Origin of the sequence: uncultured Parasphingorhabdus sp., from assembly GCF_963975555.1 — a bacterium.
Classification (GTDB): domain Bacteria; phylum Pseudomonadota; class Alphaproteobacteria; order Sphingomonadales; family Sphingomonadaceae; genus Parasphingorhabdus.
The window spans coordinates 227,862-285,532 of record NZ_CAXBHH010000003.1; the positions used below are offsets into that span (position 1 = coordinate 227,862).

A 57,671-nucleotide genomic window follows, 5' to 3' on the forward strand; every position below is an offset into this window, starting at 1 on the left:
CAGCGCAACAACCAGAATGATACCGAGCAGCAGCCCGAGCAAAAATGGTTTGATCGAAGATGTTGCCGCAGGGTTTTTCTTGTTCGGGCCGATATCCGTCGCGAACTGCACTCCAAAACCACTATAGCAAGGTCACTATTGACCTGGAAGTCCGGGAGCGCCCTCTGCCTGCATCTGCCGCTGCAATTCCTGCATTTGCGCCGCTGAAATAAAGTCCAGCAGGGTGACGTCGAATATCAGCAGGCTGTTGGCAGGAAGCTCCGGTCCGGGGGATGCTTCGCCATAAGCGAGCTCCGACGGGATCCAGATGCGATATTCGCCGCCTTTTTGCATCAGCTGCAGCGCTTCGGAGAAACCGGGCACAACGCCGCCGACCGGCATCGGTGTTTGTTCGTTGGCATCAAAGATCGTGCCATCGCGCAGACGGCCTTCATATTTGACCAGTGCGGTGTCGGTCGCGGTGGGCGAAGCCCCCTCGCCCGGCCTGATCACCTTATATTGCAAGCCTGAAGCGGTTGTTTCTACCCCGTCCTCATCAGCATTGGCAGCCAGAAACTGTTCGTTGCTTGCGCCATTTACGACAACCTTCTGGGTTCCCGTATAAGCGAGAAGCAGAGCGGCAGCAACGACCAGGAACACGGCTAACCAGATTTTGGTCAGCGAGCCCTTTTTGATGGGATGAATCGGAACCGTGGTGACAGACATGGGCAGGCTACCTTGATTATTGTGGAGCCGAAGCGCTTAAATCAGACCGTCACGTTCCATACGCTTGCGGTCCATCTTGCGGGCGCGGCGCACGGCAGCAGCCTTTTCACGAGCACGTTTCTCGGATGGCTTTTCATAGTGGCGACGAAGCTTCATTTCGCGATAGACGCCTTCGCGCTGCAACTTCTTCTTGAGCGCCCGGAGGGCCTGATCAACATTATTGTCGCGAACCATGATTTGCATAAGACTGAGTAACTCCGTTCAAATTTCGTAGCGGTCCAGAAGCAATTTCTTCTGGCCTATATTAGTGTAAAAGCCATAAAAAAGGGTTTGCAGCAGAATCAATCTGCTTCAATCTCGCGCCGCCTATCAATTTCTCGGCACCGAGGCAAGCTTTTACGCGATTCAATGCGCGAATGACCGGAGCTTTGGATTCGTCTTTTCAAGGCTTTGCTATAGGTTGATGTATAGAGACTATAAAAACCGATTCGAGGAGAGAAAAATGGCCACCGCGATCAATATCCAGTCCAGTTGCAGCGAAGAAGAATGGAAAGCACGCCAGCGGCTTGCGGCCTGCTACCGGATTTTCGCCTATCTCGGCTGGGACGAAATGATCTTCAACCATATCACCCTTAAGGTGCCAGACGAAGACGACGCCTTTCTGATCAATCCCTATGGCCTGCATTTCAGCGAAGTCACCGCATCCACCCTGGTCAAGATCGATATCGACGGCAACACGCTCGACGGCTCGACCTATCCGGTCAACAAGGCCGGCTTCACCCAGCACAGCCTGTTCCACCGCGAACTGCCCGATGTTCACGCGATCATCCACACCCATACTACGGCGACCATGGCGGTATCCTCAGTCGAAGGCGGCCTGCAGCCGATCAATTTCTACGCGGCAGCGATCGTCCCGCGCCTCGCCTATCACAAGTTTGAAGGCATCACGGTGCATGAGGATGAAGGCCCGCGCTTTCTTGCCAGCCTTGGCCAGAAACGGATGATGATGCTGGAGAATCACGGACCGGTGGTGATGGGCCGGACATTGGAAGAGGCGTTTCTCAACCATTGGGTGCTGCAACGCGCCTGCGAAATCCAGATGCAGACCTTGTCGATGGGCAAGCCGCTGATGATCGGCGAAGAGGTGATCAAGAAACATCTTGAGAATCTGTCGCAAGCCTCGATTGATCCGATGAAACAGGGTGTGCCGGAATTTGACGCGATGGTACGTTTGGTCGATCGCGAAGACAGAAGCTGGCGGGAATAAAAGACCGGTTTCTTCATGCTCAACTTGTTTCAGCATCTCTTATTGAATAAGCCACCCGCAGGAGATCCTGAAACAGGTTCAGGATGACGAATAGAGCCCTATGACCAAATTTACCGTCAATGACCGACCGGTCTGGTACCGGATGGACCCGGAAACGCCGCTCCTCTGGGCATTGCGCGATGCGTCCAATCTCACCGGCACCAAATATGGCTGCGGCACCGGCGATTGTGGCGCCTGCATGGTCGAGGTCGACGGCGAAGCGATCCGCTCCTGTCTGGTCACCATCGGCGAGATGGAGGGGCGTTTCGTTACCACGATCGAAGCGCTCTCGCGTGATCGCAGCCATCCAGTGCAACAGGCCTGGGCGGCAGAAAATGTCCCGCAATGCGGCTTCTGCCAGTCCGGCATGATCATGGCAGCCGCGGTATTGCTGAAGAAAAATTCCAATCCGTCAAAAGCCGCGATTGATGAAGCAATCACCAATATCTGCCGTTGCGGTACCTATCCGCGCATCCGCGAAGCGATTCAGCGCGCCGGTCGCGTAGCGCGCGGGGAAGCAGTACTCAGCGCAGCGCCGCCTCCGGGGATCGATCCCGAAGATGCGGCCAAGGCGGTCCCGGCACTAACGCCCGGCAAATAATATGCGCGCGTTACGCCGGGTACCATCAAATCCGGTGAGACCCTTAAAAACCAAATTTCACGGTCAGCCGCGCGTTGAGCGGTTCACCGGTTGAAATATTGTCATTATTATGGACCGACGGATAATAAGTTTCGTCGAACAGATTTTCCACGTTGAGCTGGACCTGCACCTTCTCGCTTACCTCATAGTAAAGAGCAGCGTCGACTCGAGTGAAGGCGGGTATGCGGACGCTATTGTCGTTGGTCGCAAACTGGCTTGATTGATGGGTCACGCCGACACCGGCCGCAAATTGTGCGGTGAAATCATATTTTGTCCACAGCGATATCATATGCTCCGGCACCTGGAACAGACGCAAATCCTGCCCGCCTAGGCTACTTGCATTGCGCTGCTGGCCGTCCAGATAGCTATAGCCCGCGTTGATTTGCAATTGGTCGGTGAGTTTGCCGACCAGCTGAAATTCCACGCCTTCGGTCCGCGACCCGGACAAGGTGCTATTGCCCTGATTGTCGAGGAGAATCGACTGATCATCGCGGTCAAGGCGGAACAGCGCTGCGGTCAGGCTAAGCCCCGATGTCAGATCGTATTTTACACCGATTTCGTAATTCTCGAATGTTTCCGGCGCGAGATTGGCATTGCTCAGGGTGAGCGTCAGAAACTGGTCACCCGAACGTGGCAGAAAGCTTTTTGCATAGCTCGCATAGATCGAGATATTCTCCTGCGGCTTGTAGATCGCGCCGAATCGCGGTGAAAATTTCTCGTCCGTCCGACTCAGCAACAAGCTGCTTTGAATATCGTTCACATCAAGATCAAATCGATCAAAACGCACGCCGCCGATGATCTCGAAATGGTCCCCGATACTGATCTGGTTCTGCACGTAAAGCGACAGGAACTTGAGGTCGGACACGGTGCTGCGGCTGAAGGCCGGAAAGGTGAACGCCGGAACAGCAATCACATCGGCAAGCGGAACGACGACCAGATCATCATTGCTGGAAGCAAATAATATATCCCGCCGCGCATTGGCTGATTTTTGCTGGCCAATTTCATAACCGAGCAACAGACTGTGGCCGATGGAACCCGTCTCGCCAGTCCACAACAAATTACCCTGGGTGATAAAATTTTCACGGTCGGTGGTGTCGACATAGCCGTCGAGCGTGACCGAATCGGCGACCGGAGTCAGCCGGATGTCGTTGCTCACCGCATCCACCGGATAGATGTTGCGATAGAGCTTGTCATAATCCCCATATTGGGTTGTCGAACTGAAGCTCAGTTCATCACTGAAATCATGCTCCACCCGGAGTTTGACGATATGGGCTTGCAGCGTCGTGCGATTGGTTCCGGGCTGGCCGAACAATGTATCGCGATATCCGGCAAGCGGGCCACAAGGGTCGGCAAACGAGCAGGCATCCCCTGCGGCGCGCAGTTCCGCCGGATTGCCGCGGTCTACCGCGCGATCATCATCAACATATTCGTAGGAGAGCAAGATCCGGTTCTTATCATCCAGTTCGGCACCGAAAGTCGGGTTGATCGCGAAGCGCCGGCCATCGTAAAAATTGCGATGGTTGTTGAATTCTTCGTAAAGGCCATTGAGCCGGAAGGCAGCGGAATCGCCGACGGGCAGATTCAGGTCACCGGCAAGATAATATGCACCAAAGCTGTCGACACTGGCTGTCGCTTCGCCAAACTGCCGATCGGAGATCGGTGATTTCGTCACCCTGTTGATGATCCCACCACCGCCACCACGACCAAAGATCATCGCGTTGGGGCCTTTGTGGATTTCAACCCGCTCGATATTATAGAGCGGCCGGAAATATTGGACATCATCGCGAATACCATCGACGAAGAAGTCGGCAGTAGTATTCTGCCCCCTGATGGTGATCTGGTCGCGATTGCCTTCGCCCTGCCCGATCGATGCGCCGGGCGTGTAGCGAAGAATATCGCCAATATCCTGAAGCGCCTGATCATCAAGCTGTTCGCGGGTCATCACCGAAACGGTCTGCGGCGTATCAATCAGCGGCGTATCGGTTTTCAGGCCTGCGCTGCTGATCGCGACATAACCTTCTTTCTCACCGGTTACGATGATCTCCTTAGTGTCTGAGAAGCCTTCCTCCCATGCCTCTTGGCCTGATGCGTGCACCGGACTTGCCGCCATCGCGACGAGACTGGCAGACGAAAAAAAGCGCAACGAACGGCGTGTAACAATATTCACAGACAAACTCCCAATATGAGAACCATTCTCAATTGTTCGCCAGCTAATGAGAATAGTTATCACATGCAACAATGAATCTTTGATCTGATGAATTATTCTTTGAAACAATGGTCGAACTTGTGTTTATGAAGCGGCTTTGGCTCAACGGGAGAGAAACATGAAAGCCACGATCTGGCACAATCCGAAATGCGGCACATCGCGCAAGACATTGGCGATATTGGAAGAGACACCCGGCGTTGACCTGACCGTGGTCGAATATTTGAAAAACCCGCCGAGCCGTGCCAAGCTGAAACAGCTTTACAGCGATGCTGGCATGACCCCGCAGGAAGGCCTACGAGTCCGGGGTTCTCCAGCCGAAGAACTGGGACTGACGAAAGACGACGCCACGGCCGACCAGATTCTGGATGCCATGGCCATAGAGCCGATGCTGATCAACCGGCCTCTGGTCGAGACCGACAAAGGGGTGAGACTGTGTCGTCCGCAGGAAATCGTGCAAGAGATACTCTGACACGGCATTCTTTCGTCGGATTGGAATAAACAAACCGGGAAAGATGATGTCGGTAGTAGCAATATACAGCATGAAAGGCGGCGTCGGCAAAAGCTGTACTGCGGTAAACCTGGCATGGAATAGCGCTGTTGGCAGTTCCCGGCGGACGTTGCTCTGGGATCTCGACCCGCAAGGCGCCGCTTCGTTCATATTGAACGGTGACCATGTGGAGAAAGATCGGGCACGCGCGATGATCGCCGGCAATATAAAGCCAGCCAAGCTGATCAAACATACCGGGATTGAAAATCTGGATCTTCTGGCCGCCGACGTTTCGCTGCGCAGTCTTGACCAGCTGTTTTTCCAGATCGGCAAAAAGCGACATCTCGGCAAGCTGCTCAAGGAACTGGGCAAGGCCTATGACCGGATCATCCTCGACTGCCCACCTGGCCTGTCGGAGACCAGTGAACAGATTCTGCGCAATGCGGATATTGTGATTGTTCCGACCATTCCGTCGCCGCTCTCGGAACGAGCGCTCAGCGATGTGCAGATATTCCTCAACAGCGCCGGAAAAAAACATGCTCCCTTGCTACCGGTGTACACAATGGTCGATCGGCGGAGAACCATCCATAACGAGGGCTTGCTCAACAAGCCGGAATGGCCGGTCATCCCGATGTCGAGCGCCGTTGAGCATATGACGAAATTGCGAAAGCCGATCGGCAGTTTCGCACCACGCAGCCCTGCCGCCCAGGCTTATGCCAGAATTTGGCGAGGAATTGAAAAGCGGTTGGCGAAAAAATAGACGGGTCGCGTAGGCCTATGCAGATTTTCTGCTATATTCCAGCTGCTCGCCATCGAATGTGTCAAACAATATCCGCGCATCTTCGGCGACCATCGGCCGGCCAAAATAATAGCCCTGGATCTTGGTACAGCCCAATTGTTTGATCATCTGCACTTCTTCCTCTGTCTCGGCGCCTTCGGCGGTCGTTGACATGCCCAGGGCATCCGCCATCGCCACCACAGCACGGATGATGGCAAGGCTCTCCGGTGCCTTTTTCGCAGCGCCCTGAACAAAACTGCGATCGACCTTGATCGTCGTGAAACGCGTTTTGCGTAAATAGCCGAGTGAGCTATAGCCAGTCCCGAAATCATCGAGCGACAGGTTGATCCCCAGCGCAATGATCTGATCCAGCATTTCTGCCGCCCCGGTACCCTCGCGCATGAAAATGCTCTCGGTCACTTCGATCTCCAGACGATGCGGAGGAAGTCCGCTATCCTCGAGCGCTGACACAATGGTCGAAAGGAAATTGACCTCGGTCAACTGGTCTGCGGAAACATTGACGGCAACCTTGACGGCAGAGGGCCAGTTCATCGCTTCCTGGCATGCTGTACGCAGGACCCATTCACCGATCGGAACAATCAACCGTGCTTCCTCGGCCAGTGGCACGAATTTCGCGGGCGATACAATTCCGAATTGCGGGCTGGTCCAGCGCAGAAGCGCCTCAAAACCGACGACGCTGCCCGAGTCAGCGCTGACCACCGGTTGGTAGTTCAACGACAGTTCGCCTTTCTCTAGCGCCTTGCGCAGGGCGATTTCCATCACTCGCCGCTCTTCGGCTTGTACATGCAGTTTCGGCTCATATTGATTATAGGCGCCGCCGCCCTGATCTTTCGATCGATAAAGGGCGAGATCTGCGCTTCGCATCAGCATTTCGACCGTGCGTCCGTCTCGCGGACCGATTGCCGTCCCTACGCTGGCTCCGATGTAGAGCGTATGCTGGTCGATTTCATAAATTTGCGACAATCTGTCGATGATCCGCTGAGCAAGGGCTTCCACATAATCCAGATCGGTAGCGTCTTTGATCACGATCGCAAATTCATCGCCGCCCAGACGACAACAAAGTTCGTTGTCGGTCATAAGTGACCGCAGCCGATCCGACACACGGGTTAACAGGCGATCGCCCACGGGATGTCCAAGCGTGTCATTCACCGCCTTGAAACGATCAAGATCGATCATCATAAAGCCGCAGCGACCGCTCCATTTTTCCGACGCCTGCAATGCCTTGCCGAGAGCTTCGGTCAGCTGCAGACGATTTGGCAAACGGGTCAGCGTATCAAATCTGGCCATATGCGATATTTTGTCCGCTGATTCGCGTTGCTGGGTGATATCCGACCCGACACCGCGAAATCCGTGGAACACGCCGCTATCATCGAGCTTCGGAGAAGCGGACAATTCCCACCAGCGATTTTCGCCGTTGATCTGGACCGGCACCAGCAGATTGCTGAAACTGTCACGCCGTTTCAGCTTGTCCGCCAGGTCGTGCAAGGCGCTTGAAAATTTTCCGCTCTCCCAGGATTCTCCGGCGACAAGCTGCAGGAACGGCTTGCCTTCGATCGCGTCTGCAGGCTGGCCGACGGCATGGGCAAATCGCGGCGAGACATGCGTCATCCGACGCGATGTATCTGTCTGCCACAGCCAGTCGGCTCCGGTGTCCTCGAATTCCTTGAGCAAAAGGCTGACCACTTCACTTTTTTCGTTCAGACTCGCTTCCGCGACCTTTCGGTCGATGAAGGAACGTCCGGTCATCAGACAGGCAGAGATCAACAGAACGCCGATCGCCCCCGACACAAATGCCAGTTCGAAACTGTCGCCATGCAACCAGCCGAAGATCATCGCCGCGCTGGACGAGGAGATGAACAGGATGCTGCACAGCGGGATCGCCGAGAACATTATCGCCGACCCCACCATCAGACAGATGATCATGGCCCAAAGCGGGACCAGGGTCGCGAAATCGGTATTAAATGCGAACAGCAGAAACGCGCTGCCCCAGATCAAGCCGCCAGCGAGGGAAAGCAGATGAACCATCGCGGTCTCGCCACGATCGATGGACCTTCGCTGCCACGTCGACTGTTTGCGGTACAATATATGGGAATAGACATATAATCCGCACAATGCCGTCAGCCAGAGGCCGAGGTACAGGCTGTTGATCAGACCCGCGCCCCATTGCAGCGTCAACAAACCGCACACGATCGCCGAAATGATTTTCAGAAAGCTATGCTGGTGAATGCCGTTAAACTGCAACGCACGAATCCGGCCCCACTCGACCCCTTCGGGATCAGTCAGGCCAAGTAAAACGCTCAGCGGGATTTCCCGCGGCAAACCGGATTGAGAGAGAATTTTTTGCACACATCGCCATTAAGCCTAAAATCTTAGCGAAACGTAAGCATGCGACCGAATTTTCGTACAAATTCTGAGGAACAGAAGTTCGTCCCGGTCAGGCTGCAACCGCATAAGGTTGAATGTCACCGGAAAGATAGAGATTCCGGGCCTTTGCCCGGCTTAATTTGCCCGAGCTGGTACGCGGCAATGTCCTTGGCGGCACCAGTTCGATCACACAATTCATCCCCGTGATCGCTCTGACCTTTTCCTTGATCTCGTTCCTCAGCCGCAAACGCTCGATTTCATCCGAGGTCCGGCATTGTACAAGCACAGCGGGGGTTTCTTCTCCGCCCGGCGTGGTGATGGCAAAGGCGGCAATGTCGCCAGCCTTGAAGCCGGGCAATTGTTCCACCGCCCATTCGATATCCTGCGGCCAGTGATTTTTGCCGTTGATGATGATCATATCCTTGGCGCGACCGACGATATAGAGATAGCCATTGGACAGATATCCCATGTCACCGGTGTCGAGCCAGCCGTCCACCAGACAGGCATCGGTCGCTTCCTGATCGCCATAATAGCATTCCATCACCGCCGGGCCCTGCATCCAGACCTTGCCAACGGTTTTCTCCGCCAGCACATTCCCGTTTTCTTCGCGGATTTCCAGCAATGTATCGCGCACAGGCTTGCCGCAGTTGACGATCGCGCGGAAGCGTTTCGGACGACTGCCGTCGCTCTGCTTCTCGCCGGACAGCTCGGTTTCTTCCACCAGTTCCACTTCCATGCCTTCGCCCGATGGCATCAATGTCACGGCAAGCGTTGCTTCTGCGAGACCGTAGCTCGGCAGGAAAGCCTTGGCATCAAATCCCGCCGACGCGAAAGCGTCGGTGAACCGCTGCATCACATCGGGCCGGATCATGTCGGCACCATTGCCCGCCAGTCGCCAGCGCGACAGATCGAACCGTTCTTCCACGTTGGACTGGCTGCCAATCCGTCGCGCGCAAATGTCATAGCCGAAGGTCGGCGAGAAACTGCAGGACGTTCCGGGATTGCGGGTAATCAGGTCAAGCCAGGACAACGGCCGCCGCGCGAAATCCGAGGTTTTGAGATAATCGGTGGAAACCTGGTTTGCGACCATCGACAGGAAACAGCCAACCAGACCCATGTCGTGATAGAAAGGCAGCCAGGAAATGCAGCGATCGGTGTCGTTAATCAGCATGCCATGCGCATGCGAGCCCAGATTATGCAGCAACGCCTTGTGCGAGACCGCAACACCGTGCGGGAAGCGGGTCGAGCCGCTGGAATATTGCAGATAGGCAATATCGCCGCTGTCGGCTTCGGGCAATTGCGTATCCGGCGCATCCTGCTCGGCAAATTTATCCCAGCCGAAAGCCGGAATATTCCGCGACTGGCCAGCTGCCTCCGCCAATTCCGATATCTCGTCCGGAAACAGCAAAAGCGCCGGCGTACAGCTGTCCAGTTGCACACCGATCTGTTCGATATAGCTTTCCTTGCCGCCAAAGGATGTCGGCAATGGTAAGGGCACCGGCAATGCACCGGCATAGACAGCACCGAAGAACAGCGCACAAAATTGAGGTTCGGTGTCGGCTATCAGCGCGACCCGGTCGCCCGGCTTGATGCCGGATGCGATCAGCCGTTTTGCGGACGCCAGAGCATCTTCACGCAATTCGCTGAACGGATAGGCCCGGACAAGCGCAGCACGGGCGTCGTGAAAATTGAAACCCTTTTGTCCTTGCGCCGCATAATCCAGAGCACCTCCCAGCGTGTCAAAATCCGAGAAACGGCGGGGAAGCTCATCCAGGGTCGGCGTTGCTGTCAATTCGGTCATCCAATATCCATTTCCGGAAGGTCCAGCCTTCCTAAAAACCAATCTTCTTCATTCGGCAAGGGAATCCGGTCTGTATTTCGACCGCCCTCTAGACTCATCTAACTATGTCATTGATGACCTCTGGCGTTTAAATTTCGGCCCGACTGTGGCACAAAAAGGGCAAACGTCAAACCAGAAGGCCAAGCCGTTGAAAAACAGCGTTAAAACGTTAAATGGGGAGAGCTTGAATCGGCTCGCTATACGCTATGTCGAACGATATGCAACGAGCCGGAAAAAACTGGCGGTATATCTGCAGCGAAAAATAGGCGAAAGGGAATGGCAAGATGCCGATCCACCCGCTGTCGAGGAACTGGTCGAGCGGATGGCTTCGCTGGGTTATATTGATGATGCATTATACGCACAAAACAAGGCTTCTGCCCTCAACCGGCGTGGCTATGGCACCCGCCGTGTTGCGCACGCCCTGTATCAGGCAGGTATCGGTGAGGCAGACGGACGTGAAGCCTTCCAGATCAGTGAATCAAACAGCTGGATGGCTGCGGATAAATTTGCCCGCAAGCGGCGGATCGGTCCCTATGCCGAAACCCAGCAGGAAGCGGATAAATGCCGCAAGCAATTGCAGGCTTTCCTGAGGGCCGGCCATGATTTCGACGTCGCATCCCGCTTTGTCTTTGCCAAGCCAGGCGAAGATATAACACCGGAAGATTAGCCGGAGCCAGACGCCTGGACTGGTATGTCAAAGCTGGAGAATCGCCAGGTCCGGATTATTATGATATATTCTCTGTGATATAAGCCGGACACCGAGTCGAAAAGTCAGTAGACTCTATGATTTAGCTTAGTTTTGTTCGGAGATGCATTGTGGCAAGCTTATTTGCGGAACCAGCCCCTGCGGATTTTTACAGAGCCCACACCAGCGACGATGATCATCCATCGCCCGATGTGAAAGTGCTGCGCACCAAGGGCCGCGTAAAATGGTTCGACTGTCATCGCGGGTTCGGCTTCATCGTTCCCGAGAAAGACGATTCTGACGAGAACGATGCTGGTGACAATCGCTCATCCCAATCGGATATATTGATTCACTGGAGCCTCCTCGAACCCCTGGGCACACGGGAATTGCCCGAGATGGCAACGGTCACCTGTGAATATGTGCTTGCCCCCAAGGGACTGCAGGCAACAAAAATTCTCGACATCGACCTGTCCACTTGCACGGCAGAATATGGCCAGCCAGCGGTATCAGGCGCGCCACAGCCGATACATGCTGTAGATGACGATCAAGCCCCGTTCACCGATGCAGAAGTAAAATGGTTTAATCGCGCCAAAGGCTACGGTTTTCTCGTCAGCCGTGAATTTGGCGGCGATATTTTCCTGCATATGGAAACGCTCCGCGACGCGGGGATTGTCGAAGTCGTTCCGGGCCAGCAATTACGGGCCCGCATAAAAGATGGTGGCCGCGGCCATATGGCTGTCCAAGTCTGCCTATCGCCCCCAGCCTGAAGAAGAAAATCACCCAAATGAACAATATACCTAAGGCGATCCCGCTCTCCCTGATGCTGTTGTCCGCCTTCAACCTGTCGGGTTGCAATGCCCAACCTGGTGAAGCCACTACGAATAACCAGCAAAGCGCATTGCCGCTCTCCGAGGCCGGACTCAAGCAGGTGCCGCTCAGCGTCCAGACGTCGGATGCGTCTCATGCCTTTATCGTCGAAGTCGCGGAAACCAGCGCTCAGCAGGCTCGGGGCCTGATGTTCCGGACCAAATTGGTGGCCGACAAAGGCATGATTTTCCCTTTCCCAGAAGATCGCGTCGCCAGTTTCTGGATGAAGAATACTGTCATTTCCCTCGATATTATATTCATCCGCAGGGATGGAACAATCGAATCGATTGCGGCCAATACCACCCCCTATTCGCTCGATCCGGTTCTCTCCAACGAACCGATTGCCACCGTGTTTGAAATAGCGGCCGGCCGGGCGGCAGAACTGGGTATCGAACCCGGTGACATCGTCACCTGGCAGTGATCCTGTTCCCATCCGCAAACATCCATCCGATTTGACATTTTTTCATTGCGGAGCGCGTACCTGCAGGGCTAAGCGGACGGCATGAGCATATTGGCGAAAATATTCACTTGGTGGGACGGCGCGACTATCGGCACGGCCCTGTTCAGTGCCCGCAATGGCGAAGGCGTCGGCGAAGATGTCTTTGGCAATAAATATTTCCAGTCAAAAAAAGAAAGCTCCGGCCATCCTGCCAGACGGCGCTGGGTCATCTACAATGGCGCCAATGATGCCAGCCGCGTGCCACCCGAATGGCATGGTTGGCTCCACAACAGCTATGACGAGATCCCCGAAAGCCATCTGCCGCAGGCCCGCATCTGGGAAAAGGAACCCAGCGGCAATCTGACCGGCACGGCGCAAGCCTATCGTCCTGCAGGTGCACTGGAAGAAGGCGGCCACCGCGCGGCAGCGACCGGAGATTATGAATCCTGGAACCCCGCCGAAGCGGAATGACAGGCATGGCACGCCACTCAATATTGTTCCCGATTCTGGCAACGATCCTGCTGTCCGGCTGTGGCTGGTTCGGCGGCGATAATGTCGAGGAAAATGCAACCGGCCAGGCAGCCGAAAAAGCCGAGGCGGCTGCGGCGAGCGATAATGATCTGGTCGCATCGGTGACCGATCAGATCGGAACACCGATGGCGGAGCGCGTCGCCACACTCGGTTTCCTGAACAAACGTAACGGCCTTACCCGGGATCTCGAACTGCGGCCCGGTCAGTCGATCCGCATCGGACGGGCGATCGTCCGCTTGCGTGCGTGCGAGAAAACCGCACCCTGGGAACTGACGCCCGAACAAGGTGCCTTCGTCCAGCTTCTGGTCAACGAGCGCCCCTCCAATCGGTCGGGTGAAGATCAATGGAAACGGGTTTTCTCCGGCTGGCTGTTTCGCGAATCACCGTCGCTGAATGTTGTCGAACACCCGATCTATGATGTCTGGGTCAAAAGCTGCGCAATGAGCTTCCCGGGTGAAGAGGATGCGCCCGGAGATTCGGTCAATCCGACGGCACCGAGAACGTCCTCGTCCAATCTCGCCAACAGCACATCCAGCGCGCCGAATGAAACCGTGCCGGAAACCGCTGCGCCAGCAGTGGCGCCGTCCGTTAGACCGGCCCCTGCCGCTCCCGCCACCGGATCTGCTCCAGCAGCGAACAGACCGCCAGCAGATGTTATCGGTGATCTCATCGCCGAATCCGAAGACGGCACATAGGCTCGAACTTTTTTCAGGCTTTCCACATATTCATCCTGACTGATTTCGATCGCACCCAATGATGCCAGATGGTCCGTCATGAACTGACAATCGAGCAGACAAAAATCTCCGGTTTTGAGACGGGCTACGAGCCAGGCCAATGCCACTTTTGAGGCATCGCGGGTCCGGGAAAACATGCTTTCCCCACAAAAAGCCCCGCCGATTGCCACGCCATAGAGTCCCCCGACGAGCCTGTCCTCGCCCGTCGCATCATCCGCCTGCCAGCATTCGACGCTATGCGCAAAGCCCAGCCGGTGCAGGCTGTTAAATGCTTCCTCGATTTCGGCATTTATCCACGTTTCCTTGCGATCCGATGCTTCCGCGGCACAAATTGCGATCACGTCGGCAAAGGCCGTATCGGTGCTGACCCGGAAACGGTCGGACCTGATGGTTTTGCGGAGGGAGCGCGACATCTGGAAATTATCGAGCGGTATGATCGCCCTCGCTTTCGGTTCCACCCAGAAAGTGTCCGGATTATCACGCGCATCCGCCATCGGGAATATGCCCGAAGCATAAGCTTTCAGCAGCAGGTCGAGATCAATGGCCATGAATATCAGATAACCTTATCAGCCCCGTTCGGACAATTGGAAAGTGGCACAGATTGCGATCCGTCACGTGGACATCAATACCCGGGCCTCGTCAGCAATTTTCTCCGCAATTGCCGCATATTCGCTGGCGAAGCCGGCATTGGTGCGCCAGGCGGCACCAATGCTGCGGGTTACCGACCAGCCTTCGACATCAAGCAACGCGACATCACCACCGCGTGACAGCTCCGAACGAACATAGAGTTCCGGCAATATAGCCAGCCCCAGACCCGAAGCGACCATTTGTCGAACGCTATCGAGACTGGTCCCTTCATAATCGCGCAACAGGTTCATGTCATGCTGCTGGCACTGGCGCACCACATCGCGATGGAGGTGATGCCGCCGGTCCAGACTCAGCACCGGCAATCCCGCCAGATCGGAAAGCACCAGATTCTTTCTCGATGCGAGCGGATGATCCGGCGGCGCAACCAGAATGAGCGGTTCCCGGAACAGCGGTTCGATGTGCAGATTTTCGCCCTCGATCGGCAAGGGTCCCAGCAGCATATCGATCGAACCCTTGGTCAGTTCCATCGCCTGCAGATCGGGTATCCCTTCGCGCATATAGAAGCGCAGGTCCGGACGGCTGCGGTGCAGCGCCGCGATCACCGGTGGCATCAGATAAGGACCAAGCGTCGGCGAAACCCCGAACCGCAAAATTCCCGCGAGACTGTCGCTTGCCCGTTCCGCCAGATCGCGAATATCCTTCACTTCGACCAGCACATGACGCGCGCGCGCGGCAATCTCCCGACCGACTGGCGTGAGCTCTGCGCCATGGGTGCGCCGCTCGACCAATGTCACACCGAGTCTTTGTTCAAGGGCACGCAACTGATGGCTCAGAGTTGGTTGCGAGGCTCCGGCCGCCTGAGCGGCTTTGCCAAAATGGCCATGGTCGGCGACCGCCACGAGATATTCAAATTGGCGCAAAGTCGGCATAGCGCTGTCACTCCATCCAATAGAAGAAATCTATCGCTTTTTATGATTTCATTCGATTGGAGTTATCACGCGATTTTCTTCATATCAACCATATCGCAGCCAAAGAGCGATAAAAAGAGGATATATCGTGGAAGAATATAGCAACAGCCCGTTTCGAAAGCGCCGCAAGCCGGGCAACCGGGTCACGGCTGGCCATGACAATGACGAAAAAATGCACGCGCTGAAAATGCTGCAGCGCAGCCTGGCCGAACGCATCCGCGAGCATCAACAGGGTCCAGCGAACCGAAGCACCTAGATCAGTTTCCCTTTCCCCCGACAACTGGGGCGGCAGCACACCCCCCGAGCGCTGGCCGCCCCTCTTTTTCAGAAAGAGGAGGATGTTCCGATGGTGAAAAAAACGCGCGCAGCCCTGCAGGAATTTATCAGGCAGGAAACCAGCGCAGGCATCATATTATTCTGCGCTGCAGTGGCCGCAATGGTCGCCATCAACAGCGCGCTCAATCCTTATTACCTCGCCTTCCTCAACATCCCGGTTGCCGTGCAATTTGGTGCTCTGGAAATTGCCAAGCCGTTGTCGCTGTGGATCAACGACGGTCTGATGGCGATCTTCTTCTTTCTGGTCGGACTGGAAGTGAAGCGCGAGCTGCTCGAGGGGCAGCTATCCACTATCGAGCAAGCCTCGCTCCCTGTCGTTGCAGCGATCGGCGGCATGGCCGTCCCGGCTCTGATATTCCTCTATTTCAACTGGTCGGTGCCGGAGAATATCAATGGCTGGGCGATACCGGCAGCAACCGACATCGCCTTCGCGCTCGGCGTGCTCGCCTTGCTCGGAAAACATGCGCCGCTGTCCCTGAAAATCCTGCTGCTGGCGATCGCGATTATCGACGATATCGGCGCGATCATCATTATCGCTTTCTTCTACACCGCAGAAGTATCGACCTTCTCGCTATTGCTCGCTGGTGGCGCAACCGTAATCCTGTTCGCGATGAACCGGCTGGGTGTGATTCGGACCGCACCCTATATATTGGTCGGCACATTCTTGTGGATATGCGTCCTGAAATCTGGCGTCCATGCGACCCTCGCCGGCGTGATCGCAGCGCTGGCGATACCGCTCAACGCCAAGGACGGCAGTTCTCCGCTCAAACATCTCGAACATTTTCTGCATCCCTGGACATCCTTTCTGGTGCTGCCCTTGTTCGCCTTCGCCAATGCCGGTGTGTCGCTTGCCGGACTGAGACCGGCTGATCTAATGGCACCACTGGCGCTCGGCATCGCCGCCGGACTGGTCGTCGGCAAGCAGGTCGGCGTTTTCGGCTTCATGTATCTGGCGACCAGAATAGGTCTGGTGAAGCGGCCGGACGGAGTCACCTGGCTGCAACTTTATGGTCTCGCCTGCCTGACCGGTATCGGCTTCACGATGAGTCTGTTCATCGGCAATCTCGCCTTTGTCGATCCCGACCAGATCGAAACGGTCAAGCTGGGCGTGATCAGCGGTTCGCTGATTTCCGGACTACTCGGTTTCTGCCTGCTGCGGCTCCTGTCATCGTCAGGCCGTGACCATCGCAATATGGCATCTGACGGCGGGAAAATTCCTACCCGATAATGACCAATCGAATCTGTCGGCATTCGCCGCAAAGCGTGATAGAGCGCAGTGATGAAACGGCAACTCTATCTGCTAGCCGGACTGGCTTCGCTGGCACTGGGCAGCATCGGCATTCTGTTGCCACTGCTACCGACGGTGCCCTTCATGATCCTTGCGGCCTTCTGCTTCGCCAATAGTTCACCGCGGCTCGAAGCATGGCTGGTCGAACATCGAATCTTCGGCGCTCATATCAAGAACTGGCGCGACCGGAGAGCGATCACCCGGCGCGGCAAATGGTCGGCGACCGTCGCGTTCGCGGTCAGTTGTGTGATCGCGCTGCTCTTCGTCAAACTGCCCTGGAACCTGATTCCAATTGCTGCGGCGGTCATTAGTGGTAGCTGGATATGGACCCGAAACGAGCCTGATTCGGAAAAATCACCGCAGCGCGCGTCTGCCCATAAAGAATAGTTTTAGCTGAGCGCGAATCTGATATTCTCTTCCGGAATTTAGGAGAGAAATATGTCGCGGCAGCAATTGTTGGAAATGACCCGTTCACTCGTTGAGCATGGCAAGGCGGATACAATGGAACTGGTAGACGAAGTCGTCTCGGTGCCGGCATCCGACTATACCGACGAAGCGCGATATGAACGCGAGAAGAATCTGATCTTCAAACGATTGCCACTCATGATGGCGCCATCCTGTGAACTTCCCGAGCCAGGCTGCTACAAGGCGATGGAAGTCGCCGGCATTCCGGTACTGATGACACGGCAGAAGGACGGCACCGCTCAGGCTTTCCTGAATAGCTGCACCCATCGTGGTAACCCGGTGGCGCAAGGCACCGGCAAGGCATCGCGTTTCACCTGCGGCTATCATGGCTGGACCTTCAAGAATAATGGCGACCTGCTGGCGATTGCTTCCCCGAAAGATTTCGGCACGGTGGACAAGGCATCTTTCTGCCTGCAGAAATTCCCGACGCTGGAGCGGGCCGGTCTGATCTGGGCAACGCTCGACCCGGACAGCACGCTCGATATCGAATCCTATCTTTGCGGCTATGACAGCCTGCTCGAACATTTTGGCTTCGACGGCTGGCATCTGTTTGATCAGCGGACAATTCCGGGACCGAACTGGAAGACCGCCTATGACGGCTATCTCGACTTCTATCATCTGCCCGTCCTGCACAAGGACACGTTCGGTGCCGATTTCTTCAACCGCGCAAATTATTTCGCCTGGGGTCCGCATCAGCGCATCTCCTCGCCGTCGAAATTCATCCAGAAAACCGGCAGCGACGAGAAGCTCGATCTCACCGAGATGGATGAAAAAGACTGGCCGATCGACGCACTGCTGCAGGGCGTCTGGACGATCTTCCCGCATATCTCGATCGCCAGCTTCTATGGCGGCGGCGGACGCGGCGCGCTGATATCACAGCTGTTCCCCGGCAAGACCGTTGGCGAAAGCTTCACCACACAATTTTACGTGATGGAACATGAACCGACCGATGACGCGGTGCGGCAAGGTGCACGGGAGCAGTTCGATTTTCTCGAAGTCGTGGTTGCCGAAGAAGATTATAAGACCGGAAAACGCCAGCATGAATCGCTGCAATCGGGGCTTATCGACAAGGTCTGGTTCGGTCGCAACGAAGGCGGCGGACAGGTGTTCCACCAATGGGTCGACCGTTTGACCAAAGCGGATGATGCCGAACTGAACCGGATTTTTGCGCCGCAGTTGCAAGCGGCCGAGTAAGCCGCATCAGGCCCCGGTTCAGACGTTTCGATATTCCCTGACCGGGGGCAGCGCCTCTTTCCATTTGGGTTGCTCAGCGCGCAGCTTTTCGAGCATTTTTTCCCAATAGGCATCGGTCTTCCCTTTGAACCGGATATCGAAGTCTTCCTCGGTTCTGAATTCGAGCAGCTCGACGCCTTGGTCGCCGATCGTATAGGTATAAGGCGTACCGGCGGGCAGGAAAAAGCCGTCGCCGGCGGCCATTTCTTCCGTACCCATCCGGATATCGCCGCTGATCAGATAATAGAGGCAGTCGCTGTCATGGCTATGCAGCGGTAACGGATAACCGGGTTTGAACCAGACATAATGGAGCGAAAAACCAAAGCCGCTGAACAGGCATTTCAGCACGGCGCCGTCCCCAATGCCCGCTTCGCCAAGCTTGGCCGCGCCGTCCAGGATCACCGGATCGTCATCGGCATAGGTCATATGACCCGCCTCATCGAGATTAGGCGCATCCTTGCCCCTGAAGATTCGCAGGACTTTCAGAGGCTCAGGCTTTTTCGGATTAAGGGCGCCAGCGTCTTTCATATATTCCTCCGGACGAGATTGGATCAGCAACCTAGCAGCACATGCGTCCTCGGGAAAAGCAGATAAAATGCAGGGAGCGTCTCATTTAGGCGGATATTTCCCGACATAATGGTTCAGAACAGCCAGGTTGAGCAGCTTTTTAAAAGCACAGCCCATGCCGTTCTTGCTATGCTGGACGACTTCAGCCTCAAGCGCGCCGAGCCCCGGTAGCGTCAGCCAGCACAAGGTGCCCGGAGCCGTTTCCAGCAAAGCGTCACAGGCGAATCCGGCGAGCGACATATCCGTCACTTCCACCGGAAAGCTGCTCGAGCAGGAAAACCGCATCCTCGCCGGAATCGAAAGCCGCTGGCGCGGAGAACATCGATCTTCGGCAGACGCGGTAGCATAAGACATGTGCTGATCGTCGTCATTTGCCACAGCCGAAGGCATGTGGATTGTCGAGTCTGGCATTTCAGTCTCCTGAGCGTGGTCCTCGCTTCGGCGATGCCGCCTTGGCCGCTGCCCCATCAGCGACAGCCCTACCTATCCGTATATTAGTGAACTCTGCCTTTCTCCTCGGGGTAAACAGGTCGGCATAATTGCTTAACCATCTTTGCATTTGCCATGTTCGGCTACAATCACGCTTGCCGAAATCATCGGGGGACGCTAAGGCGCGCGAACCGGCTGTTTCGCAAGGGCGATACGGCCCGTACAGGAGTGTAGCTCAGTTGGTAGAGCATCGGTCTCCAAAACCGAGGGCCCACGGTTCGAGTCCGTGCACTCCTGCCATTTTTTCCATCAACATACTGAATTCTTCATGCCCCAGTTTATTTCCGCCATCAGCCTGATTGTTCCCGACTATGATCAGGGACTCGAATTTTATATCGGCCTGATGGGGTTTGAACTGATCGAAGACACGCCACTGGACGAGGACAAGCGCTGGGTGCTGGTCGCCCCGCCCGGCAGCACCGAAACCCGGCTATTGCTCGCGCGTGCAACCAACGAGGCTCAGGAAGAAGTGATCGGTGAACAGGCCGGTGACCGGGTCTTCCTGTTTCTGGAAACCTATGATTTCGACGGTGATTTCGCGATCATGCAACGCGCCGGCATCGATTTTCTCGAAGAACCTCGTGAGGAAATCTACGGCAAGGTCGTCAAGTGGCGCGATCCGTTCGGAAACAAATGGGACCTCATCGAACGCTATTGAGGCCTATCGCTCGATATCGAGAGCGCCTGCGATCATACCCCATATCTGATGCGTGAGCTTCGCCGGATCCGGCCGCGGCCGCATGCCCATGGCGTGCATGATCCCGCTGCGTATCGCGCCGGTAATGGCGGCCCCTGCTATGGTCGGATCAATATGGGAACCGATATCACCGCGCTTGATCCCGGACCTGATGTTGCGAATCGCCATCTCGACCATTTCTTCGTGACGCGCGGCTTCGACCGCTGCGACCTGATTGGTATGGGCCATTTTTCCAAGGATGACCGGAGCCATCGGGTCATTGTAGAGAAATTCTGCAGCGGCCATTAGCCGGCGCTTCTCGCGCACGCGCCATGTGATATCCGGATCGATATACTGGTTCACGACATGGTTGTAGCGATCGTAAAAGGCATCGATGATCGCGCCGAGCATGCCGGATTTGGAACCGAAATAATGATAAGCGAGGCCGACTGAAACGCCGGCCTTCTCGGCTACCTGCCCCATTTCAAGCGCGCCGTCACCATCGCGCAAAATCTCTTCGGCGGCGGCCAATATTCTGGCCGCGCGCAATATCTTGTGATCGGAATTTTCGGCGGATTTACTCTGAACGGCGATTATCTGACTCCTTGACCATTTTGCTCCTCCCTCCCTAGCGCCTAATTGAATTGAATTCAATTCAATTAGGCGCTAGGAAGAATGCTCAACGTCGAATCAAGGAGCGGGCAGATGAATGTTGAAAGCAGGATCGAAACATCCGAGGTGGATCTGGATACCTATCTGCACGGTCGCAGCTTCGCAGACGCCTGGGACCAGTTTCAGGAAGAGGGCTATGTCATCTTCCCCGGGGTCCTCACCCCGGACCAACTCGAACAACAGCGTGCCGCCCTCAAACCGTGGATCGATGCCGACATCCGTGGCCGCAACAATTTCGAAGGTTCGCAATCGAATCGCATTTACGGGATGCTCGACAAGGATCCGGTATTTGCCGACCTGATATCCCATCCGCTGCAACTGGCCTTTGCCGAACGGGAACTGGGTGAAAGCTGCCTGCTCTACGCCTGCCTCGCGATCAACCTGCATCCCGGAGAAACCGTCCAGCCCTGGCATTTTGATGACAGCCATTGTGGTCTGGCCAGGCCACGCGACCCGCTTAGCCTGTCGACCTTCTGGTCGATCAGCGAAACCACCGAGACAAATGGCGCTACTGAAATCATCCCGCGCAGCCACAAATGGGGCGATGAACAACCGAGCGGTGCCAATCGCGGCTCCGATTTCAAAACGGGTTTCACGGACAAAAAGGACGGCGGCAAGGATGACCATCCCGACATGATGAAGGCGACCATGCCGGCCGGATCGCTGATGATCGCCAAGGGAACTTTATGGCATCGCGGCGGCGGCAATGACTCCGATGCCCATCGCCTGATCGTGACACCGCAATTCTGCAAGGGCTGGTGCCGGCCGCTGGAGCAGCAATTGCTCGCCGTATCTCCCGAAAAAGTAGCGCGGCTCCCGAAACGGGTGCAGGAACTGCTGGGTTACAATATCCACCCACCGTTCATGGGCTATGTCGACGGCATGCACCCGAGCCGGAAATTGTCGGCCCAAAGCGACTGACAGCTGATACTATAGCGCAATTCATCTGTTTTTCAGGGGAGAATATAAATGAAAGCCTTGGAGAGCGACGCGCCGCTAATCGTCTATATCGACATCAAAAGCCCTTATGCCTTTGCCGCGATCCAGCCAACGCTGGCGCTGGAGAAAGCGCTCGACATGCGCTTCGACTGGCGGCCGCTGACCCTCGATATTCCGAGCTATCTTGGCTCTGCGCGCAAGAGCAAAGGCAAGGTCGTCGAAAGCACCCGCAGTGCCAGCCAGTGGGAGAGGATCAAATATGGCTATCGCGATGCTCGCCGCTATGTCGAGCGTCAGGGACATATGCTCAAGGGTACCGAGAAAATCTGGGATTCATCAATCGCCAATATCGGGATTTTATGGGTGATGCAGAATGACCGCGACCGGCTCGGCGACTATCTGCGAACCGTCTATCCGCCCTTCTGGCGGCGGGAGCTGGATATCGAAGATGTTGCGGTGGTCGAAGCCTCTCTTGGACAGGCCGGAATCGACTCAACCGGCTTTGCCGCCTTCCAGCAAGGCGAAGGCCGCGCTCAGCATGACGCCCTGCAATCGCAGCTCCACCCTAGCGGCATCTACGGTGTGCCGACCTATGTTTTTGACGACACGATCCTGTTTGGCCGCGAGCACCTCCCTTATGTCCGCTGGCACCTGACCGGACGCCAAGGTCCCGCACCCGATATCGCCTACGAGATTGACGCGATGGAGACACAGCCATGCTGACCGTCACCATTGATTTCAAATCCCCCGCATCCTGTCTGGCGCTCGAACCGACACTGGATCTGGCGCGGGAAACAGGTGTGCAGATTGAATGGCTGCCCTTCTCGGTACGGCCGTTTTTAATCCCCGAAGAGAAGTCCGAAGAAACGGTTGGCGAGCGCCACCGCCGCGTCCGCGCCCTTTCCCAGCGCGACACATGGTTGCATTATGCCGCAGTTCAGGACCGCGACATGCATTTCGAAGAGACGCCTGCCGGAAGCGATGCCGCGCTGGCCGCACTGGCAACCATCGAAGGCGATCCCGTCCCGTTCATCCGCGCCGCCTTTGCCGCTTACTGGAACGAACAGGCAGACCTCGACGATGAGATGGTCGTGGCGGCCCTGCTCACCTCAGTACAAAAGCCCGTCCCCGACCCGCAGTTGGCAAGTGAAAAGCTGCTTTCGATTCGGACCAGAGCAGAAGAAGATGGCATTTTCGAATCACCATCCTACATCATTGCCGACCAGCTGTTCGTTGGCCGGGAGCATCTTCCGTGGATACGGTCGCTGATCGAAGCGGCCAAAGTCGCGTAAAATCCCACTCTTTTCTTGCGAATCCGGGAATCTGCGGTTAAAGGGCTGGTTCTTTCCGAAATCATGCATATATCCGAACACGGTCAAACGACTGACACCCGGAGTTTATGCGGAAACCGGGAAGCGAATTTTAAGGAATCAAGCATGGCGAAAGTCAATCCAGGCGAATTCATGAATCAGGTCAAGGCCGAGACCAATAAGGTTGTCTGGCCGACATGGCCCGAGACCGTCCGTACGGCGATCCTCGTGCTGATCATGACGACTATTCTGGGATTGTTTTTTCTGGGTGTTGATTCGGTTTTTAACGGGCTTGTCGCCTGGCTCTTGAGCCTCGCTTAATCCCAACAGATTTTTAGGTTATTCGCATGGCACGCTGGTATATCATTCACGCTTATTCGGGCTTTGAACACAAGGTCAAGGAAGCCATCGAGGCTGACGCCAAGCGTCTCGGCCTGACCGAACTGGTCGAGGATATCGAAGTCCCGACCGAAACCATTACCGAAGTCAAACGCGGCAAGAAGATCCAGTCCGAACGCAAGTTCTTCCCCGGCTATGTGCTGGCGAAGCTGGAAATGACCGATGATGTTTATCACCTCGTCAAGAACCAGCCCAAGGTAACCGGATTTCTCGGCAGCAGCGGCAAGCCGCAGGCGATCAGCGAATCCGAAGCGGCCCGCATTCTCAACACCAAGGAAGAAGCCGCCAACGCTCCGAAAGAACGGATCACGGTCAGCTACGAAATTGGCGACGAGGTCAAGGTCAAGAGCGGCCCGTTCAACAGCTTCAACGGCATTGTCGAGGAACTCGATTTCGACAAGAACAAGGTCAAGGTTTCCGTATCCATCTTTGGCCGCGCAACCCCGGTCGAACTGGACTTCGGCGAAGTCGACCTGATCAGCTAGCGCTGTCTTTCGCACTTGATCCGGCTCCGCCCTGCTTGTCCCGACGATGTCGAGGCGCTTGCGGAGCTCGGCAAAGCCACCTTCACCAGCGCCTTCGGGCCTCTGTATTCGAGCAATGATCTGGCCAGCTTTCTGGCGCAGACGCATTCCGAAGCCCGCATCGCTTCGAACATAGCCGACGCCCGGACCATCTATCGTCTGGCAGAAGACGAGGCCAGCGGTGCCTTGGTTGGTTATTGCAGGATTTCCACCCGAATCGGCGTGGATTATGACCCGGGCGAGGCCCGCGCGATCGAACTGTCGCAACTCTATCTCGATGACAGCCAGTTTGGAACCGGTCTGGCCGGGCAGTTTATGGACTGGGTCATCGCCAACGCCCGCGAGCGGGACTGCGAGGAGATCATCCTTAGCGTCTATGCCGAGAATTCCCGCGCACAGGTCTTTTATCACCGCTATGGCTTTGAGCATATTGCCGACACGACGTTCATGGTCGGTGATCATTGTGATGCAGAATTTCTGTACCGCCTTACGCTCCGCGATTGAAAGCTCCGCCCCGCTTGCCCGAATCGCTTGCCAATCTGCCAAACTTCCCTTATGCGGCCCGCGTTATCGCGAAAAAGGCGATGGCTCCATCGTGGGAAGAGACACCAGTCTCTGTTTGACCACTTAATTTGATCTGTCCCCTGGGCCCGCTCATCCCGAGCTTGTCGAAGGACGGAAATAGAAAGAAAAGGACAGCCAAATGGCTAAAAAAATTGATGGCTACATCAATTTGCAAGTGCCCGCCGGTACTGCAAATCCATCCCCGCCGATCGGCCCAGCATTGGGTCAGCGCGGCGTCAACATCATGGATTTCTGTAAAGCGTTTAACGCCGCAACAGACAAGCTTGAAAAAGGCACGCCGATCCCGACGAAGATTACCGTCTATTCGGATCGCAGCTTCACCTTTGAAACCAAGACACCACCAGCCAGCTATCTGATCAAGAAGGTCGCCAAGCTGAAAAAAGGTTCAAGCGAACCGGGTAAAGTTTCTGGCGGATCGATCAAGACTTCGCAGATCAAGGAAATTGCCGAAACCAAAATGGCCGATCTCAATGCCAACAGCATTGAACAGGCTATGAAAATCATTGCAGGCAGCGCGCGCTCGATGGGCGTCGATGTGGTGGAGGGATAAGAATATGAAAAAACTCTCCAAAAAAATGCAGACGATCAACGCAAAAGTCGATCGCGAAAAGCTGTACAGCATTGATGAAGCCATCAAGACGCTGAAAGGCCTCGCTTCGACTTCCAAATTTGACGAAACGCTGGATATCGTGATCAACCTCGGTGTTGATCCTCGCCATGCTGACCAGATGGTCCGCGGCGTGATCTCGCTGCCTGCCGGAACCGGCAAAACAGCGCGCGTTGCCGTCTTTGCCAAGGATGCGAAAGCAGACGAAGCCAAGGCAGCCGGTGCCGATACCGTCGGTGCTGAAGATCTGATGGAAGCCATGCAAAATGGCGATCTCAACTATGATCGCGTTATCGCAACCCCTGACATGATGGGTGTTGTCGGTCGTCTTGGTAAGATTCTTGGTCCCAAAGGCCTGATGCCAAACCCGAAACTGGGTACGGTGACCCCGAATGTCGCGCAAGCGGTCAAGGACGCCAAGGGCGGACAGATCGAATATCGCGTCGAAAAAGCCGGGATCATCCACAACGGCATCGGCAAGACCAGCTTCTCCGAAGCCGATCTGCGCAAGAATTTCGATGCATTGGTCACCACCGTGGTCAAAGCAAAGCCAGCGGGCGCCAAGGGCAAATATGTCCGCAAAATCGGCCTGAGCACAACCATGGGGCCAGGCCTCAAAGTTGATCTCGGCGAAATTGAAGGCGCCTAGTTCTTCGCACGTTGCCCCGACGAAAGCCGGGATGACGCAATAAGCTATTAGAAAAAGGCCGGGCGCAATCCCGGCCTTTTTTCATGCGCCGGATATATGATAAGGACCGTTATGACGATATTGCAGATCAGCGCGGACCTATCCTACCGCCTCCCGGCGCCCTGCACGATATTGGTCCAGGTCGAAGCGGCGGCAACCACCGACCAGATATTGACGAGCAGCGAGATTCTTGTCGGACCTTTAGACAGCAAGTCCGTCGTCTCCGCCCATGACGGCATCGGCACCCGGCTGTGGACGACGCAGCAGGAAAAGCTCACCATCTCCTATAACGCGCAAATTGCAATCGACCGTGCCAATCCGGATTTCGCTGCCCTGCCCGCAACCGCCTTATCCGATCTCCCCGGCCACGCGGTGCCCTATCTGTTCAACTCGCTCTATTGCTCGGTCAATGCTTTCGATCAGGTGGTGACCGGTGAATTTTCCGGCCTGAGCGGTGGCCCGTTGGTGGCTGCAATGGCCGCCTATATCGAACAGACGATGACCTACGGATCGGACGCGGATAATGTCCACAGCAACGCCGAGCAGTGCTTTGCCGCGCGCAAGGGCGTCTGTCGCGACTATGCGCATATAATGATCAGCATGGCCCGCGCCGCCAATATCCCGGCGCGCTTCGCCAGCACCTATGCGCCCGATGTCCTGCCGCAGGATTTCCACGCTGTACCGGAGGTATTTCTCGATGGCTTCTGGCATCTGATAGACCCCACCGGCATGGCGCAAGCTTCGGATATGGCCGTGATCGGCATCGGCCGCGACGCCACCGACGTCTCCTTCCTTACCGCCTTCGGCAGCATGAATATGGTCGAGCAACGGGTGAGCGTAGCACGCGCCTGACGCCGCGGCGTGCATTTCAAACGTGCAATCCGGTCGCTTTTCCGATTATGAAGCTCTCCTAAACACAGCAGGAGATTCTCCGTGATAGTCACCAATAAAGTCGATATCTCACCGGAACAGATGGCGGCCTTTTTCGACGCGCCGGAGGATGGCCCGTTCATCATGGTCAATCTGCTCAAATTCAAGGACAAGGCGGAATATGCCGATGGCTCCGACGCCAATCTGTCCGGCCGGGAGGCCTATATGCGCTACGGCGTAGCGGTGCAGAAATGTATCACCGACGTTGGTGCGCGCAGCGTCTCTTCCGCCAGGGTCACCGGTCTGATGATGGGGGAGGTCGAGGACCTGTGGGACATAGTTGCCCTGGTCGAATATCCCTCGCTCGCGGCGATGGAAAAAATGGTGACGTCGCCGGAATATCAGGAAATTTCCGTCCATCGCAAGGCGGGGCTCGCCGGTCAGCTCAATATAAAAGCCAAAAGCACAGGTGGCTGATATGACCGATGCAATCCACAAGGGCTCCTGCCTCTGCGGCGCCATAAAGATCGAAGTCGCCGGCGACCTGCCCGAAGCCGACGCCTGCCACTGCAGCCAGTGCCGCAAGCAATCCGGCCATTACTGGGCCTCAATCGATGTGCCCCGCAAGCAACTGACCGTGCGCGGCGAGGAGAATATCCGCTGGTATCAATCGTCAGAAAAAGTCCGCCGCGGCTTCTGCCAGACCTGCGGTTCCTTCCTTTTCTGGGATCCACCAGCCCGCGAATCGACCGCCATCGCCATGGGCTGTCTCGACCAGCCGACGGACACGAAAATCTGGAGCCATATCTTTGTCGCCGACAAAGGTGACTATTACGAGATCGAACCGGGAGTTTTGCAGCGGGACCAGTAGGCTTTCGCCGGAAGACATATTTCTGAAATAATTGAGTCGCCAAACCTTCACACAATCCAAGCTCACACGTCATCTCTCCAGCCTATTGCCCGTGACCGAGGCGATGGGGGTTAGCTGATTCTGCTCCGCATCGTTTGAACATAAGTTTCAAATCCAAAGTCTGCGGAGACAAATCCATGTTGAATAAGCAATTCCGTTCTGTTCTTTTCGCCAGTGCAGCCGCGCTTGCGGTAAGTGCCTGTGGCGCCGACGATGTCGCATCACCGGGTGAAGGCAATCTGGTTGTACTGCCAGGCACGACTCCAACCCCTACCCCGACACCCACCCCGACTCCTGTGGCTGGAACACCGGCAACCGATTGTCCGGTTGGTACAGCCAATGTCGGAACCATCACCACCGGCAATGGCGAACAGGCTCGCAACTGTCAGGTATCGGGTATCATACAGGGCAATCTTGTTTTGCCCAAACGCGCCTCTACCGAGAACACTGTATATTCTCTGTCCGGCGGCGTTGAAGTCGGCGTTGACGGCGGCGCGCAAGGCATTTTGACAATCGAACCCGGTGTGACCATCTTTGGTTCTTCCGGCGGTGACTTCCTGCTCGTGAACCGCGGATCGCAGCTTTTTGCCGAAGGAACGGCATCTGCTCCGATCATCTTCACCTCTCGCCAGAATATATTGGGTACAGCCGGTGTCGACAGCATCGGTCAATGGGGCGGGATCGTTATCCTTGGCCGCGCACCGATTTCCGATTGCGCTACCGGCGGCGCATCCAACCCGGGCGGCGCTCGCGCCGATTGTGAAGCGATTGTCGAGGGGCCGTCCAACGCGGTTTACGGCGGTACTCTGCCAACCGACAGCAGCGGCCGGATGTCCTATATGCAGGTTCGCTATCCCGGCTTTGAAGTTTCTCCGGGCAACGAGCTCAATGGCATCACCATGGCCGGCGTCGGCAGCGGAACCTTCTTCCAGAATATTCAGGTCCACAACAGTTCCGATGACGGCGTCGAATGGTTCGGTGGTCGGGTCAACGGCAAAAACCTGGCCTTTACCGGCATCGACGATGACTCTGTTGATTCGGACTCGGGCTATCAGGGTGCCAACCAATATGTGCTGGCGGTTCAGCGCGTTGGCGGCGGCGACCATGTGATGGAAGCCGATTCGAACGGCGACGAAGATGCCGAACCACGTCAGCGTCATCTGCTCGCGAACGTCACCTTTGTTTCAAGCGGTCAGGATCATGTCATCCTTCTGCGCGGTGGCGGTGACTACGAGTTTTACAATAGCGTCTTCAACAGCACGGCAGCGTGCATTGACATAGACAGCGCGACGACCATTCAGGTAGCAGGCGCCGCCGCGGACGAAAAAGGTCCGCCGGTTTTCCAATCCTTGTTCATGAGCTGTGCGACGTCTTTCGTTGACGACGGGAATATTACGGTGGCGCAGATCCAGACGATTTTCAATGCCGGCACGAACAACACGGCAAGCGGAACGTCCACTCTCGCCAATGCTTCGGGAGCCTTCCCGTTCATTAACGGTGCCAATGAAAATGGCGTGACACCTTTCGCCGCAAGCGGAGCAAGCGCCTTCTTTGAAGACGCCGCCTATATCGGCGCGGTCAAGGACGCAAATGACGCCCGTTTCAAGGGCTGGACATGTGGCCTGTACGCCAATGACTGCATTGTCGCTCCGACGATTGGCTAAATTCAAACTTCTACAGGGGATGACGGCTCATTCGGGCCGTCATCCCGTTTTTTATTCATGACGAGGATCTGATCCGATGAAAATGCGCGCATCGCTTACCGCCAGCTTGATGTTGGGAACCATATTGGCCTCTCCGGCGGCCTATGCCCAGACTGTCAACGAGACAGAAAGTCTGGATGTCGAACAGCCAGGCGAGGAGGCCGTCGATATTTCGGCGCCCGGCAGCAGCGGTAATATGATCGTCGTGCGCGGCCAGTTCATACCCGACCCGGTCCGCGCCACGGCAGAAGTCGTATCGGTCCTCGGTGAAGCCGAAATCGCCCGCACCGCCGACGGCGATATCGCCGGATCCTTGCAGCGCGTCACTGGCTTAAGCGTAGTCGGCGGGCGTTTTGTTTTCGTGCGCGGCCTCGGCGAGCGCTATTCACTGGCGCTGCTGAACGGGCTTCCCCTTCCTTCTCCGGAACCGCTGCGCCGTGTTGTCCCGCTTGATCTTTTTCCGACCAGTGTCATTGCATCGACCGTGGTCCAGAAAAGCTACTCGGCCAACTATCCCGGTGAATTTGGTGGCGGTGTTATCAACCTCACCACCAAAGCCACGCCCGACGAGCCGTTTCTCAAATTCAGCACCAGCCTGAGCGGCGATAGCGAAACCACCGGCAAGCTCGGCTATACCTATGATGGCTCGGACACCGATATCATCGGCTATGATGACGGCTTGCGCGATATTCCAGCCGGCCTTGCCCAGGCGATTGCCAAAAATATTCCGATCTCAGTCGGCACCGAATTTTCCAGCGAAGATCTGCAGAATTTCGGGGCCAGTCTGAACAATGCCGAAACCAATCTTATTCAGCGCAACACTGATATCCCGGCCAATTTCTCTGCGGAATTAACCGGCGGCACGTCCTTTGATGTCGGCGACGCCATTATCGGCGTTGTAGCGACAGCCGGCTATGAAAATAGCTGGCGGACGCGCGGCGGCGTCCAGCAAACATCCCAGGGCATTGTCAATATCGACGGCAATCCCGGGCTGCTTCCGGATCAGGATTTCCGCTTTGTCACCACCGAAAACCGTATCGTCGTTAACGGCTTGCTCGGACTGTCGGCGGAGATCGGCGAGCATAAATTGCGCTTCACCAATCTCTATATTCACGACACGTCGAAAGAAGCATCGATCAAGGCCGGTATCGACGCGATCAATGTCGATGAAGAAACATTGCTCAATCAGGGCCGCACCAGCTGGTTCGAACGACAGCTTTTCACCTCCCAATTTGTCGGCGAATTTCAATTTGGCGATTTCTCTCTCGACCTGCGCGGCGCTTATGCCAATTCCAAACGCAACGCGCCCTACCAGCGCTCGTACAGCTATGCCTACGACAGCTTGATCGCCAATGATTTTGTCAATGATCTTACCTCTCCGGGAGAATCGGCGCGGGTCCAGTTCAGCAATCTGAACGATGATGTTTATGGCGGCGGTATCGATTTTGGCTATGAAGCCGATATCGGCATTCCGGTCACTCTGTCGACCGGCTATGCTTATTATCTCAATGATCGTCAGGCAGAGCGCCGTGACTTCCGCTTCGTGCCCGCCAATGGCCTGCCCAATCCGATTGATCAGGAACGGATAGATTTCCTGTTGTCCGATTATAATCTGCTCACCTACGAAATCGAACTGCGCGAAGTGGCGGCCCAGTCATCGGTACCCGCTTATGACGCAAAGCTGGAAATTCATGCCGGCTACGGGCAGGTCGATGCCGAACTGGCTGACGGTCTGCGCCTTAACCTGGGCGTCCGCTATGAAGATGCGGCCCAGAGCGTGACCCCGATTCTGCTGACCGGTGCTGGCGGGACCTCCGTTCCGTCAGGCATAAGCAACGACTACTGGCTACCGGCCGGAACGCTGACGTGGAATTTTGCCGATGACATGCAGTTGCGTTTTGCCGCATCGAAAACCATCGCCCGTCCGCAATTTCGCGAATTGGCGCCGCAGCAGTTTCTCGATCTCGATACCGACAGGACCTTTATCGGCAACCCCCTGCTGACCGACAGCGAGCTGGTCAATGTCGAAGGCCGGTTTGAATATTATCTTGGTCAAGGCGAGCGCATCACGTTGGCCGGATTCTACAAGAATATTGAGAATCCGATCGAAAATGTAGCCTTCGTACAGGGCGGCGGGACGCTGTTCACCGGTTTTTCCAACGCGCCGTCAGCGACCTTGGTCGGCGCGGAAGTCGAACTGGTCAAATATTTCCCGCTTAACGATCTGGGTGGCAGTTTTTTCGAAGACCGCCGCTTGCTGCTCGCGGCAAATTACACCTACACCAAATCCGAAATTAAGGTCGGCGCGGACGATCTGGCGATCAGTCCGGTCACATTGCTGCCAACCGCTGCTTCCAATCTGTTCGACGACGGCGATCGCCTGACCGGCCAGTCTACCCATGTCGCCAACCTGCAATTCGGTATGGAACGAGAAGAGGGCGCGCTGTCCCAGCAAACGGTCCTGCTGACCTATAACAGCCCGCGTGTCACCGCTCGCGGACCGCAGGACCAGCCTGACCTGGTGGAAAAAACCGGCTGGCGGCTGGATCTGGTGCTGCGCGAGGAAATGAATATTGCCGGGCAGGACTTTGAACTGAAATTCGAAGCGCGAAATGTTCTGGGTACGGATTACAGCGAATCCCAGACATTGGGCGACACACAGATCCTGAACAATGCCTATGCAGTGGGGACCCGCTTCTCGATGAGTATCGGCCTGAACTTCTAGGCTCCGGCATCGTCGGTCGGGAACATGTCATTATTGTAATTTTTATGTCACGCGGGAGTCCCTGACCCTTCACGAAGCCATCGTAACCATAACATCCATTATGCTTTGGCATGATTTGTGGACGGGACAGGGAATGAAAATCACACGGGGAACAGAGCGCGGCGCTATTCACGGAACAGATGCGTCCACTCGATCCGTCGCGGATGATTTCTCCCGGGCAGCGCCGGAAGCGACGCTTCCGGTTACCGACATATCATATGACTTTGCCTGCAGCCGGGGAATCCTGCTGAAGGAAGTGCTTGGCGAACGGCTGATTGTTGCGTTGCACGAGCATGCCGATCCGGCGTCTCTCCTGGCGGTCAGCCGCCATTTGACTTTGCCGCTCGATGTTGAACTGGTGGACGGATCCGCTTTTGAAAGGCTGTTGTCGGACCATTATGCGACCGAAGCGCGTATTTCGGAATTCCCGGACAATTATGATGACGCGATCATAAATGACATCATGATCCAGGCCGTCGATGCCGAGAACCTGCCCGAAACCCGCAAACATGAACCAGGCATCCGGCTGATCTACAGCATCATTGCCGAAGCCTCCCGTCAGGGGGCCTCCGACATTCACATCAAGCTGTTTGAAACCGAGTTGATCGTCAGAATGCGCGTCGACGGCCGATTGCTCGAAAAGCTTAAGATGCCCGCGCATTTTGCCGCCGATCTCGTCCCGCAGATCAAGCAGATGGCACGATTGGACATGGCCGGACAGCGGATGCCGCAAGATGGCCGTATCAGCCTCACCCTCGACGGAAAAACGCTCGACGTGCGGGTATCGACCCTGCCCAATGCCGCGAGCGAATATGTCATCCTGAACATCCTCGATGAGGAAGCTTCAAAAATAGCCCTCGACCTGCCGGGACTGTCCGGCGAAAGCCTCGCGATATTGACCGAAGCCCTGTCGGCCCCCGACGGCATCATATTGGTCGCCGGGCAGGCAGGCTCGGGCAAGACGACAAGTTTATATGCGTGTATCAAGCAGCTCAACGACGGTCGCCATAATATTCTCACCGTCGAGAATCCGATCGAATATGCCATTGACACGATCAGCCAGACGCAGGTCAATGCCGGGCCTGAGCCTGCATATGCGCAAGGGCTGCAGGCCGTGCTACGGCAGGACCCCGATGTCGTCATGGTCGGAGAAATCCGCGACAAGGAAACGCTGGATATCGTCGTTCAGTCCGCGCAACACGGCCAGCTCATATTGTCCACCGTCGACAGCCGTGACGCGGTCGGCGCGATCAGCAAATTGCTCGGGATGAAGGTCAATCCGTTCAAGCTCGCCTCCACCATCCGCGCCGTCGTCGCCCAGCGTCTGGTGCGCAGGCTTTGCGAACATTGCCGCCAGCCGATCCAGGCCGACGGCTCGCTCGCCTCGCTATTGGGGTTTGATCGCGGCACCGTCGTGTTCCGGGAAACCGGCTGCGCGAAATGCGACTATTCCGGCTTTCAGGGCCATATCGGCGTGTTCGAGGCGATCCGCATAGACGATACCATCCGCAAGCTTATCAATGACGGCGGTGACGAAGGCCGCATTGCCGCCCATGCGTTCCTGCAAAACAGATCGCTCGCATCCTCCGCCCGCCTGATGGTCCGCGAAGGCATCACCACGGCAGAAGAAGGCATCAGAATTTCACGATAGGGCAAAACGGCTGCTGCATAGTTAGCCGCCCACCCTTGACATCCCGGCCATTCCCGTTAATGGCTCCCCTACAAATTGTGCTTCCGTCAAAAGAATCACAATTTCCGTCCGAGACAGCGGGTGAGGGTAATTTGACCCTCTTAATTTCCAGCCTAGACGGGGATCAGTTTTTTCGTGTGGAGACACACGGGTACGCAGCCAGCGTTTTTTACGCGGCAGAACGGCCAAAACCCCCCTTCGGATTATATGGTGCGGCACATTGCCAAACCTTTCGCTCGTCATCCCTTTGTCGGGATGACGGTTACTAGAATTGGATTGCGCCTCAAAACGCAGTCCACGTGAAGGAGCAAAATATGGATCGTGGTCAAAAGACCGAAGCGGTTGTCGCTCTGAACGCTATTTTCAAGCAGGCCGGGGTCGTCGTGGTAACACGCAACCTGGGTTTGACTGTTGCGCAATCAACCGCGCTTCGGACGAAAATGCGGGACGAAGGCGCAAGCTTCAAAGTCTCTAAAAACCGCCTTGCCAAGCTGGCTCTGGAAGGAACCGACTATGCCCCGATAGCAGATATGCTAACGGGTCCGGTCGCGCTCGCAACATCGGATGATCCGGTGGCGGCTGCAAAAATCGCAGTCGAATTTGCAAAATCCAATGATCGTCTTGAGATCGTTGGCGGCGCAATGGGCGATACCCTTCTTGACGAAGCTGGCATAAAATCTCTGGCTGCCATGCCTTCGCTTGACGAACTGCGCGGAACGATTGTTGGACTGCTTCAGGCACCAGCAACCAAAATCGCACGGGTTCTTGTCGAGCCGGCGACCAGTGTTGCACGCGTACTCAGCGCTTATGCTGCTACGGGTGAATGAATTTTAACCGAATAAACTGATTAGAAATCTGGAGTTATAAAATGGCTGATATTGCTAAACTTGTTGAAGAACTTTCGAAACTCACCGTCATGGAAGCGGCTGAACTGTCAAAAGCACTCGAAGAAGAGTGGGGCGTTTCTGCTGCTGCTGCTGTTGCAGTTGCTGGCCCAGCGGCTGCCGCTGGCGAAGCTGCTGAAGAGCAGACCGAATTTGACGTAATCCTGACCGGCGACGGCGGCAAGAAAATCCAGGTCATCAAAGAAGTCCGTGCGATTACCGCTCTCGGCCTCACCGATGCCAAAGCTCTTGTTGAAGGCGCTCCTAAGCCAATCAAGGAAGGCGTTAACAAAGCCGAAGCAGAAGAAATCAAAGCGAAGATCGAAGCTGCCGGCGGTACCGTCGAACTCAAATAAGCCTGACGGTTTATTGAAAAATCAGGGGGTGGTTTCCGGTTCGGAAACCGCCCCTTTTTTGTGCCAGCTGACTTGGATACCGCGCGCCTCGCCTGCTCATCGCCCGCGTTGCAAACGCAGGATGATTGACATGGTCCGGCCGCTGCGCGACTAGGACGGTTCGTGTTTCCGGGGGACAATATGACCGACAATCAGGACCTGATCGATCTCGTGCGGACGATCCCGGACTATCCAAAGCCGGGCATCCAGTTTCGCGATGTATCGACGCTGCTGCTCGACGGCCCCGCTTTTCGCCAGACCATCGACAGAATGATTGCACTGGTCGACCCGAACAGCTTCGATCTGATCGCCGGGATAGAGGCCCGCGGCTTCATCGTGTCGGCGGCGATGTCTTATGCTCTGGAAAAGGGCAAGATCATGCTGCGCAAGCCGGGCAAATTGCCGGGCAAATCGGTGAGCATCGACTATGCGCTGGAATATGGCACCGACAAAATCGAAATGCATGTCGACGCGATCCTGCCTGGCCAGCGGGTGCTGCTGGTCGATGATCTGATCGCCACCGGCGGCACGGCCATGGCCGGTGTGGAGCTGCTCCGTGGTCAGGGCGCCATCGTCGACCAGGCATTGTTCATCGTCGACCTGCCCGATCTCGGCGGAGCACAAAAGCTGACCGCAGCCGGGGTAAAACCGATGGCACTGATGGGCTTTGCCGGTGATTGAACATATCGCGATCATCACTGGTGTCCAGGACGAAGCGGATGCCTTTCTGCGCGATCATCCGGTGACGCGGACCGACAGTCCGCTGGGCGAGGTTCGCCAACTCGAACATGCGGGAAAACAGGTTTCAATCCTCTGCTCCGGCATTGGCAAGGTGCACGCCGGAGCCGCCGCTCTCTATATGCACAGCCACTTCCGCCCCGACCTGTTTCTGGTGATCGGCACAGCCGGTCATGTTAGCAGTAAACAGGGAGACTGTTTCTATCTCGGCGAGTCCTTGCAAGCCGATTATGGCACGCTCGAGAAATTTGGCGAGCATGACGGCTTCACCCATTATAACGCCGGCGCCTGGCCGATTGGCCCGTCTGACTGGAAGCCGTTCATTTCCCATCCCATGCCAGCGGCCCTTGCCCTGCCCCAGGCGCGGATCGCGACCGCCGACTGTTTTGTGAAATGCCCCGACCGCTCTGGCTATTTGCGCGATGTCCTGAAAGCCGATCTGGTCGACATGGAAACCGCCGCCGTCGCCCAGATTGCGGCGCTGCTCGATATCCCGTGGGCCGGGATCAAAGCGGTAACCGACGGCGCCGATAGCAACAGCTCCGGCGACTTTCACGCCAATCTTGCCGCTGCGGCAAAACGGGCGGCGGACTCGGCGGCTGATTATTTGCTCCATATCTGAGGATATTTCGGCCTTGGGGAAGCGGTTTCATCCTTAAACAAATGCCCCGTTCACCGTAGTTAACGTTATGAAAACTCTATCAGACTAGTGTCGGCGAGCGACTGGTAACATCGAGTAATTCGGGGTGACATGGGCGAAGTAATTACACTTCAGCGATTGCTGGAGATGCAGAAAAAGATTTGGAATTTCAAGATCAATGCTGATCATGAAACTGCTGAACTTATCGCCCGTCAACAGCTGAAATCATTCGGCCAGTTTTCGCGTATCGGATTCTTGATCACGCTGCCGCTGGGCATCTATGCGCTGATCATACTTCTCACCTATGCCGAGCCGACGTTTGTTGCGACATCCGGTGTCGTGATGGCTGTCGCCGGCATCTTGGGTGGTCGCAACTATTTTCAACAATCGGCAATGGATCCCGATACGGCGGACTATAAGGCGGTGTTCAAGTCGATCCAGTTGGAAAGCATCATAATCAGCACCGCCTTTTGTGGCATTCTGGCTATTCCCTATGCTTTTGGCCAGATTCCTTTCAGTCTGGATATCGCGATACTGGCAATGGGCAGCCTGGTCGTTGGCGGATTTGTATATGGCAGTATTCCGCGCGCGCAGACTTATAATCTTGTCATTACCACGATATGCTATGCGGTTTCGTTCCTTGCCGCAAAAGGATATGCCGGCATTACCGCCGCAGTTTTGCTGATCTTTTTTGCCTTGTGCAGCAACTTTATTTACCGGCTGTTCTTCTTCAACTTCGTCCAGCGTCATCTGCACCAGGCCAAAGAAAAAGATGCCGCCGAAACCGTCCGGCTTTTGCTATATGATTATGCAGAACAAAGCTCAGACTGGCTGTGGGAAGTGAATGCCGATCATTTGATCGTCAATCCGTCTGCACGCTTCGCCAGTGCGCTCAAAATGGAAATTCGCGATCTCCGCAATCTACCGTTGGTCGATTTGTTCGAGGCTTCAGCGGAACGCGACAAGCTCACGCAAAGCCTGGCATCGGGCCAAGCATTCCGGGACATAAATGTTCCGATCCAGATCGCAGGAAGCGAGCGCTGGTGGCAATTGTCCGGCCGGCCGATCAAGACAAGACGCGGTGAAAGCGGAAATATCCGGGGTGTCGCGGCTGATATTACAAATGCCAGAAAGGCTGAGGCAGAAGTTGCCCGCCTCGCCCATTTCGATAGCTTGACCGACCTGCCCAACCGGGCCATGTTCAATCAGTCGCTACAACGTTCGGTCGCCCGGTTGCGGGACGACCAGAAACTGGCGGTACTATATCTCGATCTGGATCATTTCAAAACGATCAACGATACATTGGGGCATGGCGCAGGTGATATCGTTCTGAAAACCGTGGCCAATTGTCTGGAAAGCACGATCGACATGGAGTCTATGGTCGCGCGTCTGGGCGGGGATGAATTTGCGATCTCCTTGTACAATTGTGGTTCGAGCGAACATGCGATCGAGATAGCCGATAAAATTATCGATAAAATCTCGGAGCCCGTGATAATTGAAGGGCAGCCGGTCGCCATCAGCGTTAGCATCGGCATGGCATTGGCCCCTGATTTCGGCAAGAACAGCGAGGACCTGCTCAAATATGCCGATATCGCCCTCTATCATGCCAAGAAAAACGGGCGGGGCTGTGTTTCCGCTTTTGAACCGTCGATGCATGAAGCGATGCAGGAACGACGCAATATTGAACTGGATCTACGAGGGGCGCTGAAGCGGAACGAACTGGAGCTTTATTACCAGCCGCTGATAAATATAGAGAGCGGCGAAATAGCCGGTTATGAAGCGCTGCTCCGGTGGAATCATGGCGAAAGAGGCATGATCATGCCCGATATATTCATTCCGGTAGCGGAAGATACCGGCCTGATCATTCAACTTGGCGAATGGGTTTTACGATCGGCATTATATGAAGTCACCAACTGGCCGGAACATCTGAGTATCGCGGTCAACCTGTCCCCGGTCCAGATGCGCAGCCCCAATTTAATGCCGACTATCATCAATGCTCTGGCTGCAACCGGCATCGCACCGCATCGGCTGGAACTGGAAATCACCGAATCCGTGCTGATGAACGACAACCAGTCCAACGTGGAACTGCTTCACAAAATCCGCTCACTCGGCGTACGGATCGCGCTGGATGACTTTGGCACGGGCTACAGCTCGTTGAACTATTTGCGCAGCTTTCCGTTCGACAAGATCAAGATTGACCGCTGTTTCGTTGACGAGGTGGATAGCCGCGAAGATTGCCGGGCGATTATCCGGGCCGTTACCGGCCTCGCAACCAGTCTCGGAATGGTGACAACCGCAGAGGGCGTCGAACGCGGCGCTCAGCTTAGTCAACTGAAAGCAGAAGGGTGCACCCAGGTGCAAGGCTATTTGTTCAGCAGGGCAATGCCCGCCTCCAGCATAGTCGGACGGGTGGCGCCAACCCTTGGACGCACGGCGATGATTAGCGAGATTGGCGCACAATCCATCGAACCGAAGCGAAGCGACACCCCGATAGATATTCCAAACAAGGCGGTCGGCTAATATCCCGTGATCAAAGAGCGCAGTAAGAACGCTCCCTCGATGCAGATCGCCCGCTTCGAGCGCAGCCAGAAAACCTGAACCGGCAGGTCCCGGCTACGCCCGGAGCAAAAGGGTCATGCCCTCCTAGCTCGCCACCCAGTTGCCGTGAAACCCGGGAGGGATACGATGCGGCAGATGGATCACCGCTTGCGGCTCGCCAAGAAAATCATCCGCGTTGAGGATTTGCAGCTCGGTCTTCTCTTGCACGGCGTCGATCACCAGACCGATCAGCCAGCCTTCGTCCTCGGCCGCATCGGGCGAACGGGGCACGAACACGAATTCGCCCGGATGATGGCCAGCGCCAAAATCGCGCACGAGCTTTTCGCCGCTTTGCAGATCATGTTTGAACAATTCGGTACCCGCCATATCGAGTTCGTCCGGGCGTCCCGCCAGCGCGATGTCATAGATATAGCGATAGGGCTTGGTCGCTGTCCGCTCGTCATAGCGCGGGAATTCCTGCGGCCGGTCATCGAGGACCTTACGGTCGACTTTCTTGACCACCGGATCGACGGTCCAACGTTCCAGCCGCGACCATTCGCCGCCCGGGCCAAAGGTCGTCCGTGCATAGGTGCTTTCGTGCACCACAACATCGACGATCACCTTGCCGTCATCGGTCTCGAACGCGCCAGCCGGATGATAGACATAGCAGGGTTCGACATCGCACCAGATCGTGTCAGCGCCTGATCCGTTGCGCGGGCAAAGACCGACCCGCGCGCCGTGCTCGGGGTTCCAGTCATAGGGAAATTCAAAACCGGCAAGCATCCGCTTCATCGAGAAGACCGCGGGCAGATCGAACACCAGGACATAATTTTCGGTAATCTGGCAATCGTGGATCGAGGGGCCGTCTTTGACCGCAATCGGTTCCTCCCGTTTCACTTTGCCGTCGGCACCAAGCACGACGTGCCAGACCTTGTCCATGACCGGCGCATCATAACAGATGGCATGCATCTCGCCGGTTTTGGGATCGAGATGCGGGTGAGCGGAGAAGGCGTTGACCAAAGTACCGTCGAAGGGATTATGTTTCACCGTCTCTAGATCGTCGGTCAACTCGACCGGAAAGCCGCCAGCCTCGACAATCGCAAATGTCTTGCCGGCGATGCTGACGATATTGGTATTGGCGGTATCGGTGCGGGGCTTGCGGGTGCCGGGCTTGCGCGGTTCGCCCAGCGCATCGCTGACAGCATTGCTGCGGATCCAGCGGTTGCGATACCATTTCGCCTGACCGTTCTGGATGCGAATGCCATGGGCCATGCCATCGCCGGTAAACCAGTGGTAGCTGGCTTCGTCCGGCGCGGTTACCGGATTGGGACCGATGCGCAGATAGCGTCCGTCAAGTTGTGCGGGAATTTCGCCATCAACCTTCAGATCAGCCAGTGTGACTTCTTCGGTCATCGGCTTGTGCACACCATTCAGATAAGGGTGACCGCCGGACGGTGCCTTCATCCGCTTGCGATTGTAATTGGAGACCGCCCCCAGGACAGGCGTGACGGCGGCGCGGATGGTTTTTTCGATTACAGAAGCCATGGAAAATTCCTTCTAGTTGAAACGGATATCGGCGATCGTGGCGAATGCCATTGCCAGCAATATGACACCGCCGGGATGCGGCCGGCGGAGCGCGGCGATGTTGGCGACCCCGGACAGCGCGAAAATAGTCGCCGCTATGATCGGCAGCAGATCGCTGCCGGACTGCAGGCGGTTGAGCAGCACCGCTATGCCGAGCCCCGCCCAGGCCAGCGACGGTATGTGAAAGACAGCCCGGATAATGTCACGCATCGCTCTGGCTGCCAGCAGACCGGTCGTCCGCTCGCGATAAAGCGGCCCGAGTATGACCCGTTCGCCAAGAACCGAATGGGCAATCGCGACGATCACTCCAAGCAGCGCAACGATGGTTGCATAAATCGGCATTGATGAAGCTTCCTTCCGCCTTGGCAAATCGACTCGCGATGTTTATGCTGTTAACATGACGAGCAATGATAACAGTGTCAACATAAGAGTTTCGGCAAGCGAAACATGCTTCCAAATCTTCCAATGTCAGGCCTTCCGGTGAACGCGCCCTATCATCACGGCGACCTGCGCGCCGCGGCGCTGCAAATGGGGATGGAGCGGCTGGAAAGTCAGGAACAACCCGATCTCGGATTGCGCGCCCTCGCTCGCGACCTCGGGGTCTCGGCAACCGCACTTTATCGCCATTTCCCGAACAAGGATGCCTTGCTCGATGCGCTCGCGCTGGAAGGGCTCAACCGGCTGGGCCGGAGCCAGGCGGAAGCGGCCACGGAAGCCGGCGGCGGTCGCGACGGCTTTACCGAAGTGGGCATTACCTATGTCGAATGGGCGGTCGAAAACCCGGCCTTGCTGCGGCTGATCTATAATCGCATCGGTCAGGTTGATCTGACCGACGATGATCCCAGCGCGATGGGCGAGGCCTTTTATCAGCTCCGCGCAGGCATTGCCGCGACCATGCCGGACGCAATGTCGCAAGATCAACGCGCCGCCGCCGCGCTCCACGCATGGTCGCTGGTCCACGGGCTGGCGATGCTGATACTGGATGGTCAGGTGGCCTATGATCCGGCGATGGTGCGCAAAGTGGTGCTGATGACGGATTTCAGAGACTGCTGACCTATCGCACGACCAGCCAGACTTGGATCAACCGTGCTTAACCCGCCTTTTACCTGCTACTGCTAGCTTTGCCCTGCTACAGAATATGCGGGATTGAAAACACAGAACATGCGAGAAATCTTCACCAGAAGCGATAGGCGGGGAAAGCTCTTTTCTGGAGTGGTCTTCGTCCTGATCAGCGTGCTTGCCGCGCTGGAACTCGCGCTCGCTGACCGCAAATATGGACTGTTTACCGGCGGCTTTGGCCAGTCGCAGGCAATCGATACATTCACCGAACGGGCCATCTTCCTTGTCGGCTACATCTCTTCCATGGCCATGCTGGTCATCGGTACATGGTGGATCATCGTCCGGCTGTTCCGCAGCAAACGGTCGTGGCCACCGCTGTTCTTTCTGACGACCGTCGTCGGCGGAACCTATATCCTGCTGCTCGCCCTGACCTTCCAGCTCCACCAATATTTCAGCGATACGATGAGCTTTGCGCTGATGGCCAATCTCGGCGGCGGCAGCCTGACCGATGCGCTGCTTTTCGCATCCAACGAAATCTTCCTCGGTATCGTCGCGCTGGTTCTCGGCCTGTTCGCCTATATCTATATATTCCGGCTCCTGTTCCGCAAATTCCCGGTGCGCGCCAGTGATCCTGAATGGCAAACCCATGGCCGCCTTTTCATCGCGCTATTCGGCTCCACCCTGCTCCTCGCCATCGCGGTGCCGTCGGCTTCTGCAGACGTGCAAAATGGCCTGAACCGCACGCTCGCCTGGGGCCTGTTTACCCAGACAGCCAACAAACTGACCGACTTTGACAATGATGGCTATGGCTGGATATCCAGCATGCCGGACCGGCATCCGTTCAACAGCGCCCGCTATCCGCTGGCGCTGGATATTCCGGCAAATGGCATCGACGAGGATGGTTACGGCGGCGATCTGCAACTGGCTCCGATGGCACCGCAACCGCCAATCACATTGATATCGGGCAAGCGCCCACATCTGATCCTGATTGTCATGGAGAGCGCACGATATGATGTGATCGGCAAGCGGATCAACGGCAAGCCGGTTGCGCCAAATCTCGAAGCCATTGCCCAATCCGGCAGCCTTATCTCCCCTGCCTTCAGCCATGTCGGCTTTACCACAGCGTCACTCAAGTCGCTATTTGGCGGAGCGCTGCAACCGACAGATGGATCGCCCTCGCTATTCCGCGAACTCAAATCCAGCGGCTATGACATTGCTGTATTTTCCGGCCAGCCAGAAGATTTCGGGGATATTTCAAAGACCGTAGGCATGCGCGACAACGCCGATATTTTTTTCGACGGCGACAGGTTGAAACATCTGCGCGCGTTCAGCAATGGCGCGCAAGGGTCGATCCTGATCGATGAGAAGCATCTGCTGAAAGCCTTTGCGGACGAATATCAGCAGCCGTCAAAATGGGACCAACCGCAATTTCTCTATTTCAATTTCCAGTCTCCGCATTTCCCCTATTTCCATGAAGGAATGCCGCTCGGCTTGACCGACAGGCCCCTGCCCCGGTCCGAGATAAACGCGGGCAATCGAGAACAATTGCAGCAGACCTACTGGAATGCGGTCCAATATTCGGATCAGCAACTGGGCAAGCTGGTTGCCAGCCTAAAGCGGGATGGCGTGTGGGACGATAGTGTGGTGGTCATAACCGGCGATCATGGCGAAGACCTGTTTGAAGACGGCTTCCTCGGCCACGGCCACAATATCAATATCCGCCAGAACGGAACATTCATGGTTACCAACCGCCCGGGTGTCGCGGTCGACGGCCCGATTGGCATGAGCGACTATCGCGCCATCATATTGGCGCTGCTCAAGGGTGAGAAGCCGGACATCCCTGCAAAGCCGGTGCTGATGACGGTCGGCGATCTCGAACGCCCCACACAAATCGGCATTGCCGAAGGCGCATCTAATATTACATCCTTACGGCTCGACACCGGCGAGGCTTGCATGGTCGAGAAAAAGCAATGTGCCACTGTGAGCAGCTTGGGTGGAGACTTCAAGGGGCGCGTGGATCGACTGATCCGCATTTGGGGATCGGCAAGATGGCAAAACCAGGCGAAGCCGACGCGTGATTGAACGCTAGCCGCGCAATATAATGTTTTCAGCAGAAATGATCGCTGACACGCCCCCTTGACCGAAAGCGGGTACATCCCTATATCCCGCGCTCACCACAGATTTCGAGACAGGGCGTGCAGTCGCGCGGTACGCCAGAAGAAATGAAATTTGCACGGTTTTCAGGACGCTAAAAAGCTGCAGTTTCCATGCTTTGGGAACATGCGGCTTTTGTCGTCTTGATGCGTCTCCACATTTTGATTTTCCGCCGGTTTTCCGGCGATGGCGAGAAGGCAAAACTATATGGCTACCCAAGCAGCTTCGGTCAAAACGACGGCTCCGACCCCCACCCGCAAGAAACGCATTCGCAAAATCTTCGGCGATATTCACGAAGTCATCGAGATGCCGAATCTCATCGAAGTTCAGCGCGAATCATATGAACAGTTTTTGCGCTCGGACGCTTCGATCGGATATGTCTCTGGCCTCGAAAAGACGCTGCGCAGCGTTTTCCCGATCCGCGATTTTGCCGGTACCGCCGAAATGGACTTCGTCAACTATCAGCTCGAAGATCCCAAATATAATGTAGAAGAATGCCGTCAGCGGGGCATCACCTATGCCGCGCCGATGAAGGTGACCCTTCGCCTGATCGTGTTCGAGGTCGATCCCGAAACAGAAGCACGCTCGGTTCTCGATATTAAAGAGCAAGACGTTTATATGGGCGACATGCCTTTGATGACCAAGAACGGCACGTTCGTCATCAACGGTACAGAGCGCGTCATTGTCAGCCAGATGCACCGTTCGCCCGGCGTGTTGTTTGACCATGACCGCGGCAAAACCCACTCGTCCGGCAAGTTCCTGTTCGCCGCCCGCGTCATTCCTTACCGCGGTTCATGGCTCGACTTTGAATTTGACGCGAAAGACATCGTCAACGTCCGTATCGATCGCAAGCGCAAGCTGCCAGTGACCGCTTTGCTGCGTTCACTCGGCGACGCGATCCTCGAAGTTAAAGAAAAGAAGCCTGATTTCAAAGTCGGCGAGATGGTTCGCGTTGCTGGCATGAAACAGCCAGCCGAAATTCTCGAAGTCGAAGGCAGCCTGATCACGATCCGTGAACCGATGGGTGCGATCGACGTACAGGGCAAGATCGAAGACGAAGGCCGCACCAAGAGCGCCCAACTCGTCAAGATCATCAAGCAGGGCTATTCGGAAGAAGATATCCTCAACCTGTTCTACCAGCGCATCGTTTACAAGCGCGCCAAGGACGGCTGGACGATTCCTTTCGTCGCCGAGCAATGGCGCGGCATCAAGCCGACCTTTGACATTGTCGACGCGCAGAGCGGTGAAGTCGTTTTTGAAGCGACCACCAAGATCACACCGCGCGCCGCGAAAAAGGCCGAAACCGATGGCATGACGAACATCGTCATCCCGACCGAGGAAATATTCGGCCGTTACAGCGCCTTTGATCTGATCAACGAAAAAACCGGCGAGATTTACATCGAAGCCGGCGACGAAGTGACCGCGGAAAATCTCGAGAAGATTGACAATGCCGGCATCGATGCGCTCGAATTGCTCGACATCGACCATGTCACAACCGGTCCGTGGATCCGCAACACGCTGAAGGTCGACAAGGCCGAAGATCGTGATGGCGCTCTGTCCGACATCTACCGCGTCATGCGTCCTGGTGAACCACCAACGCGCGAAACTGCTGAAGCCTTGTTCGAAGGCCTGTTCTTCGATCCTGAGCGCTATGACCTCAGCGCCGTGGGCCGCGTCAAACTCAACATGCGTCTCGAACTCGATGCGCCTGCTGATTATACAATCCTGCGCAAGGAAGACATTCTCGCAGTTGTCAAAACCCTCGTCGATCTGAAAGACGGCAAGGGCGAAGTCGATGATATCGATAACCTCGGCAACCGTCGTGTCCGTTCCGTTGGCGAATTGCTGGAAAACCAGTATCGCGTCGGCCTTCTTCGTATGGAGCGCGCCGTCAAGGAGCGCATGAGCAGCGTAGACGTATCCACCGTGATGCCGAACGACCTGATCAATGCGAAGCCTGCCGTTGCAACGGTTCGCGAATTCTTCGGTTCCTCGCAGCTGTCGCAGTTTATGGATCAGACCAATCCGCTTTCGGAAGTCACCCATAAACGCCGCGTATCAGCATTGGGCCCCGGTGGTCTGACCCGTGAACGTGCCGGCTTTGAAGTCCGTGACGTTCACCCGACCCATTATGGCCGTATCTGCCCGATTGAAACGCCTGAAGGCCCGAACATCGGTCTGATCAACTCGCTGGCTTCGTTCAGCCGCGTCAACCAATATGGTTTCATTGAAACGCCATATCGGAAAGTCGTCGACAATAAAGTGACCGACGATGTTGTCTATCTCTCCGCGATGGAAGAGCAGAAGCACACCGTGGCTCAGGCAAACGCCGAACTCACCGAAGACGGCAGCTTTGTGGAGGAAATCGTTTCCTCACGTCAGGCTGGCGAATTCCTGATGGCACCACGCGACATCATCACGCTGATGGACGTTAGTCCGAAGCAGCTGGTGTCGGTTGCCGCCTCGCTTATTCCATTCCTGGAAAATGATGACGCCAACCGCGCGCTCATGGGATCGAACATGCAACGTCAGGCTGTGCCTCTGGTGAAAGCCGAAGCACCGTTTGTCGGCACCGGCATGGAAGAAACCGTGGCTCGCGACTCTGGCGCTGCCATTGCTGCGAAACGCTCCGGTATTGTCGATCAGGTGGACGCCACCCGTATCGTCATTCGCGCATCCGACGCAGTGGAAGCTGGAAAATCCGGCGTGGACATTTACACGCTGCAGAAATTCCAGCGTTCCAACCAGAACACCTGCATCAACCAGCGTCCGCTGGTGAAGGTTGGCGAAATTGTCCAGAAGGGCGACACGATTGCCGACGGTCCATCCACCGATATGGGTGAACTGGCGCTCGGCAAGAACAGCCTCGTCGCCTTCATGCCCTGGAATGGCTACAACTACGAGGATAGTATCCTCATCTCCGAACGGATCGTGAAAGACGACGTCTTCACATCGATCCATATCGAAGAATTTGAAGTCATGGCTCGCGATACGAAACTCGGCCCTGAAGACATCACCCGTGACATTCCCAATGTCGGTGAGGAAGCGCTCCGCAACCTCGACGAAGCGGGCATTGTCTATATTGGTGCTGAAATCGAACCAGGCGATATCCTCGTCGGCAAGATCACGCCAAAGGGCGAAAGTCCGATGACGCCGGAAGAAAAGCTTCTGCGCGCCATCTTCGGTGAAAAAGCCTCCGACGTTCGCGACACCTCTTTGCGACTGCATCCTGGTGTTGCCGGTACGGTTGTCGAAGTTCGTGTGTTCAACCGCCACGGCATCGACAAGGACGAACGCGCACTGGCTATCGAACGCGAAGAAATTGGCCGGTTTACCAAGGATCGCGACGACGAACGCGCAATTCTTAATCGGGCGACCTTCAACACGTTGAAAGACATGCTGATCGGTCAGACCGCTACTTCCGCGCCGAAGCCTATGAAGAAGGGCGCTGAAATCACCGAGGAAAGCCTCTCCGAACTGGAGCAGGTCGACTGGTGGAAGATTGCAGTCAAGGACGATCAGGTTCAGTCCGATTTCGAAGCCACTCGTCAACAATATGACGAAGCGATCAAGCTGATCAACGAACGGTTCGAAGACCGTCGCGAGAAGCTCGAACGCGGTGACGAACTCGCACCGGGCGTGTTGAAGATGGTCAAAGTCTTTGTCGCGGTGAAGCGCAAGCTGCAACCAGGCGACAAAATGGCTGGTCGTCACGGCAACAAGGGGGTTATCTCCCGGATCCTGCCACAGGAAGACATGCCGTTCCTCGAAGACGGTACCCCGGTTGACATCGTGCTCAACCCATTGGGTGTGCCTTCGCGAATGAACGTCGGACAGATTTTCGAAACCCACTTGGGCTGGGCCGCACGTGGTCTGGGCCAACAGGTTACCGAAGCTCTCGAAGAATGGCGCCTCGCCAATCCCGACCCCAAGGCGGCACCACCGCCTGATGCGGTCAAGGAACGGCTCAAGGTCATCTATGGCGAGCAATATCATGCCGATATCGATAGCCGTGATACAGCCGAGATCGTCGAAATGGTCGGCCATCTTCGCCACGGTATCCCGATGGGTACGCCGGTATTTGATGGTGCGCACGAAAGCGATATTTCCGACATGCTCGAACTGGCAGGTCTGGATCGTAGTGGTCAGGTCAATCTTTATGATGGACGGACCGGCGACAAGTTCGATCGCAAGGTGACCGTGGGCTATATTTACATGCTCAAGCTTCACCATCTGGTCGACGACAAGATCCACGCTCGTTCGATTGGCCCTTACAGCCTTGTCACGCAGCAACCTCTCGGCGGTAAAGCGCAGTTTGGTGGACAGCGTTTCGGGGAAATGGAAGTCTGGGCATTGCAGGCATATGGCGCGGCTTACACGTTGCAGGAAATGCTGACGGTCAAGTCTGATGACGTGATCGGCCGGACCAAGGTTTACGAAGCGATCGTCAAGGGCGACGATACGTTCGAAGCCGGCGTACCGGAAAGCTTCAACGTTCTGGTCAAGGAAATGCGGTCGCTCGGCCTCAACATCCAGCTCTCCAGCTTTGGTGACGATGATGATGAGACGGACGATGGAATTGCGATAGCGGCGGAGTGAAGCACTAGCGTCACGCCACGCAGCATTTCAAATTTGGGGCGAACGCCCAAGAGGAATTAAGTCATGAATCAAGTATCAAATTTCGCAAATCCGATCGCAAAGGTGGAAACATTTGACCAGATCCAGATCGGTCTTGCATCGCCAGAGCGCATCCGCAGCTGGTCTTTTGGTGAAATCAAAAAACCGGAAACCATCAACTACCGTACGTTCAAACCAGAGCGCGACGGCCTGTTCTGCGCCCGTATCTTTGGTCCGGTAAAGGATTACGAATGCCTGTGCGGTAAATATAAGCGCATGAAATATAAGGGCATCGTCTGCGAAAAATGCGGTGTTGAAGTTACGGTGACCAAGGTTCGCCGGGAACGCATGGGTCATATCGACCTTGCCGCTCCTGTTGCGCATATCTGGTTCCTGAAATCGCTACCATCGCGCATCGGCCTGCTGCTCGACATGCAGCTCAAGCAGCTCGAACGCGTGCTTTATTTCGAAAGCTATGTGGTTATCGAACCCGGTTTGACGGCTCTGGAAAAATTCCAACTGCTGACCGAAGACGAAATGCTCGAAGCGCAGGATGAATATGGCGAAGACGCTTTCTCTGCCGGTATCGGCGCAGAAGCAGTCAAGATCATGCTTCAGGACCTCGATCTGAAGCAGGAACGCGACGATCTGATGGAAGATCTGCGGACGACCAAGTCGACCCTGAAACCCAAGAAGATCATCAAGCGTCTGAAAGTGGTCGAAAGCTTCATCGATTCCGGCAACAAGCCAGAATGGATGATCCTCGAAATCATTCCAGTAATTCCACCAGAACTGCGCCCGCTAGTGCCTCTGGATGGTGGCCGTTTCGCGACCTCCGATCTTAACGATCTCTATCGCCGCGTAATCAACCGGAACAACCGTTTGAAACGCCTGATGGAATTGCGCGCTCCGGACATCATCGTCCGTAACGAGAAGCGTATGCTTCAGGAATCGGTCGATGCGCTGTTTGACAATGGCCGTCGTGGCCGGACCATCACCGGTGCGAACAAACGTCCGCTGAAATCCTTGTCCGACATGCTCAAGGGTAAACAGGGCCGTTTCCGTCAGAACCTTCTCGGTAAGCGCGTCGATTATTCCGGCCGTTCGGTTATCGTAACCGGTCCCGAGCTGAAATTGCATCAATGTGGTTTGCCGAAGAAAATGGCCTTGGAACTGTTCAAGCCGTTCATCTACGCACGTCTTGATGCCAAGGGTCTTTCGATGACGCTCAAGCAGGCCAAGAAATGGGTCGAAAAAGAGCGCAAGGAAGTCTGGGACATCCTCGAAGAAGTAATCCGCGAGCATCCCGTGATGCTGAACCGTGCACCAACGCTTCACCGTTTGGGCATTCAGGCGTTCGAACCGGTATTGATCGAAGGTAAAGCCATCCAGCTTCACCCGCTGGTCTGTTCCGCCTTCAACGCCGATTTTGACGGTGACCAAATGGCTGTCCACGTTCCACTGAGCCTCGAGGCGCAGCTGGAAGCACGTGTCCTGATGATGTCGACCAACAACATCCTGTCACCAGCAAACGGCAAGCCAATCATCGTTCCTTCGCAGGATATGGTTCTCGGCATCTATTATCTTACAATGGATCGCAAAGGCGAGCCGGGCGAAGGCATGTTGCTGGCCGATATGGCCGAAGTGCATCAGGCCCTGGAAATTGGCGCAGTGACCTTGCACTCCAAGATCACCACCCGGGTTCCGCAAACCGATGAGGACGGCAAGCCGATTCTCAAACGTTTCGACACCACGCCAGGCCGTCTGCTGATTGCCGAATGTCTGCCGAAATCGCACCTGGTGCCGTTCGACATCGTCAACCGCTTGCTGACCAAGAAAGAAGTCGGCGACGTAATTGACCAAGTCTATCGTCACACCGGCCAGAAAGACACGGTCCTGTTCGCCGATGCGATCATGGGTCTTGGCTTCCGCCACGCTTGCCGTGCCGGTATTTCCTTCGGCAAGGATGACATGATCATTCCGGACTCCAAGGATGCTACCGTCGCTGCAACACGCGAACAGGTTGCTGACTATGAGCAGCAATATCAAGACGGTCTGATCACCCAGCAGGAAAAATACAACAAGGTGATCGACGCATGGTCCCGCTGTGGTGACACGGTGGCGAACGCGATGATGGACGAGCTGGCCGCGACGCCAGAGGACGAACATGGCCGCGAGCGCGAGATTAACGCGATCTACATGATGAGCCACTCCGGCGCGCGTGGTTCGCCAGCACAGATGAAACAGCTGGGCGGTATGCGTGGTCTGATGGCGAAACCTTCGGGCGAGATTATTGAAACACCGATTATCTCGAACTTTAAAGAAGGCCTGACGGTTCTCGAATATTTCAACTCCACCCACGGTGCCCGTAAGGGTCTCGCGGATACGGCGTTGAAAACAGCCAACTCGGGTTATCTGACCCGTCGTCTGGTTGACGTTTCGCAGGATTGTACGATTGTCGAAGTCGATTGCGGCACCGAAAATGCGCTGGAGATGAAAGCCATCGTCCAGGGCGGTTCGGTTATCGCATCGCTTGGCGAACGTATTCTGGGCCGGACCATGGCCGAAGATATTGTCGACAGCAAAGACGACAGCGTTGTGATCAAATCCGGCACGTTGCTGGACGAAGCGGCGATCCTCGTGATCGAAGAGCTCGGCATCCAGTCGGCGCGCATTCGTTCGCCACTGGTTTGCGAATCCAAGATGGGCGTCTGCGGCACTTGCTACGGTCGTGATCTCGCTCGCGGTACACCGGTGAATATCGGTGAAGCGGTTGGCGTTATCGCGGCCCAGTCGATCGGTGAGCCAGGCACGCAGCTAACAATGCGTACCTTCCACATCGGCGGCGCGGCACAGCTCAACGAGCAATCCAATCTGGAATCGGTGGCAGAAGGTAAGGTCGAATATCGCGACATGCCGGTCATCGAAGACAAGAACGGACGCTTCCTGTCGCTGGCGCGTAGTGGTGTCATCGCCGTGATCGACAATGACGGTCGCGAACGGTCTGCCGATAAGGTGCCTTATGGTACCAGCGTGCTGATCAAGGATGGCGCGGTTGTTCACCTCGGCGATCGTCTCGCCGAATGGGATCCGTTCACGATGCCGATGATTACCGAAAAACCGGGTGTCATCAAATATCAGGACGTCATCGAAGGCAAGACGATGACCGAACAGACCGATGAAGCCACCGGTATCGCACAACGTGTGATCACCGAATATCGGGCTTCGGGTCGCGGCGCGAACAAGGAAGACCTCCGTCCGCGCATGACTTTGCTTGATGAAAACAGCGGTGAAACCGGTCGTTATTTGCTGGCCAATGGCGCTACACTTTCGGTCGAAGATGGCCAGAAGGTTGTCGCTGGTGACGTGCTGGCACGTGTCTCTCGCGAAGCTGCGAAGACCCGCGACATTACGGGCGGTCTGCCACGTGTGGCCGAACTGTTCGAAGCGCGTATTCCGAAGGACAATTCGATCATCGCGAAAATCGATGGCCGGATTGAATTTGTTCGCGATTACAAAGCGAAGCGCAAGATCGCGATTGTTCCTGAAGAGGGTGAACCAGTCGAATATCTGGTGCCGAAGACGAAAGTCATCGACGTACAGGAAGGCGATTTCGTCAAGAAGGGCGACAATCTGGTCTCCGGTTCTCCGGATCCGCATGACATTCTTGAAGTTCTCGGGGTTGAGGCGCTAGCCGAATATCTCGTTTCGGAAATTCAGGAAGTCTATCGTCTGCAGGGCGTGAAAATCAACGATAAGCATATCGAGACGATTGTTCGTCAGATGCTGCAGAAAGTTGAAATCACCAATGGTGGCGATACCACGCTTCTTCCGGGCGAGCAGATCGATCTTGAAGAGATGCTGGAATATAATGCGAAGCTGACCAAGAAGCAGGAACCTGCTGCCGGTAAGCCAGTGCTCCTGGGTATCACCAAGGCAAGCTTGCAAACCCGCAGCTTCATCTCTGCCGCTTCTTTCCAGGAAACCACCCGGGTGCTTACCCAGGCGGCTGTCGAGGGCAAGAAGGATCAGCTGATCGGTCTCAAGGAAAACGTGATCGTTGGCCGTTTGATCCCGGCTGGTACCGGTGCGGGCATGAACCGTGCACGTATCGCCGCAACCAGCCGTGATGCGGCATTGCGGGCACAGCAGCAGAAAATGCTCGACGCAATACAGGCAGCAGCCGATCTGAAAGCGGAAGAAGTAGCAAATGCTGCGGCTTCTGCTCCTGCTGCTGCTCCGGTTGCCGAAGCCGAGCCAACCGCTGCAGACGTGTTCGGCGAGACACCGGTCGAGGAAGCCTTGATTGCTGCGGATAGCTCCGAAGAACAGCATGCTGCCGAACTGGCGCAAGGTGACGAAGCTGCTACGGGCGATTCACATATGGCAAAAACCATGGGTGGAGGCATCGAAGAGAGCGACACCGAAGCCGCACAGGCCGACGAAGACAAGGAAGAATAGACCTTCCCGCCTTTAAATACGTTTAAAAAAAAGCCCCGCTGGAGATGATCCGGCGGGGCTTTTTGTTGTTCGGTCAGCCGCGAGAAGCGGGAACTGGCTAGAACCTGATCTCGCAGACCGACATCTTGCCCTGAACTGTCGTACGCCATTGGCCCGTCCACTGCCCGCCCTGAGAGGCCGCCACAGCCGGACATTTCCGTTGCGCATCCTGCTGGCTCCAGATCGGACCCGCATCAACATTGCGGGTATTGTTTGCGGGACGAGGATCAGGGCGTCGTGCCGGAGGCGGGGACCGGCGCTGCGGCGCTGCGGCCTGTACCCGTGACGATGACTGAATCTGGTACAGGTCACTCTTGGCACCGCCATTTTGGCCATAACCGATCCAGTTGCGGTAAAGGTCCAGCTGCAATTGCACATTGCGCGACCGGTCATCGAGATAGACGGACCATTGATCGCGCCCGGTTTCAGTGAAATTATATATCGCCCGGCCCTGTGCATTATATTCCGTCCAGCGACCAGGACCGCTCGTTTTGAAACTGCCGCCTGCAAAATATACCTGCTGCACGTTACTGCCGTTGGTTCTGGCACGCTCTGCGCGCGGTGAAGGCTGCGGCGGCGTTCTGGTTCGCCCTTCATTGCGGGACGCCTTTGTAATCGCATAGAAATCGCGCATGGGCCCGCCATTGTCACCCAATCTTATCCATTTGCGGTGGATGTCGATTTGCAGCTGTATATTGCGCGACGAATCATCGAGATAGACTGACCAGTCATCCCGGCTGGTCTCTCTGAAAATGAATTTAACCCGGCCATCGGCCCCATATTCGGTCCAATGTCCTCTGCCGGTTTCACGGAACAAGCCGCCATTAAACCTGACCTCTGACACATTATAGCCGTTCACACCTTGCTGCCGCTGCTGCGCGTATGCGGCTTCAGAAGAAACCAGATATGTTGATCCCATCGTGGCAACGGTCAGGCCCATCGCCAACGCTCTGTTTAAAATAGTCATGATTTCCCCGTTTTTCTGGTGCGACCCAGAATCCTGTGTTGCACAGTGTGGCAGCCTATAACAAGTCCATCACCCAAATAAGAAAGGTCCGCCGAAGAGATTTCGGGGGACCTTTCTGTTAGCGAAGACGGGAAGCGCTTTAAGTGATAGCTATTTCCTGCAAGGCCGTTTCCACTGCAGCCTCGCCCTTCACCATCTGCTGGTCTGCAGCGATGAAGGTAACATCGGTTATCCCGATAAACCCGAGCACATGGCGCAGATAGCCGGTAGCGAAGTCAATCTCGCTGCCGATTGCCGTGCCGCCCGAAGCCACCAAGATATAAGCCTTCTTGCCTGTCAGCAGACCTTCAGGCCCATTGGCGATATATTGAAACGTCTTGCGCGCCCGCGCCACCATATCAATCCACGCTTTCAGTGCAGCCGGGATACCAAAATTATAAATCGGCGTGCCGATCACCAATATGTCGGCCGCGAATAATTCCGCCACCAACGTATCGGACACAGCGAGTTCCGCTTTCTGTGCGTCGCTTCGTTCCCCTTCGTCGGTAAAATTGGCGCCGACCCAATTCTCCGTAACAAAGGGTAATGCCACGGCAAGATCGCGGGTGACGATATTATCCGGAGCAAGCCTTTCAACGAGAGCATCGGTCATAGCGCGAGACGATGAACCGGTTTTGCGAGCGCTGGCGTCGATACGGAGGATGTTTCTATTATCGGTCATGAGATTATTTCCTATGTTCTGGGATTAACGGAAAGGATTGGAGGGACGCTCGCCCAAAAACGGGATGGGAGAGCGTCCCTCGGGTAGCGGGTGTCAGTGCTGCGACTCCCATGCCTCGACAAAGACAAATTCCGCATCGTCGATGGCTTCAATCTGCAGCGATGATATATCCCTGATCGCCAGGGAATCCCGGGCACCGACCAGTTCACCGTTGACTCTCACCTGACCGGCCGAACCGACCAGATAGACGTGTGCGCCATCGGCGATTTGATGTTCGACCGTGGTTCCAGCCGTAAGCGTCGCGCCGTAAAGCCGCGCATCGGCTCCGATCATCAGAGCACCGCCTTCGATGTCTTCATCAAAACCACTGGCGAGAATTTCCAGCTGGTCCGAGCGGTCACCCTTCGGAAAGGCTTTGGCATCCCAGCGGGGGGCACCACCGGCAGCACGAGGTTCAATCCAGATCTGGAACAAGCGAGTCCGCTCGTCCTCCAGATTATATTCGCTGTGCATCACGCCGGTGCCGGCGCTCATCACCTGAACATCGCCAGCCTCTGTGCGGCCTTCGTTACCCATATTGTCGCGATGGGTGATGGCCCCTTCGCGGACATAGGTTATGATTTCCATATCCTGATGGCCGTGCATCGGAAATCCGGTTTTGGGGTTTATTTCGTCATCATTCCACACCCGGATCGGGCCAAAACCCATACGGGCAGGGTCCCAATATTTACCGAAGGAAAAATGATGACGGGCCTGCAGCCACTCGTGGTTAACATGGGCAAGGTCCTTGAATGCGCGTTTCTCGATCATTGTCTTTCTCCTGTTAGAGCGGCTCCTTTCCGCTCGTCATGACAATCAGATAGGCGCGCCGATTTGTTTCGAAAATAGACAGAAAAGAAATTGATTGTTTCTATTTGTTTATTAATATGCTGGCTATGGCACTACCTGATTATGAAGCATGGGCAATATTTGCAGCGGTTGCGCGGCACGGCAGCTTTACCGCAGCGGCGAAAGAGCTGAATCTGTCAAAGCCGACTATTTCAAAAGCGATTACCCGGCTCGAGCAAAGCCTGGGCACAGTTCTGTTCCACCGCACTTCGCGCAAAATATCGTTGTCGACGGCGGGGCGCTCGCTGCTGCCGCATGCCCAGCAAATCGCCCATGATGGCGAAACAGCGATGGAAGCAGCGCGCGACACCACCCATTTGCTGCGCGGGCAAGTCCGGATGGCGGCACCGCTCAGCTACGGGCTTTCCCATCTCGCCCCGGTGATTGCCGGTTTCATGACCAAATATCCCGAAATCACGGTTGATGTACAACTCAGCGACGCCAGAATCGATCTGGTGGAAGAAGGTTTTGATCTTGCCGTCAGGATCGCCGCCCTGCCCGACAGCAGCCTGCGCGCGATAAAGCTACGCCGGATCGAGCGCCATTTTGTTGCCGCATCTGCCTATCTAGAACGTCGCGGCAAGCCCGAACATCCATCACAACTGAGCGAACATGATTGCTTCATCTATTCTAACCTGCCCACACCCGAAATCTGGCACCTGACCGGGCCAACTGGGGCAACAGTCAGTGTTCAGCCGAAATGCCGCCTGCGTACCAATAACGGTACTTTGGAACTGGCGTCGTTGATCGCCGGGCACGGTATCAGCAATCTGCCGGACTTTCTCATCGAGGAATATCTGGCAAACGGTCAATTGACCAGAATCCTGCACGACTGGCATTTCGAACCGATCGATCTCAACATCGTCTTGCCGCCCTCTGCATTACGCCCGGCCCGTGTGAATGCCCTGGTCGATCATTTGCGGGACAAATTACGCTAGCCCAAGAAAGACCATCATTTTTCTGTCCTACAGGATCCGCAATTTGTAGCTTTCCATATGAGCCGACAAAATGTTGAAAGGATTCCGCAGTGATCAACTTTTTCCCAGCAGCTATTCTGAATGTTCAAAAATGCCTGTTTTTTGCGAAAATCGAAGGTGAAGAATTTTTTGCTCTTACACTGTAAAGTTTGTAAAGTTCTTCAGCTTAACAGGCCTCAATATTAATGCCGCTCGAAACCGCTTTTCTGTTTCTCATCACAGACCTCATGTTTTATCTCACCTCGGGGCTCGTCAACCCTTGGTCCCCACCGGAGGTCTGCGTGACGCGATCGTGTTGATTGTTGCAGCGCTGATATTGGGATGGTGGAACCTCACCGATAATTCGATGCAAAGTACGTTCAACCTGCCGACAGGAGCAATGGGCTAAATGGACTTCATGATCAGAACCTGGATTTCTCTGGTGGCGTTGAGCTTTGCCGCCCCCCTGTCGGCACAGGAAGGCCCTGATGACGGTGTCAACGCCGACATGATTTTGGCGCTCAAGGGGCTGCAACTGCTTGACCATCGGTTGAACGCCATCGGTTATCGACTGGTCGATGCCAATGCACCTTATTGCGACGAGAAAGCCGCCAGGACCGGTTTGTTGCTCAATGATGTCGCCCAATATGTCGATCAGGAAACCGCCCGTTTCGCGCTCGGGTTCGATGGTTCCATAGGGATCACGGCGGTGGCTCCGGATAGTCCGGCTGAACTCGCAAAATTATCACCAGGCGATACTCTGCTGGCGATAAACACGATGCCCGTCGGTGAAATAGCGACCGACGATCCCGAGCTGTCCAACCAACAGCCGGTCTATCGCAGGGTCGCGGCGATCAATCAGCTGCTGGAACAGGCGCTTGCAGAAGACAAGGTCGAGTTGACGATCTCGCAAGGCGGCATCAGCCGGACCGTTGCGATCGGGAGCGTTATGACATGTCCAAGCCAATTCCAGATCAGGGTCAGCGCCGACAGGAGTGCCAGCGCTGATGGAAAACTGGTCAGCGTCACATCGCGCCTCGCCGAATATTTTCTGAGCGACGATGAATTTGCCGCGGTTGTCGCGCACGAACTGGCCCACAATCTGCTGAAACACCGCGACCGGCTTGATGCGGAAGGCGTCAACCGCGGATTTTTT

At 55.8% G+C, this 57,671-nt stretch carries 54 protein-coding genes, 1 tRNA gene and 1 pseudogene (2 of these 56 cut by a window edge); 40 read left to right on the top strand and 16 right to left on the bottom strand.

The features are described 5' to 3' along the window. The 3 genes in view from AAC060_RS09115 to rpsU are tightly spaced (at most 36 nt apart) and all read right to left on the bottom strand, a layout consistent with a single transcriptional unit that may run on beyond the window. Positions 1 to 111 carry the 5' portion of an FKBP-type peptidyl-prolyl cis-trans isomerase gene (locus AAC060_RS09115; protein ID WP_339825247.1) on the bottom strand. The gene continues 513 nt to the left of window position 1, outside the view, so the window shows 111 of its 624 coding nt (coding positions 1–111); its start codon is at positions 109 to 111; its stop codon lies beyond the left edge, outside the window. 24 nt (positions 112 to 135) lie between these two features. Continuing rightward, positions 136 to 705, bottom strand: a complete 570-nt coding sequence (locus tag AAC060_RS09120; protein ID WP_339825250.1) for an FKBP-type peptidyl-prolyl cis-trans isomerase — start codon at positions 703 to 705, stop codon at positions 136 to 138. Between the two features lie 36 nt (positions 706 to 741). Continuing rightward, positions 742 to 948 carry a 30S ribosomal protein S21 gene (rpsU, locus tag AAC060_RS09125; RefSeq protein ID WP_067197663.1) on the bottom strand — a complete coding sequence of 69 codons (207 nt, stop codon included), beginning with the start codon at positions 946 to 948 and terminating at the stop codon, positions 742 to 744. 259 nt (positions 949 to 1,207) lie between these two features. Here rpsU and AAC060_RS09130 point away from each other — a divergent pair, with 259 nt between their 5' ends. Together AAC060_RS09130 and AAC060_RS09135 are read left to right on the top strand one after the other, a co-directional pair. Beyond that, on the top strand, positions 1,208 to 1,972 hold the full coding sequence (locus AAC060_RS09130; RefSeq protein ID WP_339825252.1) for a class II aldolase/adducin family protein: 765 nt from the start codon (positions 1,208 to 1,210) through the stop codon (positions 1,970 to 1,972). A gap of 100 nt (positions 1,973 to 2,072) precedes the next feature. Then, a complete protein-coding gene (locus AAC060_RS09135; protein WP_335652129.1) occupies positions 2,073 to 2,612 on the top strand; it encodes a (2Fe-2S)-binding protein in 540 nt (179 codons plus the stop codon). A 43-nt stretch (positions 2,613 to 2,655) separates the two neighbouring features. Here the strand turns inward: AAC060_RS09135 and AAC060_RS09140 are convergent, their stop codons facing one another. Next, positions 2,656 to 4,818 carry a TonB-dependent siderophore receptor gene (locus AAC060_RS09140; RefSeq protein WP_339825255.1) on the bottom strand — a complete coding sequence of 721 codons (2,163 nt, stop codon included), beginning with the start codon at positions 4,816 to 4,818 and terminating at the stop codon, positions 2,656 to 2,658. A gap of 157 nt (positions 4,819 to 4,975) precedes the next feature. Here AAC060_RS09140 and arsC point away from each other — a divergent pair, with 157 nt between their 5' ends. Both arsC and AAC060_RS09150 read left to right on the top strand, forming a co-directional pair. Then, a complete protein-coding gene (gene arsC, locus AAC060_RS09145) occupies positions 4,976 to 5,326 on the top strand; it encodes an arsenate reductase (glutaredoxin) (protein ID WP_339825258.1) in 351 nt (116 codons plus the stop codon). Positions 5,327 to 5,372: 46 nt separating this feature from the next. Further along, entirely contained in the window at positions 5,373 to 6,104 is a 732-nt protein-coding gene (locus AAC060_RS09150) for a ParA family protein (protein WP_339825261.1), read from the top strand. Positions 6,105 to 6,119: 15 nt separating this feature from the next. Here AAC060_RS09150 and AAC060_RS09155 read toward each other — a convergent pair whose 3' ends face one another. Further along, complete coding sequence (locus AAC060_RS09155; RefSeq protein ID WP_339825263.1) at positions 6,120 to 8,489, bottom strand: EAL domain-containing protein; 2,370 nt, start codon at positions 8,487 to 8,489, stop codon at positions 6,120 to 6,122. Positions 8,490 to 8,577: 88 nt separating this feature from the next. Continuing rightward, positions 8,578 to 10,308, bottom strand: a complete 1,731-nt coding sequence (locus AAC060_RS09160) for a fatty acyl-AMP ligase (protein WP_339825266.1) — start codon at positions 10,306 to 10,308, stop codon at positions 8,578 to 8,580. Positions 10,309 to 10,531: 223 nt separating this feature from the next. On the opposite strand from AAC060_RS09160, the gene AAC060_RS09165 reads away from it, so the two are divergent. The 5 genes and pseudogenes from AAC060_RS09165 to AAC060_RS09185 form a co-directional block, all read left to right on the top strand. Further along, positions 10,532 to 11,014 (top strand): regulatory protein RecX, encoded by a 483-nt coding sequence (locus AAC060_RS09165; RefSeq protein ID WP_339825268.1) that lies wholly within the window; start codon positions 10,532 to 10,534, stop codon positions 11,012 to 11,014. Positions 11,015 to 11,163: 149 nt separating this feature from the next. Then, on the top strand, positions 11,164 to 11,799 hold the full coding sequence (locus AAC060_RS09170) for a cold shock domain-containing protein (RefSeq protein ID WP_339825271.1): 636 nt from the start codon (positions 11,164 to 11,166) through the stop codon (positions 11,797 to 11,799). Positions 11,800 to 11,816: 17 nt separating this feature from the next. Then, positions 11,817 to 12,320 carry a DUF192 domain-containing protein gene (locus AAC060_RS09175; protein WP_339825273.1) on the top strand — a complete coding sequence of 168 codons (504 nt, stop codon included), beginning with the start codon at positions 11,817 to 11,819 and terminating at the stop codon, positions 12,318 to 12,320. An 81-nt stretch (positions 12,321 to 12,401) separates the two neighbouring features. Next, positions 12,402 to 12,809 (top strand): NADH:ubiquinone oxidoreductase subunit NDUFA12, encoded by a 408-nt coding sequence (locus AAC060_RS09180; RefSeq protein WP_339825275.1) that lies wholly within the window; start codon positions 12,402 to 12,404, stop codon positions 12,807 to 12,809. A 185-nt stretch (positions 12,810 to 12,994) separates the two neighbouring features. Continuing rightward, a pseudogene (locus AAC060_RS09185) lies at positions 12,995 to 13,246 on the top strand (DUF2155 domain-containing protein); the annotation flags it as partial. Positions 13,247 to 13,281: 35 nt separating this feature from the next. Here the strand turns inward: AAC060_RS09185 and aat are convergent. Both aat and AAC060_RS09195 read right to left on the bottom strand, forming a co-directional pair. After that, a complete protein-coding gene (gene aat, locus AAC060_RS09190; RefSeq protein WP_339825277.1) occupies positions 13,282 to 14,151 on the bottom strand; it encodes a leucyl/phenylalanyl-tRNA--protein transferase in 870 nt (289 codons plus the stop codon). A gap of 63 nt (positions 14,152 to 14,214) precedes the next feature. Beyond that, positions 14,215 to 15,120 (bottom strand): hydrogen peroxide-inducible genes activator, encoded by a 906-nt coding sequence (locus AAC060_RS09195; protein ID WP_339825279.1) that lies wholly within the window; start codon positions 15,118 to 15,120, stop codon positions 14,215 to 14,217. Positions 15,121 to 15,247: 127 nt separating this feature from the next. Between AAC060_RS09195 and AAC060_RS09200 the strand changes: the two genes are divergently transcribed. The 4 genes from AAC060_RS09200 to AAC060_RS09215 all read left to right on the top strand — a co-directional run bounded on the left by AAC060_RS09200 (position 15,248) and on the right by AAC060_RS09215 (position 18,442). Next, entirely contained in the window at positions 15,248 to 15,415 is a 168-nt protein-coding gene (locus AAC060_RS09200; RefSeq protein WP_339825281.1) for a hypothetical protein, read from the top strand. 90 nt (positions 15,416 to 15,505) lie between these two features. Continuing rightward, on the top strand, positions 15,506 to 16,723 hold the full coding sequence (nhaA, locus tag AAC060_RS09205; protein WP_339825283.1) for a Na+/H+ antiporter NhaA: 1,218 nt from the start codon (positions 15,506 to 15,508) through the stop codon (positions 16,721 to 16,723). Positions 16,724 to 16,774: 51 nt separating this feature from the next. Next, positions 16,775 to 17,170, top strand: a complete 396-nt coding sequence (locus AAC060_RS09210; protein ID WP_339825285.1) for a YbaN family protein — start codon at positions 16,775 to 16,777, stop codon at positions 17,168 to 17,170. 51 nt (positions 17,171 to 17,221) lie between these two features. Beyond that, the gene (locus tag AAC060_RS09215) at positions 17,222 to 18,442 is read left to right on the top strand and encodes an aromatic ring-hydroxylating dioxygenase subunit alpha (RefSeq protein ID WP_339825287.1); all 1,221 of its coding nucleotides are present in this window, start codon (positions 17,222 to 17,224) and stop codon (positions 18,440 to 18,442) included. A gap of 18 nt (positions 18,443 to 18,460) precedes the next feature. Here the strand turns inward: AAC060_RS09215 and AAC060_RS09220 are convergent, their stop codons facing one another. After that, a complete protein-coding gene (locus tag AAC060_RS09220) occupies positions 18,461 to 19,009 on the bottom strand; it encodes a cupin domain-containing protein (protein WP_339825290.1) in 549 nt (182 codons plus the stop codon). An 81-nt stretch (positions 19,010 to 19,090) separates the two neighbouring features. Continuing rightward, positions 19,091 to 19,459 carry a PilZ domain-containing protein gene (locus AAC060_RS09225; RefSeq protein ID WP_339825293.1) on the bottom strand — a complete coding sequence of 123 codons (369 nt, stop codon included), beginning with the start codon at positions 19,457 to 19,459 and terminating at the stop codon, positions 19,091 to 19,093. Between the two features lie 242 nt (positions 19,460 to 19,701). On the opposite strand from AAC060_RS09225, the gene AAC060_RS09230 reads away from it, so the two are divergent. After that, a tRNA-Trp gene (locus AAC060_RS09230) sits at positions 19,702 to 19,777 on the top strand. A 28-nt stretch (positions 19,778 to 19,805) separates the two neighbouring features. Beyond that, entirely contained in the window at positions 19,806 to 20,195 is a 390-nt protein-coding gene (locus tag AAC060_RS09235) for a VOC family protein (RefSeq protein WP_339689013.1), read from the top strand. A gap of 3 nt (positions 20,196 to 20,198) precedes the next feature. On the opposite strand, the gene AAC060_RS09240 is transcribed toward AAC060_RS09235, so the two are convergent. Further along, positions 20,199 to 20,744: a TetR/AcrR family transcriptional regulator gene (locus AAC060_RS09240; RefSeq protein ID WP_339825296.1), complete on the bottom strand. Its 546-nt coding sequence runs from the start codon at positions 20,742 to 20,744 to the stop codon at positions 20,199 to 20,201. Positions 20,745 to 20,918: 174 nt separating this feature from the next. On the opposite strand from AAC060_RS09240, the gene AAC060_RS09245 reads away from it, so the two are divergent. From AAC060_RS09245 to AAC060_RS09335, 19 genes are all read left to right on the top strand, one after another. Beyond that, positions 20,919 to 21,806: a phytanoyl-CoA dioxygenase family protein gene (locus AAC060_RS09245; RefSeq protein ID WP_339825299.1), complete on the top strand. Its 888-nt coding sequence runs from the start codon at positions 20,919 to 20,921 to the stop codon at positions 21,804 to 21,806. Positions 21,807 to 21,854: 48 nt separating this feature from the next. Continuing rightward, positions 21,855 to 22,547 carry a DsbA family protein gene (locus AAC060_RS09250; RefSeq protein ID WP_339825301.1) on the top strand — a complete coding sequence of 231 codons (693 nt, stop codon included), beginning with the start codon at positions 21,855 to 21,857 and terminating at the stop codon, positions 22,545 to 22,547. Beyond that, on the top strand, positions 22,541 to 23,116 hold the full coding sequence (locus AAC060_RS09255; protein ID WP_339825303.1) for a hypothetical protein: 576 nt from the start codon (positions 22,541 to 22,543) through the stop codon (positions 23,114 to 23,116). Before AAC060_RS09250 ends, AAC060_RS09255 begins: the two co-directional genes overlap by 7 nt. A 144-nt stretch (positions 23,117 to 23,260) precedes the next feature. After that, the gene (secE, locus tag AAC060_RS09260; protein WP_176280760.1) at positions 23,261 to 23,455 is read left to right on the top strand and encodes a preprotein translocase subunit SecE; all 195 of its coding nucleotides are present in this window, start codon (positions 23,261 to 23,263) and stop codon (positions 23,453 to 23,455) included. A gap of 26 nt (positions 23,456 to 23,481) precedes the next feature. Continuing rightward, complete coding sequence (nusG, locus tag AAC060_RS09265; RefSeq protein ID WP_176280761.1) at positions 23,482 to 24,018, top strand: transcription termination/antitermination protein NusG; 537 nt, start codon at positions 23,482 to 23,484, stop codon at positions 24,016 to 24,018. Positions 24,019 to 24,033: 15 nt separating this feature from the next. Continuing rightward, entirely contained in the window at positions 24,034 to 24,561 is a 528-nt protein-coding gene (locus AAC060_RS09270; RefSeq protein WP_339825306.1) for a GNAT family N-acetyltransferase, read from the top strand. Positions 24,562 to 24,760: 199 nt separating this feature from the next. Then, the gene (rplK, locus tag AAC060_RS09275; RefSeq protein WP_176280762.1) at positions 24,761 to 25,192 is read left to right on the top strand and encodes a 50S ribosomal protein L11; all 432 of its coding nucleotides are present in this window, start codon (positions 24,761 to 24,763) and stop codon (positions 25,190 to 25,192) included. 4 nt (positions 25,193 to 25,196) lie between these two features. Then, complete coding sequence (rplA, locus tag AAC060_RS09280; protein WP_339825309.1) at positions 25,197 to 25,898, top strand: 50S ribosomal protein L1; 702 nt, start codon at positions 25,197 to 25,199, stop codon at positions 25,896 to 25,898. Between the two features lie 111 nt (positions 25,899 to 26,009). Continuing rightward, positions 26,010 to 26,789, top strand: coding sequence for a transglutaminase family protein (locus AAC060_RS09285; RefSeq protein ID WP_339825312.1), 780 nt, complete (start codon positions 26,010 to 26,012; stop codon positions 26,787 to 26,789). Between the two features lie 81 nt (positions 26,790 to 26,870). Beyond that, entirely contained in the window at positions 26,871 to 27,284 is a 414-nt protein-coding gene (locus AAC060_RS09290; protein ID WP_339825316.1) for a DUF1330 domain-containing protein, read from the top strand. Position 27,285: 1 nt separating this feature from the next. Next, the gene (locus AAC060_RS09295) at positions 27,286 to 27,678 is read left to right on the top strand and encodes a GFA family protein (protein WP_339825319.1); all 393 of its coding nucleotides are present in this window, start codon (positions 27,286 to 27,288) and stop codon (positions 27,676 to 27,678) included. A gap of 176 nt (positions 27,679 to 27,854) precedes the next feature. Then, the gene (locus AAC060_RS09300) at positions 27,855 to 29,381 is read left to right on the top strand and encodes a hypothetical protein (protein ID WP_339825322.1); all 1,527 of its coding nucleotides are present in this window, start codon (positions 27,855 to 27,857) and stop codon (positions 29,379 to 29,381) included. Between the two features lie 76 nt (positions 29,382 to 29,457). Then, positions 29,458 to 32,145, top strand: a complete 2,688-nt coding sequence (locus AAC060_RS09305; RefSeq protein WP_339825324.1) for a TonB-dependent receptor — start codon at positions 29,458 to 29,460, stop codon at positions 32,143 to 32,145. 133 nt (positions 32,146 to 32,278) lie between these two features. Further along, positions 32,279 to 33,835: a GspE/PulE family protein gene (locus tag AAC060_RS09310; RefSeq protein ID WP_339825327.1), complete on the top strand. Its 1,557-nt coding sequence runs from the start codon at positions 32,279 to 32,281 to the stop codon at positions 33,833 to 33,835. Between the two features lie 353 nt (positions 33,836 to 34,188). After that, positions 34,189 to 34,701 (top strand): 50S ribosomal protein L10, encoded by a 513-nt coding sequence (gene rplJ, locus AAC060_RS09315; RefSeq protein ID WP_339825330.1) that lies wholly within the window; start codon positions 34,189 to 34,191, stop codon positions 34,699 to 34,701. 41 nt (positions 34,702 to 34,742) lie between these two features. Next, on the top strand, positions 34,743 to 35,114 hold the full coding sequence (gene rplL, locus AAC060_RS09320) for a 50S ribosomal protein L7/L12 (protein WP_339688995.1): 372 nt from the start codon (positions 34,743 to 34,745) through the stop codon (positions 35,112 to 35,114). Positions 35,115 to 35,294: 180 nt separating this feature from the next. Further along, positions 35,295 to 35,834 carry an adenine phosphoribosyltransferase gene (locus tag AAC060_RS09325; RefSeq protein WP_339825333.1) on the top strand — a complete coding sequence of 180 codons (540 nt, stop codon included), beginning with the start codon at positions 35,295 to 35,297 and terminating at the stop codon, positions 35,832 to 35,834. Continuing rightward, positions 35,827 to 36,513, top strand: a complete 687-nt coding sequence (locus tag AAC060_RS09330; RefSeq protein ID WP_339825335.1) for a 5'-methylthioadenosine/S-adenosylhomocysteine nucleosidase — start codon at positions 35,827 to 35,829, stop codon at positions 36,511 to 36,513. The genes AAC060_RS09325 and AAC060_RS09330 overlap by 8 nt, the downstream gene beginning before the upstream one ends. A gap of 165 nt (positions 36,514 to 36,678) precedes the next feature. Then, positions 36,679 to 39,051 carry an EAL domain-containing protein gene (locus AAC060_RS09335; RefSeq protein WP_339825337.1) on the top strand — a complete coding sequence of 791 codons (2,373 nt, stop codon included), beginning with the start codon at positions 36,679 to 36,681 and terminating at the stop codon, positions 39,049 to 39,051. A gap of 123 nt (positions 39,052 to 39,174) precedes the next feature. Here the strand turns inward: AAC060_RS09335 and AAC060_RS09340 are convergent, their stop codons facing one another. Both AAC060_RS09340 and AAC060_RS09345 read right to left on the bottom strand, forming a co-directional pair. Further along, positions 39,175 to 40,614: a carotenoid oxygenase family protein gene (locus tag AAC060_RS09340; RefSeq protein ID WP_339825339.1), complete on the bottom strand. Its 1,440-nt coding sequence runs from the start codon at positions 40,612 to 40,614 to the stop codon at positions 39,175 to 39,177. A gap of 12 nt (positions 40,615 to 40,626) precedes the next feature. Beyond that, positions 40,627 to 40,995: a hypothetical protein gene (locus AAC060_RS09345; protein WP_339825341.1), complete on the bottom strand. Its 369-nt coding sequence runs from the start codon at positions 40,993 to 40,995 to the stop codon at positions 40,627 to 40,629. A gap of 105 nt (positions 40,996 to 41,100) precedes the next feature. On the opposite strand from AAC060_RS09345, the gene AAC060_RS09350 reads away from it, so the two are divergent. The 4 genes from AAC060_RS09350 (at position 41,101) to rpoC (ending at position 52,944) form a co-directional block, all read left to right on the top strand. Then, positions 41,101 to 41,706: a TetR/AcrR family transcriptional regulator gene (locus AAC060_RS09350; protein ID WP_339825343.1), complete on the top strand. Its 606-nt coding sequence runs from the start codon at positions 41,101 to 41,103 to the stop codon at positions 41,704 to 41,706. A 159-nt stretch (positions 41,707 to 41,865) separates the two neighbouring features. Next, complete coding sequence (locus AAC060_RS09355; protein ID WP_339825345.1) at positions 41,866 to 43,794, top strand: sulfatase-like hydrolase/transferase; 1,929 nt, start codon at positions 41,866 to 41,868, stop codon at positions 43,792 to 43,794. A gap of 279 nt (positions 43,795 to 44,073) precedes the next feature. Continuing rightward, positions 44,074 to 48,465 carry a DNA-directed RNA polymerase subunit beta gene (rpoB, locus tag AAC060_RS09360; RefSeq protein WP_339825347.1) on the top strand — a complete coding sequence of 1,464 codons (4,392 nt, stop codon included), beginning with the start codon at positions 44,074 to 44,076 and terminating at the stop codon, positions 48,463 to 48,465. A gap of 63 nt (positions 48,466 to 48,528) precedes the next feature. Beyond that, positions 48,529 to 52,944 carry a DNA-directed RNA polymerase subunit beta' gene (gene rpoC / locus AAC060_RS09365; RefSeq protein ID WP_339825350.1) on the top strand — a complete coding sequence of 1,472 codons (4,416 nt, stop codon included), beginning with the start codon at positions 48,529 to 48,531 and terminating at the stop codon, positions 52,942 to 52,944. A gap of 97 nt (positions 52,945 to 53,041) precedes the next feature. On the opposite strand, the gene AAC060_RS09370 is transcribed toward rpoC, so the two are convergent. The 3 genes from AAC060_RS09370 to AAC060_RS09380 all read right to left on the bottom strand — a co-directional run bounded on the left by AAC060_RS09370 (position 53,042) and on the right by AAC060_RS09380 (position 55,481). Next, positions 53,042 to 53,950, bottom strand: a complete 909-nt coding sequence (locus AAC060_RS09370; RefSeq protein WP_339825352.1) for a mannan-binding lectin — start codon at positions 53,948 to 53,950, stop codon at positions 53,042 to 53,044. Between the two features lie 139 nt (positions 53,951 to 54,089). Continuing rightward, positions 54,090 to 54,671, bottom strand: coding sequence for an NAD(P)H-dependent oxidoreductase (locus tag AAC060_RS09375; RefSeq protein WP_339825356.1), 582 nt, complete (start codon positions 54,669 to 54,671; stop codon positions 54,090 to 54,092). A gap of 93 nt (positions 54,672 to 54,764) precedes the next feature. After that, on the bottom strand, positions 54,765 to 55,481 hold the full coding sequence (locus tag AAC060_RS09380; RefSeq protein ID WP_339825358.1) for a pirin family protein: 717 nt from the start codon (positions 55,479 to 55,481) through the stop codon (positions 54,765 to 54,767). Positions 55,482 to 55,606: 125 nt separating this feature from the next. Between AAC060_RS09380 and AAC060_RS09385 the strand changes: the two genes are divergently transcribed. Together AAC060_RS09385 and AAC060_RS09390 are read left to right on the top strand one after the other, a co-directional pair. Then, positions 55,607 to 56,497 carry a LysR substrate-binding domain-containing protein gene (locus AAC060_RS09385; RefSeq protein ID WP_339825360.1) on the top strand — a complete coding sequence of 297 codons (891 nt, stop codon included), beginning with the start codon at positions 55,607 to 55,609 and terminating at the stop codon, positions 56,495 to 56,497. A 427-nt stretch (positions 56,498 to 56,924) separates the two neighbouring features. After that, positions 56,925 to 57,671, top strand: the 5' portion of a protein-coding gene (locus AAC060_RS09390) for a M48 family metalloprotease (protein WP_339825362.1). 279 nt of this gene lie beyond the right edge of the window; only the first 747 of its 1,026 coding nucleotides appear in the window; its start codon is at positions 56,925 to 56,927; the stop codon falls past the right edge of the window.

Coding starts and splice junctions, on each gene's coding strand:
- AAC060_RS09225 (WP_339825293.1), bottom strand. CDS start 19,459: ATGCCAGACTCGACAATCCACATGCCTTCGGCTGTGGCAAATGACGAC.
- secE (WP_176280760.1), top strand. CDS start 23,261: ATGGCGAAAGTCAATCCAGGCGAATTCATGAATCAGGTCAAGGCCGAG.
- AAC060_RS09255 (WP_339825303.1), top strand. CDS start 22,541: ATGCTGACCGTCACCATTGATTTCAAATCCCCCGCATCCTGTCTGGCG.
- rpoB (WP_339825347.1), top strand. CDS start 44,074: ATGGCTACCCAAGCAGCTTCGGTCAAAACGACGGCTCCGACCCCCACC.
- AAC060_RS09295 (WP_339825319.1), top strand. CDS start 27,286: ATGACCGATGCAATCCACAAGGGCTCCTGCCTCTGCGGCGCCATAAAG.
- AAC060_RS09370 (WP_339825352.1), bottom strand. CDS start 53,950: ATGACTATTTTAAACAGAGCGTTGGCGATGGGCCTGACCGTTGCCACG.
- nusG (WP_176280761.1), top strand. CDS start 23,482: ATGGCACGCTGGTATATCATTCACGCTTATTCGGGCTTTGAACACAAG.
- AAC060_RS09345 (WP_339825341.1), bottom strand. CDS start 40,995: ATGCCGATTTATGCAACCATCGTTGCGCTGCTTGGAGTGATCGTCGCG.
- AAC060_RS09135 (WP_335652129.1), top strand. CDS start 2,073: ATGACCAAATTTACCGTCAATGACCGACCGGTCTGGTACCGGATGGAC.
- AAC060_RS09350 (WP_339825343.1), top strand. CDS start 41,101: ATGCTTCCAAATCTTCCAATGTCAGGCCTTCCGGTGAACGCGCCCTAT.
- AAC060_RS09310 (WP_339825327.1), top strand. CDS start 32,279: ATGAAAATCACACGGGGAACAGAGCGCGGCGCTATTCACGGAACAGAT.
- rplJ (WP_339825330.1), top strand. CDS start 34,189: ATGGATCGTGGTCAAAAGACCGAAGCGGTTGTCGCTCTGAACGCTATT.
- rplK (WP_176280762.1), top strand. CDS start 24,761: ATGGCTAAAAAAATTGATGGCTACATCAATTTGCAAGTGCCCGCCGGT.
- arsC (WP_339825258.1), top strand. CDS start 4,976: ATGAAAGCCACGATCTGGCACAATCCGAAATGCGGCACATCGCGCAAG.
- AAC060_RS09380 (WP_339825358.1), bottom strand. CDS start 55,481: ATGATCGAGAAACGCGCATTCAAGGACCTTGCCCATGTTAACCACGAG.
- AAC060_RS09325 (WP_339825333.1), top strand. CDS start 35,295: ATGACCGACAATCAGGACCTGATCGATCTCGTGCGGACGATCCCGGAC.
- AAC060_RS09220 (WP_339825290.1), bottom strand. CDS start 19,009: ATGAAAGACGCTGGCGCCCTTAATCCGAAAAAGCCTGAGCCTCTGAAA.
- rplL (WP_339688995.1), top strand. CDS start 34,743: ATGGCTGATATTGCTAAACTTGTTGAAGAACTTTCGAAACTCACCGTC.
- AAC060_RS09385 (WP_339825360.1), top strand. CDS start 55,607: ATGGCACTACCTGATTATGAAGCATGGGCAATATTTGCAGCGGTTGCG.
- AAC060_RS09235 (WP_339689013.1), top strand. CDS start 19,806: ATGCCCCAGTTTATTTCCGCCATCAGCCTGATTGTTCCCGACTATGAT.
- AAC060_RS09245 (WP_339825299.1), top strand. CDS start 20,919: ATGAATGTTGAAAGCAGGATCGAAACATCCGAGGTGGATCTGGATACC.
- AAC060_RS09215 (WP_339825287.1), top strand. CDS start 17,222: ATGTCGCGGCAGCAATTGTTGGAAATGACCCGTTCACTCGTTGAGCAT.
- rpsU (WP_067197663.1), bottom strand. CDS start 948: ATGCAAATCATGGTTCGCGACAATAATGTTGATCAGGCCCTCCGGGCG.
- AAC060_RS09160 (WP_339825266.1), bottom strand. CDS start 10,308: ATGACCGAATTGACAGCAACGCCGACCCTGGATGAGCTTCCCCGCCGT.
- AAC060_RS09120 (WP_339825250.1), bottom strand. CDS start 705: ATGTCTGTCACCACGGTTCCGATTCATCCCATCAAAAAGGGCTCGCTG.
- AAC060_RS09300 (WP_339825322.1), top strand. CDS start 27,855: ATGTTGAATAAGCAATTCCGTTCTGTTCTTTTCGCCAGTGCAGCCGCG.
- AAC060_RS09285 (WP_339825312.1), top strand. CDS start 26,010: ATGACGATATTGCAGATCAGCGCGGACCTATCCTACCGCCTCCCGGCG.
- AAC060_RS09195 (WP_339825279.1), bottom strand. CDS start 15,120: ATGCCGACTTTGCGCCAATTTGAATATCTCGTGGCGGTCGCCGACCAT.
- AAC060_RS09305 (WP_339825324.1), top strand. CDS start 29,458: ATGAAAATGCGCGCATCGCTTACCGCCAGCTTGATGTTGGGAACCATA.
- AAC060_RS09250 (WP_339825301.1), top strand. CDS start 21,855: ATGAAAGCCTTGGAGAGCGACGCGCCGCTAATCGTCTATATCGACATC.
- AAC060_RS09175 (WP_339825273.1), top strand. CDS start 11,817: ATGAACAATATACCTAAGGCGATCCCGCTCTCCCTGATGCTGTTGTCC.
- nhaA (WP_339825283.1), top strand. CDS start 15,506: ATGGTGAAAAAAACGCGCGCAGCCCTGCAGGAATTTATCAGGCAGGAA.
- AAC060_RS09340 (WP_339825339.1), bottom strand. CDS start 40,614: ATGGCTTCTGTAATCGAAAAAACCATCCGCGCCGCCGTCACGCCTGTC.
- AAC060_RS09335 (WP_339825337.1), top strand. CDS start 36,679: ATGCAGAAAAAGATTTGGAATTTCAAGATCAATGCTGATCATGAAACT.
- AAC060_RS09150 (WP_339825261.1), top strand. CDS start 5,373: ATGTCGGTAGTAGCAATATACAGCATGAAAGGCGGCGTCGGCAAAAGC.
- rplA (WP_339825309.1), top strand. CDS start 25,197: ATGAAAAAACTCTCCAAAAAAATGCAGACGATCAACGCAAAAGTCGAT.
- AAC060_RS09375 (WP_339825356.1), bottom strand. CDS start 54,671: ATGACCGATAATAGAAACATCCTCCGTATCGACGCCAGCGCTCGCAAA.
- AAC060_RS09210 (WP_339825285.1), top strand. CDS start 16,775: ATGAAACGGCAACTCTATCTGCTAGCCGGACTGGCTTCGCTGGCACTG.
- rpoC (WP_339825350.1), top strand. CDS start 48,529: ATGAATCAAGTATCAAATTTCGCAAATCCGATCGCAAAGGTGGAAACA.
- AAC060_RS09180 (WP_339825275.1), top strand. CDS start 12,402: ATGAGCATATTGGCGAAAATATTCACTTGGTGGGACGGCGCGACTATC.
- AAC060_RS09130 (WP_339825252.1), top strand. CDS start 1,208: ATGGCCACCGCGATCAATATCCAGTCCAGTTGCAGCGAAGAAGAATGG.
- aat (WP_339825277.1), bottom strand. CDS start 14,151: ATGGCCATTGATCTCGACCTGCTGCTGAAAGCTTATGCTTCGGGCATA.